This window comes from Micromonospora sp. NPDC003197 (assembly GCF_053590565.1).
The window spans coordinates 1-55,976 of the sequence record NZ_JBSFTE010000033.1 but is presented as its reverse complement, the minus strand read 5'-3'; the positions used below and the strand labels follow the sequence as shown (position 1 = coordinate 55,976).

Annotated in this window: 63 protein-coding genes, 1 pseudogene and 1 riboswitch (1 of these 65 running past the window's edge); of the genes and pseudogenes, 4 read left to right on the top strand and 60 right to left on the bottom strand. The window is 67.5% G+C overall.

Features of this window, described 5'->3' with window-relative positions; genetic code table 11:
- Positions 1–437: the 3' portion of a uroporphyrinogen-III synthase gene (locus ACWDV4_RS27070; RefSeq protein ID WP_449984221.1), read on the top strand. It extends 292 nt beyond the left edge of the window; only the last 437 of its 729 coding nucleotides appear in the window; its start codon lies beyond the left edge, outside the window; the stop codon is at positions 435–437.
- A gap of 66 nt (positions 438–503) precedes the next feature.
- Here the strand turns inward: ACWDV4_RS27070 and ACWDV4_RS27065 are convergent, their stop codons facing one another.
- The 4 genes from ACWDV4_RS27065 to ACWDV4_RS27050 all read right to left on the bottom strand — a co-directional run bounded on the left by ACWDV4_RS27065 (position 504) and on the right by ACWDV4_RS27050 (position 5,027).
- On the bottom strand, positions 504–1,127 hold the full coding sequence (locus ACWDV4_RS27065) for a GTP-binding protein (protein ID WP_449984219.1): 624 nt from the start codon (positions 1,125–1,127) through the stop codon (positions 504–506).
- The gene (locus ACWDV4_RS27060; protein WP_184534331.1) at positions 1,108–1,473 is read right to left on the bottom strand and encodes a DUF742 domain-containing protein; all 366 of its coding nucleotides are present in this window, start codon (positions 1,471–1,473) and stop codon (positions 1,108–1,110) included. Before ACWDV4_RS27060 ends, ACWDV4_RS27065 begins: the two co-directional genes overlap by 20 nt.
- 66 nt (positions 1,474–1,539) lie before the next feature.
- On the bottom strand, positions 1,540–1,947 hold the full coding sequence (locus ACWDV4_RS27055; protein ID WP_449984217.1) for a roadblock/LC7 domain-containing protein: 408 nt from the start codon (positions 1,945–1,947) through the stop codon (positions 1,540–1,542).
- Positions 1,944–5,027, bottom strand: coding sequence for a sensor histidine kinase (locus ACWDV4_RS27050; RefSeq protein ID WP_449984214.1), 3,084 nt, complete (start codon positions 5,025–5,027; stop codon positions 1,944–1,946). The genes ACWDV4_RS27055 and ACWDV4_RS27050 overlap by 4 nt, the downstream gene beginning before the upstream one ends.
- 457 nt (positions 5,028–5,484) lie before the next feature.
- Between ACWDV4_RS27050 and ACWDV4_RS27045 the strand changes: the two genes are divergently transcribed.
- Positions 5,485–6,672 carry an ABC transporter substrate-binding protein gene (locus ACWDV4_RS27045; protein ID WP_449984211.1) on the top strand — a complete coding sequence of 396 codons (1,188 nt, stop codon included), beginning with the start codon at positions 5,485–5,487 and terminating at the stop codon, positions 6,670–6,672.
- A gap of 171 nt (positions 6,673–6,843) precedes the next feature.
- Here the strand turns inward: ACWDV4_RS27045 and ACWDV4_RS27040 are convergent, their stop codons facing one another.
- A complete protein-coding gene (locus ACWDV4_RS27040; protein WP_449984209.1) occupies positions 6,844–7,683 on the bottom strand; it encodes an ABC transporter permease in 840 nt (279 codons plus the stop codon).
- A gap of 135 nt (positions 7,684–7,818) precedes the next feature.
- A complete protein-coding gene (locus tag ACWDV4_RS27035) occupies positions 7,819–8,838 on the bottom strand; it encodes an ABC transporter substrate-binding protein (RefSeq protein ID WP_449984206.1) in 1,020 nt (339 codons plus the stop codon).
- 274 nt (positions 8,839–9,112) lie between these two features.
- Between ACWDV4_RS27035 and ACWDV4_RS27030 the strand changes: the two genes are divergently transcribed.
- Positions 9,113–9,961, top strand: a complete 849-nt coding sequence (locus tag ACWDV4_RS27030; protein ID WP_449984203.1) for an ABC transporter ATP-binding protein — start codon at positions 9,113–9,115, stop codon at positions 9,959–9,961.
- Entirely contained in the window at positions 9,961–10,938 is a 978-nt protein-coding gene (locus ACWDV4_RS27025; RefSeq protein ID WP_449984200.1) for an LLM class F420-dependent oxidoreductase, read from the top strand. Before ACWDV4_RS27030 ends, ACWDV4_RS27025 begins: the two co-directional genes overlap by 1 nt.
- Before the next feature lie 230 nt (positions 10,939–11,168).
- Here the strand turns inward: ACWDV4_RS27025 and thiC are convergent, their stop codons facing one another.
- The 54 genes and pseudogenes from thiC to rplJ form a co-directional block, all read right to left on the bottom strand.
- Entirely contained in the window at positions 11,169–12,761 is a 1,593-nt protein-coding gene (gene thiC, locus ACWDV4_RS27020) for a phosphomethylpyrimidine synthase ThiC (protein ID WP_449984198.1), read from the bottom strand.
- Between the two features lie 32 nt (positions 12,762–12,793).
- A complete protein-coding gene (gene thiD, locus ACWDV4_RS27015) occupies positions 12,794–13,600 on the bottom strand; it encodes a bifunctional hydroxymethylpyrimidine kinase/phosphomethylpyrimidine kinase (RefSeq protein ID WP_449984195.1) in 807 nt (268 codons plus the stop codon).
- The gene (locus tag ACWDV4_RS27010) at positions 13,597–14,274 is read right to left on the bottom strand and encodes a thiamine phosphate synthase (RefSeq protein WP_449984192.1); all 678 of its coding nucleotides are present in this window, start codon (positions 14,272–14,274) and stop codon (positions 13,597–13,599) included. Before ACWDV4_RS27010 ends, thiD begins: the two co-directional genes overlap by 4 nt.
- Positions 14,271–15,053 (bottom strand): thiazole synthase, encoded by a 783-nt coding sequence (locus ACWDV4_RS27005; RefSeq protein WP_449984280.1) that lies wholly within the window; start codon positions 15,051–15,053, stop codon positions 14,271–14,273. Before ACWDV4_RS27005 ends, ACWDV4_RS27010 begins: the two co-directional genes overlap by 4 nt.
- Positions 15,054–15,139: 86 nt before the next feature.
- Positions 15,140–15,340, bottom strand: coding sequence for a sulfur carrier protein ThiS (gene thiS / locus ACWDV4_RS27000; protein WP_449984189.1), 201 nt, complete (start codon positions 15,338–15,340; stop codon positions 15,140–15,142).
- 34 nt (positions 15,341–15,374) lie between these two features.
- A complete protein-coding gene (gene thiO, locus ACWDV4_RS26995) occupies positions 15,375–16,496 on the bottom strand; it encodes a glycine oxidase ThiO (RefSeq protein ID WP_449984186.1) in 1,122 nt (373 codons plus the stop codon).
- Positions 16,490–17,116, bottom strand: a complete 627-nt coding sequence (gene thiE, locus ACWDV4_RS26990) for a thiamine phosphate synthase (protein ID WP_449984184.1) — start codon at positions 17,114–17,116, stop codon at positions 16,490–16,492. Before thiE ends, thiO begins: the two co-directional genes overlap by 7 nt.
- Positions 17,111–17,221, bottom strand: a riboswitch (TPP riboswitch). (Overlaps the previous gene by 6 nt.)
- Before the next feature lie 196 nt (positions 17,222–17,417).
- Positions 17,418–18,362, bottom strand: a complete 945-nt coding sequence (locus tag ACWDV4_RS26985; protein WP_449984279.1) for an aldo/keto reductase — start codon at positions 18,360–18,362, stop codon at positions 17,418–17,420.
- 176 nt (positions 18,363–18,538) lie between these two features.
- Positions 18,539–18,646: pseudogene (locus tag ACWDV4_RS26980) on the bottom strand (MerR family DNA-binding transcriptional regulator); the annotation flags it as partial.
- A 96-nt stretch (positions 18,647–18,742) separates the two neighbouring features.
- Positions 18,743–20,422: an ABC-F family ATP-binding cassette domain-containing protein gene (locus ACWDV4_RS26975; protein ID WP_449984181.1), complete on the bottom strand. Its 1,680-nt coding sequence runs from the start codon at positions 20,420–20,422 to the stop codon at positions 18,743–18,745.
- 68 nt (positions 20,423–20,490) lie between these two features.
- The gene (locus ACWDV4_RS26970) at positions 20,491–21,096 is read right to left on the bottom strand and encodes a class I SAM-dependent methyltransferase (RefSeq protein WP_449984178.1); all 606 of its coding nucleotides are present in this window, start codon (positions 21,094–21,096) and stop codon (positions 20,491–20,493) included.
- Between the two features lie 208 nt (positions 21,097–21,304).
- A complete protein-coding gene (gene truA, locus ACWDV4_RS26965; RefSeq protein WP_449984175.1) occupies positions 21,305–22,192 on the bottom strand; it encodes a tRNA pseudouridine(38-40) synthase TruA in 888 nt (295 codons plus the stop codon).
- Positions 22,193–22,264: 72 nt separating this feature from the next.
- Positions 22,265–22,828: a 50S ribosomal protein L17 gene (gene rplQ / locus ACWDV4_RS26960; RefSeq protein ID WP_449984172.1), complete on the bottom strand. Its 564-nt coding sequence runs from the start codon at positions 22,826–22,828 to the stop codon at positions 22,265–22,267.
- Positions 22,829–22,858: 30 nt separating this feature from the next.
- Positions 22,859–23,881: a DNA-directed RNA polymerase subunit alpha gene (locus ACWDV4_RS26955; protein ID WP_184534348.1), complete on the bottom strand. Its 1,023-nt coding sequence runs from the start codon at positions 23,879–23,881 to the stop codon at positions 22,859–22,861.
- Between the two features lie 119 nt (positions 23,882–24,000).
- The gene (gene rpsD / locus ACWDV4_RS26950) at positions 24,001–24,627 is read right to left on the bottom strand and encodes a 30S ribosomal protein S4 (protein WP_184534349.1); all 627 of its coding nucleotides are present in this window, start codon (positions 24,625–24,627) and stop codon (positions 24,001–24,003) included.
- A gap of 13 nt (positions 24,628–24,640) precedes the next feature.
- A complete protein-coding gene (gene rpsK, locus ACWDV4_RS26945) occupies positions 24,641–25,048 on the bottom strand; it encodes a 30S ribosomal protein S11 (protein ID WP_184534350.1) in 408 nt (135 codons plus the stop codon).
- Between the two features lie 87 nt (positions 25,049–25,135).
- Positions 25,136–25,516, bottom strand: coding sequence for a 30S ribosomal protein S13 (rpsM, locus tag ACWDV4_RS26940; protein WP_184534351.1), 381 nt, complete (start codon positions 25,514–25,516; stop codon positions 25,136–25,138).
- A 227-nt stretch (positions 25,517–25,743) separates the two neighbouring features.
- The gene (gene rpmJ / locus ACWDV4_RS26935; protein ID WP_184539455.1) at positions 25,744–25,857 is read right to left on the bottom strand and encodes a 50S ribosomal protein L36; all 114 of its coding nucleotides are present in this window, start codon (positions 25,855–25,857) and stop codon (positions 25,744–25,746) included.
- A 166-nt stretch (positions 25,858–26,023) separates the two neighbouring features.
- Positions 26,024–26,245, bottom strand: a complete 222-nt coding sequence (gene infA / locus ACWDV4_RS26930) for a translation initiation factor IF-1 (protein WP_007073013.1) — start codon at positions 26,243–26,245, stop codon at positions 26,024–26,026.
- Positions 26,246–26,496: 251 nt separating this feature from the next.
- Positions 26,497–27,048 (bottom strand): DUF1707 SHOCT-like domain-containing protein, encoded by a 552-nt coding sequence (locus ACWDV4_RS26925; RefSeq protein WP_449984167.1) that lies wholly within the window; start codon positions 27,046–27,048, stop codon positions 26,497–26,499.
- A 72-nt stretch (positions 27,049–27,120) separates the two neighbouring features.
- Entirely contained in the window at positions 27,121–27,963 is an 843-nt protein-coding gene (map, locus tag ACWDV4_RS26920) for a type I methionyl aminopeptidase (RefSeq protein ID WP_449984163.1), read from the bottom strand.
- Between the two features lie 103 nt (positions 27,964–28,066).
- The gene (locus ACWDV4_RS26915) at positions 28,067–28,720 is read right to left on the bottom strand and encodes an adenylate kinase (RefSeq protein WP_449984161.1); all 654 of its coding nucleotides are present in this window, start codon (positions 28,718–28,720) and stop codon (positions 28,067–28,069) included.
- Positions 28,721–30,052, bottom strand: a complete 1,332-nt coding sequence (gene secY / locus ACWDV4_RS26910) for a preprotein translocase subunit SecY (protein WP_449984276.1) — start codon at positions 30,050–30,052, stop codon at positions 28,721–28,723.
- A gap of 234 nt (positions 30,053–30,286) precedes the next feature.
- Entirely contained in the window at positions 30,287–30,730 is a 444-nt protein-coding gene (rplO, locus tag ACWDV4_RS26905) for a 50S ribosomal protein L15 (RefSeq protein WP_449984158.1), read from the bottom strand.
- On the bottom strand, positions 30,730–30,912 hold the full coding sequence (rpmD, locus tag ACWDV4_RS26900; protein WP_091555401.1) for a 50S ribosomal protein L30: 183 nt from the start codon (positions 30,910–30,912) through the stop codon (positions 30,730–30,732). Before rpmD ends, rplO begins: the two co-directional genes overlap by 1 nt.
- Positions 30,912–31,526 (bottom strand): 30S ribosomal protein S5, encoded by a 615-nt coding sequence (gene rpsE / locus ACWDV4_RS26895; RefSeq protein WP_184534356.1) that lies wholly within the window; start codon positions 31,524–31,526, stop codon positions 30,912–30,914. Before rpsE ends, rpmD begins: the two co-directional genes overlap by 1 nt.
- A gap of 71 nt (positions 31,527–31,597) precedes the next feature.
- Positions 31,598–31,987, bottom strand: coding sequence for a 50S ribosomal protein L18 (rplR, locus tag ACWDV4_RS26890; protein WP_449984154.1), 390 nt, complete (start codon positions 31,985–31,987; stop codon positions 31,598–31,600).
- Positions 31,984–32,526 (bottom strand): 50S ribosomal protein L6, encoded by a 543-nt coding sequence (gene rplF, locus ACWDV4_RS26885; RefSeq protein ID WP_449984151.1) that lies wholly within the window; start codon positions 32,524–32,526, stop codon positions 31,984–31,986. The genes rplR and rplF overlap by 4 nt, the downstream gene beginning before the upstream one ends.
- Positions 32,527–32,542: 16 nt before the next feature.
- Complete coding sequence (rpsH, locus tag ACWDV4_RS26880) at positions 32,543–32,950, bottom strand: 30S ribosomal protein S8 (RefSeq protein WP_013288624.1); 408 nt, start codon at positions 32,948–32,950, stop codon at positions 32,543–32,545.
- Between the two features lie 148 nt (positions 32,951–33,098).
- Positions 33,099–33,284 (bottom strand): type Z 30S ribosomal protein S14, encoded by a 186-nt coding sequence (locus tag ACWDV4_RS26875; RefSeq protein WP_184534359.1) that lies wholly within the window; start codon positions 33,282–33,284, stop codon positions 33,099–33,101.
- 7 nt (positions 33,285–33,291) lie between these two features.
- On the bottom strand, positions 33,292–33,861 hold the full coding sequence (rplE, locus tag ACWDV4_RS26870; protein WP_377573892.1) for a 50S ribosomal protein L5: 570 nt from the start codon (positions 33,859–33,861) through the stop codon (positions 33,292–33,294).
- Positions 33,861–34,181 carry a 50S ribosomal protein L24 gene (gene rplX / locus ACWDV4_RS26865; RefSeq protein WP_449984146.1) on the bottom strand — a complete coding sequence of 107 codons (321 nt, stop codon included), beginning with the start codon at positions 34,179–34,181 and terminating at the stop codon, positions 33,861–33,863. The genes rplE and rplX overlap by 1 nt, the downstream gene beginning before the upstream one ends.
- Complete coding sequence (gene rplN, locus ACWDV4_RS26860) at positions 34,178–34,546, bottom strand: 50S ribosomal protein L14 (RefSeq protein ID WP_007073026.1); 369 nt, start codon at positions 34,544–34,546, stop codon at positions 34,178–34,180. Before rplN ends, rplX begins: the two co-directional genes overlap by 4 nt.
- 101 nt (positions 34,547–34,647) lie before the next feature.
- On the bottom strand, positions 34,648–34,938 hold the full coding sequence (gene rpsQ / locus ACWDV4_RS26855) for a 30S ribosomal protein S17 (protein WP_449984144.1): 291 nt from the start codon (positions 34,936–34,938) through the stop codon (positions 34,648–34,650).
- The gene (rpmC, locus tag ACWDV4_RS26850; protein WP_184534363.1) at positions 34,935–35,168 is read right to left on the bottom strand and encodes a 50S ribosomal protein L29; all 234 of its coding nucleotides are present in this window, start codon (positions 35,166–35,168) and stop codon (positions 34,935–34,937) included. The genes rpsQ and rpmC overlap by 4 nt, the downstream gene beginning before the upstream one ends.
- Positions 35,168–35,593, bottom strand: coding sequence for a 50S ribosomal protein L16 (rplP, locus tag ACWDV4_RS26845; protein WP_088647000.1), 426 nt, complete (start codon positions 35,591–35,593; stop codon positions 35,168–35,170). Before rplP ends, rpmC begins: the two co-directional genes overlap by 1 nt.
- A gap of 3 nt (positions 35,594–35,596) precedes the next feature.
- Entirely contained in the window at positions 35,597–36,478 is an 882-nt protein-coding gene (gene rpsC, locus ACWDV4_RS26840) for a 30S ribosomal protein S3 (protein WP_449984141.1), read from the bottom strand.
- Positions 36,478–36,954, bottom strand: a complete 477-nt coding sequence (gene rplV, locus ACWDV4_RS26835) for a 50S ribosomal protein L22 (RefSeq protein WP_449984138.1) — start codon at positions 36,952–36,954, stop codon at positions 36,478–36,480. The genes rpsC and rplV overlap by 1 nt, the downstream gene beginning before the upstream one ends.
- Before the next feature lie 103 nt (positions 36,955–37,057).
- Positions 37,058–37,339 (bottom strand): 30S ribosomal protein S19, encoded by a 282-nt coding sequence (rpsS, locus tag ACWDV4_RS26830; RefSeq protein ID WP_013735950.1) that lies wholly within the window; start codon positions 37,337–37,339, stop codon positions 37,058–37,060.
- Between the two features lie 12 nt (positions 37,340–37,351).
- Positions 37,352–38,191: a 50S ribosomal protein L2 gene (rplB, locus tag ACWDV4_RS26825; RefSeq protein ID WP_449984136.1), complete on the bottom strand. Its 840-nt coding sequence runs from the start codon at positions 38,189–38,191 to the stop codon at positions 37,352–37,354.
- 12 nt (positions 38,192–38,203) lie between these two features.
- Positions 38,204–38,506, bottom strand: a complete 303-nt coding sequence (rplW, locus tag ACWDV4_RS26820; RefSeq protein WP_184534367.1) for a 50S ribosomal protein L23 — start codon at positions 38,504–38,506, stop codon at positions 38,204–38,206.
- Positions 38,503–39,153, bottom strand: coding sequence for a 50S ribosomal protein L4 (gene rplD / locus ACWDV4_RS26815; RefSeq protein WP_449984133.1), 651 nt, complete (start codon positions 39,151–39,153; stop codon positions 38,503–38,505). The genes rplW and rplD overlap by 4 nt, the downstream gene beginning before the upstream one ends.
- Complete coding sequence (gene rplC / locus ACWDV4_RS26810; protein WP_449984131.1) at positions 39,150–39,812, bottom strand: 50S ribosomal protein L3; 663 nt, start codon at positions 39,810–39,812, stop codon at positions 39,150–39,152. The genes rplD and rplC overlap by 4 nt, the downstream gene beginning before the upstream one ends.
- Positions 39,813–39,823: 11 nt before the next feature.
- Positions 39,824–40,132 carry a 30S ribosomal protein S10 gene (gene rpsJ, locus ACWDV4_RS26805; protein ID WP_007073037.1) on the bottom strand — a complete coding sequence of 103 codons (309 nt, stop codon included), beginning with the start codon at positions 40,130–40,132 and terminating at the stop codon, positions 39,824–39,826.
- A 327-nt stretch (positions 40,133–40,459) separates the two neighbouring features.
- Complete coding sequence (gene tuf, locus ACWDV4_RS26800) at positions 40,460–41,653, bottom strand: elongation factor Tu (protein WP_449984128.1); 1,194 nt, start codon at positions 41,651–41,653, stop codon at positions 40,460–40,462.
- A gap of 325 nt (positions 41,654–41,978) precedes the next feature.
- On the bottom strand, positions 41,979–44,075 hold the full coding sequence (fusA, locus tag ACWDV4_RS26795) for an elongation factor G (protein ID WP_449984125.1): 2,097 nt from the start codon (positions 44,073–44,075) through the stop codon (positions 41,979–41,981).
- A 93-nt stretch (positions 44,076–44,168) separates the two neighbouring features.
- Positions 44,169–44,639: a 30S ribosomal protein S7 gene (rpsG, locus tag ACWDV4_RS26790; protein WP_212823082.1), complete on the bottom strand. Its 471-nt coding sequence runs from the start codon at positions 44,637–44,639 to the stop codon at positions 44,169–44,171.
- A 1-nt stretch (position 44,640) separates the two neighbouring features.
- Positions 44,641–45,015 (bottom strand): 30S ribosomal protein S12, encoded by a 375-nt coding sequence (gene rpsL, locus ACWDV4_RS26785; RefSeq protein ID WP_111215584.1) that lies wholly within the window; start codon positions 45,013–45,015, stop codon positions 44,641–44,643.
- Positions 45,016–45,479: 464 nt separating this feature from the next.
- Entirely contained in the window at positions 45,480–45,854 is a 375-nt protein-coding gene (locus ACWDV4_RS26780; RefSeq protein WP_449984121.1) for a hypothetical protein, read from the bottom strand.
- Positions 45,855–46,164: 310 nt separating this feature from the next.
- Positions 46,165–46,521, bottom strand: a complete 357-nt coding sequence (locus tag ACWDV4_RS26775; RefSeq protein ID WP_449984273.1) for a hypothetical protein — start codon at positions 46,519–46,521, stop codon at positions 46,165–46,167.
- A 74-nt stretch (positions 46,522–46,595) separates the two neighbouring features.
- A complete protein-coding gene (locus tag ACWDV4_RS26770; RefSeq protein ID WP_449984118.1) occupies positions 46,596–50,483 on the bottom strand; it encodes a DNA-directed RNA polymerase subunit beta' in 3,888 nt (1,295 codons plus the stop codon).
- Between the two features lie 82 nt (positions 50,484–50,565).
- Complete coding sequence (gene rpoB / locus ACWDV4_RS26765; protein ID WP_449984115.1) at positions 50,566–54,006, bottom strand: DNA-directed RNA polymerase subunit beta; 3,441 nt, start codon at positions 54,004–54,006, stop codon at positions 50,566–50,568.
- A 539-nt stretch (positions 54,007–54,545) separates the two neighbouring features.
- Entirely contained in the window at positions 54,546–54,935 is a 390-nt protein-coding gene (gene rplL, locus ACWDV4_RS26760) for a 50S ribosomal protein L7/L12 (RefSeq protein WP_184534375.1), read from the bottom strand.
- Positions 54,936–54,995: 60 nt separating this feature from the next.
- A complete protein-coding gene (rplJ, locus tag ACWDV4_RS26755) occupies positions 54,996–55,541 on the bottom strand; it encodes a 50S ribosomal protein L10 (protein WP_184534376.1) in 546 nt (181 codons plus the stop codon).
- Positions 55,542–55,976: the final 435 nt, after the last annotated feature.

Sequence of the window (55,976 nt, the reverse complement as noted above, 5' to 3'; positions counted from 1 at the left end):
TACTGGCGGCCCTACGCACCGACGTACTGGCCGCCTGCGTCGGTCCGCTCGTCGCCGCGCCGCTGCATCGACACCGGGTACCGGTGCTGGTGCCCGGCCAGGCCCGACTTGGCGCCCTGGTCCGGGCCATCGCCGCGGAGCTGCCACGCCGCGTGATCGACCTCCAGGTCGCGGGTCACCGGCTGACCCTGCGCGGGCATGTCGCGGTCCTGGACGGAACCCCACATTCGCTGGCCCCCGCGCCGATGACGGTTCTGCGGGCCCTGGCCGGTACGCCCGGCCGGGTGCTGACCCGAGCCGCGCTGCTGCACAGTCTGCCGCGAGGATCAGACGGACACACGGTCGAGATGGCGGTAGCCCGGCTCCGGGCGACGCTCCGGGTGCCGGGCATGGTGCAGACGGTGCTCCGCCGCGGCTACCGACTCGCCATCGACTGAAGCACCGCGCCGGCCGGTCGACGACGAGGTCGACCGGCCGGCGCGGGCCGAACGGAGCGTGGCTGGTCAGCCAACCGGGGTCGGGAAGCCCCGGCCGTGCTGGGACTGCAACGTGGCCATCGCGTGCTGCACCACGTTCACCAGCACCTGCTTGACCGACTCCCGGTGTCGGGCGTCGGTCAGGACGAGCGGGACGTGTGGCGCGATGGCCAACGCCTCCCGTACCTCCTCCGGCTCGTACTGCGGCGCGCCGTCGAAACGGTTCAACGCCACCACGTACGGCAGTTGTCGGTTCTCGAAGTAGTCCAGCGGCGCGAAGGCGTCGGTGATCCGTCGGGTGTCGACCAGAACGGCGGCTCCCACCGCACCCCGGATGATCTCGTCCCACATGAACCAGAACCGGGTCTGACCGGGGGTACCGAACAGATAGAGGATCAGATCCTGGGCCATGGTGATCCGGCCGAAGTCCATCGCCACCGTGGTGGTCTGCTTCCCCGGCACCTTCGACGGATCGTCGATACCCACACCGGCGGCCGTCATGACCGCCTCGGTGGTCAGCGGAGTGATCTCCGAGACCGCACCGACCAGTGTTGTCTTGCCTACACCGAATCCACCCGCAACGACGATCTTCGCGGAGGTGATCCCTCCGCCGCGGCGCGACCCGGCTGGGTCATAGCCTGCGAAGTCCACTTAGCACCCTCTCAAGCAGTTCCATCCGCTCCTCGTACGCCTCAGCGGGAGCGGCACTGTGCAGCGTCAGCAGGCTGTCGGCCACCATGTCGGCGACCAGCACCCGGGCGACTCCCAGGGGGAGCCGGGTGTACGCGGCGATCTCCGCCAGTGACTGCGCCCGGCCCTCACAGACCGTGGCGATGCGATGCTTGTCGTGCCCGGCAAACCGGGACTCCATCACCGCTGCCGGACTCGCCGTCAGCACCGCCTCGATGGCGATGTCCTGGCGCGGTTCGGTACGGCCACGGGTGACCGCGTACGGTCGGACCAATGCACCCCGTGGATCCTCGCGGCGTCTGTCCATTTACGGGCCCCTCCTTCCGGTCGAGTCACGGCTTCACCAGCGTCAATCCCGGTCGCACAGGTACTACTACCGAACAACGGCGTCGCGGGGCAACGGTACGAGTGCCGCACCCACCCGCTCGACCAGCAACGCCATCTCGTAACCCACCTGACCGACATCGCAACTGCGCGCGGCCAGTACCGCCATGGAGGAACCGTCGCTGATGGACATCAGGAAGAGATAGCCACTGTCCATCTCGATGACGGTCTGCAGCACACCGCCGGCATTGAACATACGGGATGCGCCATCGGTCAGGCTCACCACGCCCGAGGTGATCGCCGCGAGTTGGTCGGCCCGGTCCCCCGGCAAGTCCCGCGAGGAGGCGAGGAGCAACCCATCAGCCGAGACCGCCACCACGTGGGCGATCCCCGCCACGCTGTCGGCGAAGTTGGTGAGCAGCCAACCCATGTCCTGCATCGCCGCTGGCCTGTTCATTCGCTCGTCTCCTTGGTTGAGGTGCCGTTCGGGTCCCCGGTGACCGACCGGCCGCGCTGGACGCCACGGTGGTAGGCCGACAAGAGACCGCGTACTTCATCCGGCGTCCGCCGGGCCCGCTCCCGGGGCTTCTCAGCGACTCCACCAGGCACCAGCTGCGCCTGGGGCACCCGCTTGGGCAGACCGGATCGGGTGGTGCCGGCGGCGGCCGGCTCGGCGGCCTGGGTGGCTCGGGCCCAACCCTCGTCCGCTGCCGTACGCCACGCGCTGTCGCCCCGGCCGGGCGGCGGCGCGGCCGGCGTGGCCGGGATCGTCCCGGTCGTCGTGTTCGCACCGGCCGAGGGGGCCGGAGCCGGGGTGGCCGGTGGCGTGTACGGGGGCGGCGCGCTCTCCCCCGGCGTCCGGGACGGCAGCGGACGCCGGGCCGGAGCCGGCGGCGCGGTCGTGGCCGTCGCTGGCGGGGGGCCGTCGTCGATCGGCGGCATCGTGAAGATCTGAGTCGCGTCCTGCCCGTGCGACCGGAACCAGGCCGTCTCCATCTCCCGGAAGATGGGCGAATCGCCGGACTCCTCCGGACGCGGAGTAGCACCACTGGCCGGTGGGGTCGGGACCGCCGGCGGAGCCGGGGCCACCGTTGCGGGCATCACCGGCGGGGTAGCGGTCATCCCCGCTACCGGCCCGGCCGAGGGTGCCGCAGACTGCATTGGCCGGTCGGTGCCGGCCCGTTGCGGCAGCGGCCGCAGAGTCGGGTACGCCATGGTCGGCGTACCGAAGCCGGAATCGGCCGACTGCGGCGGGGCGGCTGGCGGCGGGGTCTGTACGGCTGGGGGCGGCGTCTGCAACGAGCCCACGATGGGTTGGCTGTTGGTCTGCCCAGACGTGTTGACCTGGAACGCGGTGTTCCGCTGGTCACTCGTGGTCTGCCACTGCTGCGGCGACGAGTCCCGCCAGTTGTCCGACAGCGTCGCCGAAGCGGTACGCCCGCCCATAGGCGCGTCGGACCAGTTCGGCGCGGCCGGCGCCCCGGCACTCGGTGCTCCTGCGGCCGGCCCCGGCTCCACAGCCAGCGGCTGCCGAGGCCGGCTGATCAGTTCACGTCCCTGCGGCTTGGGCAGGACGACCGCGCCAGCGGGCAGGGTGACCTGGGCGACCGTACCGCCTTCGATGTTGCGGCGTAGCTCCACCCGGATGTTGTGCCGGGAGGCCAGCCGGCTGACCACGGCCAGACCCATGAGTCGGAAGGCAGCCACGTCGACGGTGGGCGGAGCAGCCAACCGCCGGTTGAGGGCCTCCAGTTGATCGTCCCGAAGTCCGAGTCCCCGGTCTTCGACCTGGATCAGCACGTAGTCCCGGATCCGCCGAGCATCGGCCACCACGGCCGTGTTCGGTGCCGAGAACCGGGTGGCGTTGTCGAGCAGTTCGGCGACCAGACGTACGACGTCGTTGACGGCGTGCGCGGCGACCGAGATGTCGGTGTCGACCGTGCCGAACTCGATCCGGTTGTAGAGCTCCACCTCGGACTGCGAGGCACGCAGTACGTCCACGAGGAGGGCGTCGTCGCGACGCGGCACCGTGGAGTCGGCGCCCGCCAGCACCAGCAGGTTCTCGTCGTTGCGGCGCATTCGGGTGGCGAGGTGGTCCAACTCGAAGAGCTGGGCGAGCCGCTTCGGGTCCTCCTCACCACGCTCGATCATGTCGAGCTCACCGATCATCCGGTCGACCAGCGCCTGGCTTCGGCGGGCCAGGTTGAGGAACATCGCCGAGACGCTGGTCCGCAGTGCGGCCTGCTCGGCCGCGACCCGGACAGCCTCCTTGTGTACGACGTTGAAGGCCGCCGCGACCTGGCCGATCTCGTCCTTGTTGGAGAGCCGGATCGGGTCCCGGACCTGGCGCACGATCTCCTCGACGCCGCCGTCGCCGACATTGCCGACGTCGCGCAGCCGGGCGACCGCCTCGGGCAGGTCGTGGTTGGCCACGGAGAGCGCACCCTCCCGCAGCCGACGCAGCGAGTCGTTGAGCGACCGGGCCAGGATCACGGCCAGCGCGATGGCGATGGCGAGAACGAGCAGTACCAGGAGACCCTCGGTGATCGCCTGCTGGATGACGGACGACCGGACCTCATCGGTCTGGGCGAACAGCTGCGCCTCCAGCTGGATCTCGGCCCAGCGCATCAGGTCGTTGACCGCGCCGATTGCGTTCGCCGCGTCGGTGGCGCTGACCTGGAGGGCCTGCCCGACGGACCGGGTCACGTTCGAGGACACCCGGTCGGCGAGCACGACGGCGTCACCGGTGACGGTGTTGTTCACCAGTGCCTGCTGCTGCGGGGACGCGGCGAGCGAGAAGGAGAGCAGCGCTTCCTGCTGGCTGGTCAGCGTCGCCACGAACGAGGAGAACTGCTCCTCGTCGAGCCTGCCGCTGGAGAGAGCGGCGAAGGTGACCGCCTGCTCCTCTGCGGTGGCCGACTTGGCGCGGGCGAAGGCGGCTACCGCCCGCCGGCTTTCGACGAGGGCGTCGGTGCCGGGCAGCTGGCTCAGCGACTCGCTGTACGCGACGAGGTCGGTCAGGATCACGCCGTAGCGCAGGACGACCTCGGCGACTGGCATCTGCTTGCGGTCCAGCACCTCCTGGCGGGCGCCGGTGAGGGCGGTCAGGTGCGCGTCGATGAGCTGCAGCTGTTCGTCGACCGCGCTGGGCAGGTCACCGATGCTGCGCCGCTTCGCGGTGTAGGCGCTGATCCGCTCGTCGGTGCTCCGGATCTGCAGGTTGTACGCGTCCGGCTTGCCGGACCTGGCAGCAAGGAAGCCGGCTGCGGCCATGCGTTCCTTGTGCACGTCGTGGGTCAACGCGGAGACGTCCGCGGAAAGTTCGGTCAACGCCCGGGCCTGGTTGGCGTCGAGCGCTCCCTGTCCCACATCAACCAGTCGGATCGCGGCGAGCGCGATGACTGTGGCGAGCGGCACAGTAAGGATCAACGCAAGTTTGGACCGAATCTTGGCATCGCGTAGCCGGGGAAACCAACGGCGACGAGCGCCGTGCTCCGGTGAAGCGTTCTCGGGCAGGGTCGTAGGTCCGGTGCTCACGACATCGCCTCCGTCGTCCTTTCCACGCATGACCTACCGACCGGTGCCTGGTGCAGCGGACAGGGCCGCACGCGGCACGGCCGCGATTTCACCAGAACGTGGCCGGTTTGGGAAGTCGCAGGAGACCTGAAAACGGTCACACGCCACGCAACCACTGTTCTACTCAACGAGTACCTTCATTCTCACAAGTCTCTGATCAGGCGGGATAGCCCAGAGTGGCGGTTTGCAGCTGGAAAGTTAAGATTTGCAAACATCTCGTCCTGCCAATATGTGGGAACTCCGTCCCGAACCGCGTGCGGGCCCCCGCTTGACCCGAGCGCCCGCCATTGGCAAGGTTTTGCAGGTTTGAAGGCTTCGCGCACACCGTACGGCACGTTACCCCCGTTCATCCAATGAGGACGGATCCGTCGGCGGTGACCGGGTAGATCAACCCGCGCCGCGCACATGGAGGACTGAGTTGAGGCCCATCCGCTCCGCGACACTCATGGTGTTCGCGTCAGCCCTATTGGCTACCACTATGACCGGCTGTTCGTTCAGCCGGGAGCAGCAGGACACCAGTGAGATCGTCATCGCAGCCGACCTGGAACTATCTGGTGCCTCGGCACCGGCTGGCAAGGCCTACCAGCGGGCACTGGATCTCAAGGTCGAGCAGCTCAATGATTCCGGCGCGCTCGGCGCCCGGAAAATTCGACTGATCGTCAAGGACAATCGATCCGATCCGGCGGAGTCTCTGCGCAACATCGGTGACTTCACCAATGACTCGACGGTGAGCGCCATCGTCATGGGCGGTTGCAACGAATGCGCCGTCGGCGCGGCCGGCACCGTCAACGACAAGAAGGTCCCAACGATCGCGCTTGCTCCGGCGAGCAAGATCAGCAGTCCGGTGGCCGAGCGCCGATACATGTTCAAACTCGCGCCAAACGCCATCGACACCGCTACCGCGTTAGCCACCGAACTCAAGCGCAAGAACGTCAAGCGGGTCTCGCTACTGCACACCGACGACGACTACGGAAAAGAGGGTGCCACGCTCCTGAAGAGCGAGTTGGAGAAGGTGGACATCTCGCTGCGCCGGTCCCAGGAAATCAAGCCCGCCGACACCGAACTCAAGCAGGCTGTCAGCAGCCTGACCGGCTCCAACATCGACGCGATGGTCCTCTGGACCCCCGCTGAGCAGGCCCTACTCGCTGCCGAAGCGGTCGCGGCCACCTCGTTCGACGGGCAGCTCTACTTCGATGCGTCGGCTGCGGGCGACCTGTTCCTCGGCGGCGGCACCGCGGCGACTGCGGCCAAAGATGCCACGCTGGTCTTTACCCAGACCATGGTCATCGACGACGTGATCGCGACGACGCCGGCCACGGCTGCCCGCAAGCAGTGGTTCCGGTCCTACACCGCCCGGTTCGGCAGCTACTACGGGGCCTCCTCGTTTGCCGCCGACGCCGTACAGCTCCTCGCGGACGCGGTGCTGAAGGCCAAGGGTACGGACGGTGCTCTCAACCGGGACGCGATCCGTGACGTCCTGGAGACCTCCCAGTTGGAAGGGCTGTCCGGGCCGATTCGGATGACCCCGGACAACCACTCCGGGCTTATGCCCCAGGCGCTGACCACGCTGGTAGCGCGGGGTGGCCGGTGGCGGTTGGCCGGTTGATCCGGCTCGACACGACGGCTACGAGTCGGCCCACCCGGGCCGGCTCGTAGCCGTTTCTCGCCGTAGCCGTTTCGCACCGTAGCCGTTTCTCGCCGTGACCGGCTGCGCGCTGTGGCCGGCTGCGACACTGTGGCCGGCCTCTCGCTGCAGCCGCTCGATGACGTTCCTCGGTCAGCGAGCAGAGGTGGTCGCCCGTACCCAGGGCAGCGCGAGCCGCTCGACGACCGTCAGTACGGCGAAGAGCAGGATGCTGAAAAGCGCGATCAGCAAAATGGCTGCCCAGGCGGTCGCGCTGTCTCCGACGCCGAGGGACTGGACGATCTCGTAGCCCAGGCCCCCCTCACCCGCCTGGAATTCACCCATCACCGCGCCGATGGCCGCCAGTGGCATGGCCACCTTCAGCCCGACGAAGATCTGCGGAAGGGCGGCCGGCAACCGTATTTTGCGGAACGCCTGCCACCAGGAGGCGTCCAACGACCGTGCCAGTTCGGCCAACTCCGCCGGGGTCGTGGTCAGCCCGGTGGAGGTGGCCAGGACGATCGGAAAGAAGCAAAGCAGGAAGACCATGGTCAGGATGGACGGCTGCCCCCACCCGAGGGTGACCACCAGCAGAGGCGCAAGGGCGATCTTCGGTACCGAGTTGACCGCCACCAGCAGCGGCGAGAACATTCGGGACGCGAACTGGGAGCCGGCCAGCAACAGCCCGATCAGCACTCCGGCCACGGTGGAAAGGCCGAAGCCGATCAGCGTCTCCATGGCGGTCAGGCTGGTCTGCTCGATCAGGCGGTCAGCGGACGTGGTGAAGGCGGACAGGACATCCTGGGGTGGCGGCAGCGCCATCGGGTGGACGAGTTCGACCTCGGTGATCAGCCACCAGACCCCGATGGTTACCACCAGTCCGAGCAGGGGCGGCACCACCGTGCGTACGACACCTGTGGCCCGGGCCGGACGGATGCCCCGCAAGATCGACGCGTCCCGTTTCGGCTGCGGCGCTGACCGGATCTCGGTCATGTGTTCCTCCTCGTTCGACCCAACAGGTTCGAATCAGGCGGCCCGGAAGGTCCAGGCCGGGACAGCGCGGGGGGTGCGTCCGTCGGATCCGTCCGACGGGCACACCCCCGACTGCGACTAAAAGCGCGCGGGTGCTCAGCCCTTCGGCGTCACGTTGAAGTCGACGATCTGCTCTGGGGTGAGCCCGCCCGGGATCGAGCCGGCACCCTGCAGCAGCGCGATGCACCGCGCGACCCGCTGGCTGTCCAGCGTGCCGACCTTGGCCCCCGAACCGGCCGACCGAACGAACGCCTCCATCAGCTGCAACTCGGCGGCGGCGGACTGCGGATTGGCGGTGGGCTCGTTCTTCTTGAGGATCTCGCCCGCCTCGGCCGAGTTGGCGAGGCTGTATTCGAGCCCCTTGAGCAGCGCCTCGGTGAAGCGCTTGACCATGTCGGGCTTCTCCTTGGCAATCTTGCTCGACGTGATCAGCACGTTGCCGTAGAGGTCGGTCATCACGTCGCTGTACGGCAACATGACGGCCTTCTTCTTGGTGACCGCCTCGACGGTGGGCTTACCCACGACGAACTGCCCGATGCCGTTGACGGCCCCCGAGCCGAGCATGCCCATGAGCGCCGACGCCTCGCCGTTGGGCCACTGGACCTTGCTGGCGTCCACCCCGGCCAGCCGGGCGTACGTCGGGAAGAGCAGCCGGACGACGGACCCGGCGGTGTCGGCGATCTTCTTGCCTTCGAGGTCCTTCGGGGTGGTGATGCCCTGACCTTCGGTCGAGAAGATCGCCGCCATGGTGCGCTGCTGGATGGCTGCCACCGCGACGAAGTCCTTGGCCTCACCCTTGCCGACCTGCAACAACGCACCGGTCAGGTCGACCGGGGTGAAGTCGGCCTTGCCGCTGACCACGAGCCCGATGTTGCCGCCGGTGCCCTGGCCGGACTTGATGTCGACATCGAAGCCAGCCTCTTTGAAGAATCCCTTCTCCTTGGCGACCCATGCATAGGCGTCACGCCCGAAGTTACCAAAAGAAGTGAGATACGTCACTTTTTCGAGTTTGCCATCGCCTTTGGAGTCCTCGGACTTGTCCGAGCTGCAACCACCCACAAGCGCCAGTGCCGTGGCGAGCGCCACTGTTGTGACCGTCCGGGTGAGCCTTTTCATGAAAACCGTTTCCTTTCCGACCGGAGGCGCGAGCCTTCCGGAGGGGTTCAGCTAGCGGTACGGCATCGAGCCAAGGGGTTTGTACGCGCTGCCGTGTCGGGTGAAGATTCTTCGCCGGACAGCGTACGAGAATCACACCTTTGTGGCGCCAGAGTCATCAGGTTGCGGAACGGAAACAAAACATCGCACCGACCCCGGGGGCTGCTTTGCGGAGCCAATGCGGTTAGCCTTGCCCAGCCTGATGATCCGTCGTCACTGGACTGGAGCCTGCCGGATGATCCGACTTTCGGGAGTTTCCCGCACCTTTTCTGGCCGCGGCGGCAAGGTGGAGGCGCTGCACGGCATCGACCTGAACGTGGCCGACGGTGAGTTCGTGGCGATACTCGGCCGATCCGGCTGCGGCAAGTCCACTTTGCTCCGCATCATCGCCGGCCTCCTGCCCGCGACCGACGGGCTGGTCTCCGTCGCCGACGAACCCGTGACCAGGCCACGGCAGGACATCGCGATGCTGTTCCAGCGGCCTGCGCTGCTGCCCTGGCGGTCGGTGCTCGACAACGTGCTGCTTCCGGTGGAGGTCTTCGGCTGGCGCCGGGCCAAGCATCGAACCCGCGCGCAGGAGCTGCTGGAGATGGCCGGCCTCGGCGGCTTCGAGAAACGCCTGCCCCACGAGCTCTCCGGTGGCATGCAGCAGCGGGTTTCCCTGTGCCGGTCGCTGATCAGCAACCCTCGGGTGTTGCTGATGGACGAGCCGTTCTCCGCCCTGGACACCCTGACCCGGCAGGAGTTGTCGGTCGAGTTGCAGCGCGTCCACATGGAGAACCGCTCCACCGTCGTCTTCGTCACCCACTCCATCGACGAGGCGGTGCTGCTCGCCGACCGGGTGGTCGTCCTCAGCCCCCGGCCCGGACGGATCCGAAAGGTGGTCGACATCGACATCCCTCGACCACGCACCCTGGGCCGTAACGACCACCTCGAAGAGGTCGCCCGATGCAGCGCTGACCTGCACGAACTACTGATGGAACAAGATGGACCCGACACCGCGCCCGACGGCGGTCCAGCCGACCGGGTCGAGCCGTCAGCTGCCTCGGCCGCAGACCTGGCATCAGCGGGCAAGGGGAAATAATGATCACACGGGTGTGCGTCTTCACCGAACCTCATCGGGGTGCGACCTACGACGACCAGCTCCGGTTCGCCCGACTGGCCGAGGACAGTGGGTTCGAGGGCTTCTTCCGCGCCGACCACTACCAGGCGATGGCCGACGACCACGGGGCCCCTGGGCCGACTGACGCCTGGCTTACCCTGGCCGGGCTGGCCCGGGAGACCCACCGGCTCCGGCTCGGGACGCTGGTCACCTCGGCAACCTTCCGGCTGCCCGGCCCGTTGGCGGTGATGGTCGCCCAGGTCGACCAGATGAGCGGCGGCCGGGTCGAACTGGGCATCGGATCCGGCTGGTACGAGCGCGAGCATCATTCGTACGGCATTCCGTACCCCACCGTCGGGCAGCGCTTCGACCGACTGCAAGAGCAGCTCGAGGTCATCACCGGACTGTGGTCCACTCCCGCCGGTGAGCGGTACAACCACCATGGTGACCATTACCGGCTGGTCGACTCCCCTGCGCTGCCCAAACCAGTGCAGGTGCCGGGCCCGCCCGTCATCATCGGTGGCAGCGGCGCGAAGCGCACCCCGGAACTGGCCGCCCGCTTCGCTGACGAGTTCAACGCGCCGTTCAAGACCGTGGCAGCGACCGCCGAGATGTACGAACGGGTCACCGAGGCCTGCGACCGGTTCGGACGAACCGACAGCGGCCGGGCACCCCTGGTCTTCTCGGCTGGCATCGTCGTGGCGATCGGCCGTACCGATGCGGAGGCCCGACGGCGGGCTGCTCCGCTGCACGTGCCCAGCGCACTGCCGCCGGAGGACCCGGTGGTCGGCTCACCTGACCAGCTCGTCGACCGCCTCGGCGAGTTCGCCGCGATCGGTACCAGCCGAGTCCATCTACGTCTGATCGACATGGCCGATCTGGACCACCTGGAACTCATCGCCAGTGAGGTACTACCACAATTGGGGGCGGTACCACCGCCGGCGCGGACAGGCGACTGACGAACGCTCAGACAGCTTCCAATCTCCCTCCACCAATCTGACTCTCCGCTACTTCGACCACAGACTATTGATTGGCCGCATCCATCCCTTGCCTTGCTTCCCCAACAGAAACACTTCCGCTCCGACCAGCCTTCTTTCTCCGGACAGCTGAGATGCCGAAATAGGTTGGCCGATATGGCATGCGATAAGAACCGGCGAGAAGTTTCCCATGGGGAAGCAAAGCAAAGGGCTCAGGCTAACGGTAGGTAAACGTTGCCGCCGGCGGCCACGAACTCCGCCGACTTGGTCTGCATACCGCGATCGGCGTACTCCTTGAGATCCTGGCTGATCCGCATCGAACAGAACTTTGGCCCGCACATCGAACAGAAGTGGGCTGCCTTCGCCGGAGCCGCCGGCAGCGTCGCATCGTGGTACGACCGGGCGGTCTCCGGATCGAGCGAGAGGTTGAACTGGTCCTCCCACCGGAACTCGAACCTCGCCCGGCTCAACGCGTCATCCCAGACCTGAGCACCCGGGTGCCCTTTGGCGAGGTCGGCGGCATGGGCTGCGATCTTGTACGCGATCACCCCTGCCTTCACATCGTCCCGGTCCGGCAGCCCGAGATGCTCCTTCGGGGTTACGTAGCAGAGCATCGCCGTACCGAACATACCGATCATCGCCGCGCCGATCGCCGAGGTGATGTGGTCGTACGCCGGGGCGATGTCCGTGGTCAGTGGACCGAGCGTGTAGAACGGCGCCTGGTGGCACAACTCCTGCTGCAGGTCGACGTTTTCTTTGATCTTGTGCATCGGCACATGGCCGGGCCCCTCGATCATCACCTGCACGTCGTGCTCCCAGGCCACCCGGGTCAATTCGCCCAACGTGCGCAACTCGGCGAACTGCGCCGCGTCGTTGGCGTCGGCAATGGAGCCTGGACGCAGCCCGTCACCCAGGGAGATCGTCACGTCGTACCGGGCAAGGATCTCGCACAACTCGGCAAAGTGGGTGTAGAGGAAGTTCTCCTCATGATGGGCCAGGCACCAGGCAGCCATGATCGAGCCGCCCCGGGAGACGATACCGGTGACCCGGTCCACCGCCAACGGCACATACGGCAGCAGCACCCCGGCATGCACCGTCATGTAGTCCACGCCCTGCTCGGCCTGCTCGACAACGGTGTCCCGGAACACCTCCCAGGAGAGCCGCACCGGATCCCCGTCGACCTTCTCCAGCGCCTGGTAGATCGGCACCGTCCCGATCGGCACCGGCGAGTTGCGGACGATCGCCTCCCGGGTCTGGTGGATCCACCGGCCCGTGGACAGGTCCATCACGGTGTCGGCACCCCACCGGGTCGCCCAGGTCAGCTTCTCCACCTCCTCGGCCACCGAGGAGGTCACCAACGAGGTGCCAATGTTGGCGTTGACCTTCACCAGGAACCGGTTGCCGATGACCATCGGCTCGGACTCGGGATGGTTCACGTTCACCGGCAGCACCGCCCGACCGGCGGCAATCTCCGCCCGTACCAACTCGACCGGCAGGTTCTCCCGCAGCGCGACGAACTCCATCTCCGACGTGACCAGACCAGCTCGGGCATAGGCGAGTTGAGTGGGCCGACGGCCGTCGACCCCGGCCAGGGGGGTACCACCTCCTCGTACCGGTGCGATGTCGGCCCGCTCCACGATCCACTGCGCGCGCATCGGTGGCAGACCGACCTCCGGGTCTGCCCCCGGCCCGGAGGTGTCGTAGAGCCGCACCGGCGGCTCGTCCCCGGCGAGCATCACCTCGGTGAACGGCACCCGGATATCCGGCCGCGGCCCCTGGACGTACACCTTGCGACGAGCTTCCACGAGCTACCTCCTGCTGCTGTTCGGCATCGACGTCAGCCATCGCCGACCATTGGTCGGTTCCATCCGAAGTGGTCCAGTGGGCCCCGGCCCCCGCCCAGACGCCAGTCCCGGGCACCGGCGAGTGCCGCAGCAACGTAGGACTTGGCGAAGCGCACCGCCTCGGGAACCGGGTCACCCAAGGCGAGCCGTACGGTGAGTGCGGCCGAGAACGAGCAACCGGTGCCATGGGTGTGTACGGTGTCGACCCGGGGCCCGGCCAGCACCTGGATCTCCGCCCCGGTCCACAACACGTCGACCGCCTCCGACCCGGCAGACCGGTCGCCGCCGGTCACCACCACGTACCGGGGGCCACCAGCGGCAATCTGCCGCGCCGCAGCCGCCATCTCGGTCGGGGTCGTCACCGGTCGCCCCACGATCGCGGCGGCCTCCGCGCAGTTGGGCGTGGCCACCAGCGCGTACGGCAGCAACGGCTCCACCGCGCCGACCACACCGAGCCGGTGCCCGCTGGTCGAGACCAGCACCGGATCGACCACCAGATTGGGCAGCAGACCGGCCCGGGCCCGGGCCGCCACCACGGACGCGATCTCCGCGGTATCGAGCATGCCAGTCTTGACCGCCCGCACCGAGAAGTCCGCCAGCACCGCATCGAGCTGTGCGGTCACCACGTCGGGCCGGACCGGATGGGCCCCGAAGACCCCGAGGGTGTTCTGTGCGGTGGTGGCGGTAACCACCGACGTGCCGTACACCCCGAGCGCGGCACAGACCTTCAGGTCGGCCTGGATCCCGGCACCCGCCCCGGGATCCGATCCCGCGATGGTGAGCACCACCGGGGGCGTCATCGACCCACCCCCACCCGGACCGCATCGACCATCGGCGCCGCGACCGCGTCGACCAGGGCTCGAACCACGCCGGTCGGATCGTCGGCCCGCATCACCGCGCCCATCACCGCCACCCCGGCCGCACCCGCTGCCCGACACGCCACGACCTGGTCCGGCGAGGTCACCCCACCGAGCGCGAAGACCGGCACCCGGGTACGCCGAGCCAGCCGGGCCAAGCCGGCCGGCAGCAGGGGTGGGCCGTACCCGGGCTTGGATCGGCTCGGAAAGACCGGTGACAGTGTCACGTAGTCCTCAGTGGTGAGCCGATCCAGTTCGGTCGAGTCATGGCAGGACCGGCCGACCAGCCGGGACGCCGTACCGGCCCCCGGCCCCACTACGGGCAGACCTACTGCCGGCGGATCCACCCACCCGGTGGCCGACAGATGCACGGCGGCCCCGCCGAGCGGATCCGGACCGGCGACGATCAACTCGCCGGCCACGCCGTCGAGGATCGTCCGCAGTTGGTCAGCGAGTCGGGCCCGTTCGACGGGTGACAGGTCCCGCTCCCGCAGCACCACCCACCGGACACCACCCGCCACCGCCGCACGGACCACCTCCGTCAGCGGCTGGCTGGCTTGCCCGCGGTCGGTGAAGAGCAGTACACCCGTCGGTACGCCGGAATCGCGCCGGTTCACAGCTCCGGCCGCCCCTCGTCCGGGGTGGAGGCCAACGCGTGGAATCGGCGGGGAATCCGGCCCGCCCCGGCCGCCAACCGGCCCGCCTCGACCGCAAGCCGCATCGCCGTCGCCATCTGGGCCGGGTCGGCGGCCCGGGTGACCGCACTGGCCAGCAGCACCGCGTCACAACCCAGTTCCATCGCCAACGCGGCGTCGGACGCGGTCCCAATCCCCGCGTCGAGAATCACCGGCACGTCGACGCTCTGCCGGATCAGCCGGATGTGGTGCGGGTTGGTGATGCCCAACCCCGAACCGATCGGAGCCCCAGCCGGCATGACGGCAGCGCAGCCCAGGTCCGCCAGCCGGCGGGCCAGCACCGGATCGTCCGAGGTGTACGGCAACACGGTGAAACCGTCATCCACCAGCTGCTCGGCCGCTCGCAGCAACTCCACCCCGTCGGGCAGCAGCGTGCGCTCGTCGCCGATCACCTCCAGCTTCACCCACGAGGTACCGAACGCCTCGCGGGCCAGGTGGGCCGTCTTGACCGCCTCGGTCGCGGTGTAACAGCCAGCCGTGTTCGGCAGTACCCGCACCCCACACCGGTCCAGCAACTCCAGCAGGCCACCGCGCATCGTGGCAGCGGTGTCGACCCGACGCAACGCCACGGTCACCAGTTCGGTACCGGCGGCGTGGATTGCCGCCGCCAGCGCGGACAGACTGGATGTCCCGCCGGTGCCAAGGATCAGCCTGGAGCCGAAGGTCTCCCCGCCGAGTCGAAACCGGTCGCCCCCGGTCACCGCAGCCTTCGTCGCAGTCACTCCGACCGCCGTCGTCTCCGTCGCGCTCACCCCGACCGCCACCGTCTCCGTCGCGCCCACTCCGGTCACCCGCCCTGGGCCGCAGTCAGCACCTCGACCCGGTCACCGGCGCACAGCACCGTGACCGGCCATCCCGCCCGAGGCACCACCTCGCCGTTGACCGCGACCGCCACCCCGCGGGGCGGCGCCGTCAACTCCGCCACCAACTCGGCCACGGTCGCGTCGGCGGAAACCGTCCGCCCCTCGCCGTTCACGATCAGCTCCATCACGTACCCCACTCCCGATCAGCCCGCCACCTACTCAGGCAGCGGCTACGAAACGGCCCGGCAGGAACGGCCCCAGCACCCGGGCCGGTACGCCGGTCATCAGCAGCTCGGCGATCAGTTCGGCGGTCATCGGGGTGAGCAGGATGCCGTGCCGGTAGTGCCCGGTCGCCACCACCACCGCCGGCCGGTCCGGCAGCGGCCCGAGAATCGGGGCGTTGTCCGGCGTACCGGGCCGCCACCCGACCCGTGCCTCCACCAGCTCGTACTCGGCGATCCCCGGCACCAGGTCGGTCGCCGCCCGGAGCAGGTCCAGCACTGCTCCGGCCGTGACCGTCGCATCGGTTCGTTCCTCGACCGTCGCACCGACCACCACCTCGCCGTCGGCACGCGGTACGAGATAGACCGACCGACTGTGGGCGTACCCCCGGATCACATGCCGGATGCCCGGCGCGCCGCCACCGGGTGCGCGCAGTCGGAGAATCTGCCCCTTCACCGGCCGAACCGGCAGCCCGGTCAGCGCCGCCGTACCGCAGCCGGCCGCCACCACCACGACCGATGCGGAAACAGTGGACAGATCGGTAACAGTGGTCGGAACGAACGACACCCCGGCCTTACCCGCGACGATCCGAAGTGCGGCGACCAGGCGCCGGGGATCGACCTGGTGGTCGTCGGGTGCGTGCGCCCCACCGCGTACGACGGGGGTGAGCAGCGGCTCGCGGTCGCGCAACTGCGCCGGGCGCAGCGGCGTGATCGGCAGCCCGAGGCCATGCTGGTACGACCAGAGCCGCTGTGCCTCGGCCAGGTCGTCCGGGGAAAGCCCGACGACCAGGGTGCCCTCCGTGCGATAGCCGACGTCCAACCCGGACAGTTCGGCGAGTTCGGCGGCAAATCCGGGCCACCGGGCGGCTGACTCGGTCATCAGCCGAGTCGACTCCCTCTCACCAAAGTACGCCTCGGTGACTGGGGCGAGCATGCCGGCGGCCACCCCCGACGCACCTGACCCGGACTCCGGATCGTAGACCGTCACCCGCATCCCGCGCATGGCACACCGCCACGCGATGGCCAGCCCAATCGGCCCGCCCCCCACCACCGCCACATCTGAAAGGAAGGGCCCCTTGTTATCGGTTTCTGGTGTAAAAGGGGCCCTTCCTAACATGCGAGTGCCCCGAGCAGCGTGGCGACGACACGTGCCGGATCAGCCGCGGAAGAGACTGCCCCGACCACCGCGACCCCGTACGCGCCAGCGGCCAGCAATTCGGGTACCCGTTCGACGGTGACGCCCCCGATCGCGACAACCGGGACGTCCACCGCCGCCGCCACCGTCCGTACGCCGGCCGGGCCGATCGGCGGTGGTAGACCATCCTTCGTCGTGGTGGCGTGGCACGGACCGACGCCGAGATAGCTGGCCCCGGCCACCACCGCCCGGAGAGCCGCATCCGGGTCCCGGGCGGTGGCACCGAGCACGGCGGCTGGTCCGAGCACCCGCCGGGCGGCGGCCACTGGCAGGTCCTCGGCCCCGACGTGTCCACCTGCCGCCCCCACCGCCAGCGCGACATGCAACCGGTCGTTGACCAGGCAAAGCGCCCCCGCCTCGGCGCACATTTCGATGACTCGGACCGTCAGCTCGTACGCTTCCCGGTCGCTGGCGGTGTCCTCGACCCGGACCTGCACCACGAGATCCGGACCGGCCGCCGAAAGTGCAGCCCGGACGACGGTAAGCGGATCACGCCCGGGCCGGGTGTCGGTGACAAGATGCAGTCGTCCCAAGGACAACACGGCAACACTCCTCCCTGCGCCGGCATTACCCGGATCAGGTTCGACGGTCGGGGGCTCGCCAGCCCCCCTCTCAGCCCGGTCCACCGGGCTCCCGTGGGTTACTTCCTTGCCGAGGCTACGACGTTGGCGACCTCAAGTAAAGAGAGGTGACCGGGCATACCTGCACCGAAAGACAACCAGGCACGTCGATTGACAACGACGCGACGTGCCTGGTTGTCCAGCTATCACCCAGCTGATCGTGCGATATGGAAACGGCCCAGAAGAGAACGACCAAACGGCCCAGAAGAGAGCGTCAGTCGACTCAGAAGAGAGCGTTCAGGTCGGCCAGATCCTCGGTGGACGGCTGCCAGGACCCGGCGGCGGCGTTGGCCCGCACCTGATCGGGCGTGGTGGCTCCGGCGATCACCGAGGTGACCGCCGGCTGGGCGGCCAGGCCGCCGATCGCCACCTGGAGCATGGTGAGCCCACGCTCGGCGGCGTACTTCTCGATCGCCTCGATGGTGTCCCACGGCGCTGCGGCCAGACGCTCGGCGTACCGTCCGCCCCCGGCCAACCGGCTGCCCGCCGGCGGCTGTTCGTTGCGCTTGTACTTGCCGGTGAGCAGCCCGTTGGCCAGCGGGAAGAACGGCAGCAGACCCAGGCCGAAGCGCTCGCAGGCCGGTACGACCTCCTGCTCCACCTCCCGCTGGAGCAGGCTGTACAGGTTCTGCGCGCTGACGAACGGGGTCAGGCCCTTGGTCCGAGCGACCCAGGCCGCGTCCGCGATCTGCCAACCGGCGAAGTTGGAGTTACCGAGGTAGCGCACCTTGCCGGCCCGGACGAGATCGTCCAGCGCGGACAGGGTCTCCTCGATCGGGGTGCCCGGGTCCGGCTCATGCATCTGATAGAGGTCGATGTAGTCGGTGCCCAGCCGGCGCAGTGACGCCTCCACCGCCCGCGCGATGTAGCGCCGGGCCCCCCGGGCCCCATGGTCCGGCCCGTTCATCCCGGACATGTCCATGCCGAACTTGGTCGCCACCACCACGTCGTCGCGGCGGCCCCGCAGGGCTGCACCGAGCTGCTCCTCCGAGCCGCCCTGCGGTTCACCGTAGATGTCGGCGGTGTCGAAGAAGTTGATCCCCGCGTCCAGCGCGGCGTCAACGACGGCCCGGGTGCCGTCGAGGTCCAGCTTGCGGCCAAAGTTGTTGCAGCCGACGCCCACCACGGACACCACGAGTCCGGAGTTGCCGAGCCGGCGATAGGTCATCTCAGTCACGTGATCAACCCTATGCCGCCTCGCCGCACCGCCGCCGGGCCTCTGCCGCAGCCGACCGTGTCGCGCCGAAGCTCATCACCTCATCGCGACGGAACAAACCCCGGTCGACCACGCTCGTTCGCGCTCGCCCCCGGGGTTGGTAACGGCGGCTCGACGGGGTACCGGGCGTTCACCGCAGCTGGCCGCAGCAACCCGAGTTCGTCGTATAGCCGCAACGCCTTCGGCGACAGTCGCGCGGACCGGGCGAACGCCCCGATCGTCAGCAGTTGCGGCATCTCCGCTCCTCCTCGCCCCGGTCACCTGGGCCGGTGCTGACGATGCTGTGGCTTCCCCCGAGGGGAAGGTCAAGGACGCCGGCCGCAGAGGCCCGCTCAGCCAACGTCCCAGACCGGCTCGGGGGTCTCCACCACCTCGCCATCGCCCTGGAAGAGCACGAACCGGTCGAACGAGCGGGTGAACCACCGGTCGTGGGTAACCGCGATCACGGTCCCCTCGAACATCCGCAGCCCCTCCTCAAGGGCTTCTGCCGACGCCAGGTCCAGGTTGTCGGTGGGCTCGTCGAGTAACAGCAGGGTCGCCCCGGAAAGTTCCAACAGCAGCACGAGGAAGCGTGCCTGCTGCCCACCGGAGAGGGACCCGAACCGCTGGTCCCCCTGGCCGGCCAGCTCGTACCGGCTCAGCGCGGCCATGGCGGCATGCCGATCCATTCCGGCTCGATGATCGTCCCCGCGCCAGAGCACCTCCACCAGCGTCTTGTCCATCAACTCCGGCCGGTCGTGGGTCTGCGAGAAGTGCCCGGGGCGGACCCGGGCCCCCAGCCGGGCCACACCGTCGTGCCGAACCGGGGTCAGGTCCAACCCACCGGCGAGCAACACATTGGCCGGGTCCGGATCGGTGCCACCCCGGGCCAGCAGCCGCAGGAAGTGCGACTTGCCCGTTCCGTTCGCCCCGAGCACCGCCACCCGGTCGCCGTACCAGAGTTCCAGGTCGAACGGGTAGGTCAGGCCGTCCAGTTCCAACTGCTCGCACATCACCGCGCGCTTGCCGGTACGGCCACCGCTCAGCCGCATCCGGATGGCTTGGTCCTTCGGCGGCAGTGGTGGCGGCCCCGCCTCCTCGAACTTGCGCAGCCGGGTCTGCGCCGACTGGTATCGCGAGGCCATGTCAGAGTTGTAGGCAGCCTTCTGCTTGTACATCAGCATCAGTTCACGCAGCTTCTGATGCTCCTCGTCCCACCGTTTGCGCTGTTCTTCGAGGCGGCCGTGTCGGGCCACCCGCGCTTCGTACCAGGTGGCGAAACTGCCCGGATGCACCCAGGCGCTACCGCCCTCCACCGCCACCACCCGGTCGGAGGTCTGGGCCAACAGTTCCCGATCGTGCGAGACGTAGAGCACCGACTTCGACGACTCGCGCAGCCGGCCCTCCAGCCACCGCTTACCGGGTACGTCGAGGAAGTTGTCCGGCTCGTCGAGGAGCAGCACCTCGTCCGCACCGCGTAGCAGCAACTCCAGTGCGAACCGCTTCTGCTGCCCCCCGGAGAGGGTGCGTACCGGACGGTGCCGGGTCTGTTCCCACGGCAGGCCGAGCACGATCGTCGACACCGTGTCGAAGAGCACCTCGGCGTCGTACCCGCCGGCCTCGCCCCAGGCGGCCAGCGCGTCCGCGTACGCCATCTGCGCCTTGCCGGCGGCGGTGCTGTACTTGCCGCGCACCTCGGTGGCGTGCAGTGCCGCCTCGGCGGCGGCCAGCCGCTTCCCGGCGGCCTGTAGCGCTGGGGCGGCGAGTGAGAGTGCCAGCTCCGCCAGTTCGGTCTCGTCGCCGATCATGCCGATGAACTGCCGCATCACGCCCAGCCCGCCGCTACGGGCGATGGCACCGATCTTGGTGGGCAGGTCACCGGCGACCATCCGCAGCAGGGTGGTCTTACCGGCACCGTTCGGCCCGACCAGGGCGACCTTGGCTCCTTCGCCCACCCGGAACGACACGTCGGCGAAGAGTTCCCGGCCGTCCGGCAGCGTGTACCCGAGACCGGCGACGTCTATGTACCCCACGTCGGCATCCTGCCCGACTACGACGGGCTGCGGCATCCGAGTTTCCCGGCCCGCTGCCGTAGCAGCGCTCAGTGGGTGACCCGGAACACCCGGTAGCCCTTCTGGCTGGCGTGCCGCTGGACCGTCCACCCCTGTTCGATCAGCCACTGCTGGAGCGAGTCACCGCCGAGGTGCCGGGCCACCACCAGCCAGGCGACCCCGTCCGGGGCGAGCCTCGGCAGCCAGCGCAGCAGCATCGTGTGCAACTCCGCCTTGCCGATCCGGATCGGCGGGTTGGACCAGAGCTGCGCGAACGTGAGGTCGGCTGGAACGTCGTCCGGCGCGGACACCCGCACCCGGTCGGCCGCGCCGACCCGGGTCGCGTTCTCGACAGCGAGTTCCCGGGCCCGTTCGTTGACGTCGACCGCCCAGACGGTCGCCGCCGGCGCCGAGGTCGCGAGCACGCAGGTGATCGGCCCGTAGCCGCAGCCCAGGTCGAGAATCGGCCCCGCCGCATCCGGTCCGGGCAGGTCGGCCTTGCGCAGCAGTACGGCGGTGCCGGGGTCGAGCCGATCGGCGGAGAAGACCCCGCCTGCGGTGGTCAGCTGGTAGTCCCGACCGGCGACGGAGAACTCGATGTCGCGGCGGTGCGGGGCGGTACCAGGCTGGACGCTGAAGTAGTGTTCGCCGCTCACGTCAGGCATTGTCGCCTACCGGCGTGGTGGCCCCGAGCCGACGGTCGGTGCGCGGGCCGGGCCACAGGTTGGGTCAGCGGTCGGTGCGCGAGTCGGGCCGTCGGTTGGGTCAGCGTTCGGTGCGCCGGCCAAGCCGGCAACGGGCCGCTCACTGTCGGGCCGCTCACTGTCGGGCGGCTCACTGTCGGGCGGCTCACTGTCGGGCGGCTCACTGTCGGGCCCCTCCTACCCGCAACCGGCGGGTCTTCTCCGCCCGGCGGGCGTACTCGGCCGGATCGTCGGGGTAGCCGACCGCCACCAGGGTCAGCCCGTGCGCCGGGGCCACGGTCACCTCACTGGACCGGTCCCGCCGGCTGAGCAGGCTCGCCGGCCACTGCACCGCTCGGCGTCCGTCGCCGGCCACCAGCATGGCGCCGACCAGACTGCGCACCATCGACTGGCAGAACGCGTCGGCCTGTACCGTGGCCACCAGAATCCCGTCCGGGTCGCGTCGCCAGTCCAGGCGGGTGATCTCCCGCAGGGTGGTGGCGTGCTCCTTGCGTCGGCAGTACGCGGCGAAGTCGTGCTCGCCGACCAGGCCGGCGGCGGCTTCGTTCAGTGCCGCCAGCTCCAGCGGCCGAGGCCAGGCCAGGATCTCGTGTCGACGTAACGGCTCCGCCCCGTGCGGGGCATCGGTGACCCGGTACTCGTAGCGCCGGAAGGTGGCGGAGAAGCGCGCGTCGAAGTCGGCTGGCACCTCAGTCACGGCCCGTACCCGTACGTCCCCGGGAAGCAGGCCGGCAAGTCGACGCAGCAGGGTCCCCTGTAGTGCCTGCCAGGCGGTGGTGAGCAGGTCCACATGGCAGACCTGGCCGGTGGCATGCACCCCGGCATCGGTACGACCAGCCACCGTCAGTCCGGTGACCGCCGGCCGAGTCGTCCGACTGCTGTCTCCACCGTAAATGGGCGCACTGCCGGTAGTCGCACTGCCGAAGACCCGGTCCAGCGCCTCGGTCAGCACGCCGGCGACGGTACGCCGACCCGGCTGGGCCGCCCATCCGGAGAAGGCGGTGCCGTCGTAGGCGACGTCCAGCCGTACCCGGGTGTGTGTCTCCACTCAATCCCCCCAGATAGCGTCCGGGCCTGACACCCCGGGAAGGGTGTCAGGCCCGGATCTGCCCGTTGTCGCTCAGGACTTGGTCTCGCCTGCCTCGTCGCTGTCCTCGCGGGCAGCCGCAGTGTCACCCGACACCGACTCCGGTGCGTCGGCGTCCTGGTCAGCGTCGGCCGACCGAGCCGCGGGGGCCTCGTCGGACGGGGCGAGTGCCTCGACCTTGTCCTGCTGCGCCGTCTTGCGACCGGCGGTCTTCTTGTTGGCGGTCGGAGCCGCGACGACCAGCTCCTCGACCAGCTCGATGATCGCCATCGGGGCGGCGTCGCCCTTGCGCGGACCGATCTTCACGATCCGGGTGTAGCCACCCGGACGGTTGGCGTACCGGGGTGCGATCTGGTCGAACAGGGCGAAGACCACGTCCTTGTCCCGTACGACGGACAGCACCCGGCGCCGAGCGGCAAGGTCACCGCGCTTGGCCTTGGTGATGAGCTGCTCCGCGAGGGGCCGCAGCCGCTTGGCCTTGGTCTCGGTGGTCCGGATCTTGCCGTGCTGGAACAGCGAGGTGGCCAGGTTGGCCAGCATCAGCCGCTCGTGCGCGGGGCTGCCGCCGAGGCGGGGGCCCTTGGTGGGCGTGGGCATGCTTGGTGCTCCTCAGTAATGGCAGCGGATCTAGAGCTGCTCGGTCTCGCGGTAGTCGTCGGTGTCGTAGTCAGCCTCGCCGAAGGCGTCCACGACCTGTGCCGGGTCGAAGTTCGGAGCCGAGTCCTTCAGCCCCAGACCCATCCCGGCCAGCTTCATCTTGACCTCGTCGATCGACTTCTGACCGAAATTCCGGATGTCGAGGAGGTCGGCCTCGGTACGCCCGATGAGCTCACCAACGGTGTTGATGCCCTCGCGCTTGAGGCAGTTGTAGGAGCGGACGGTGAGGTCCAGCTCCTCGATCGGCAGGGCCAGATCGGCAGCCAGCTGGGCGTCCTGCGGGGACGGGCCGATGTCGATGCCCTCCGCGGTCTCGTCCAGTTCCCGGGCCAGGCCGAAGAGCTCGACGAGGGTGGAGCCGGCCGAGGCCAGCGCGGTACGCGGACCGATCGACGGCTTGGTCTCGACGTCGATGATCAGCCGGTCGAAGTCGGTACGCTGCTCGACTCGGGTCGCCTCGACGCGGTAGGTCACCTTCAGCACCGGCGAGTAGATCGAGTCGATCGGAATCCGGCCGATCTCGGCACCGGCCTGCTTGTTCTGCGCGGCGGTGACGTAGCCACGACCCCGCTCGACGGTCAGCTCCATGTCGAGCCGGCCCTTGCCGTTGAGCGTGGCGAGCTTCAGGTCGGGGTTGTGCACCGAGACACCGGCCGGCGGCTGGATGTCACCGGCGGTCACGTCGCCGGGCCCCTGCTTGCGCAGGTACATGCTGACCGGCTCGTCGTGGTCGGAGCTGACGCACAGCTCCTTGACGTTCATGACGAGCTCGACCACGTCTTCCTTGACACCAGGAATGGTGGTGAACTCGTGCAGGACACCGTCGATCTTGATCGACGTCACCGCCGCGCCCGGGATGGACGACAGCAGGGTACGCCGCAGCGAGTTGCCCAGGGTGTAGCCGAAGCCCGGCTCGAGTGGCTCGATGGTGAACCGGGAACGGGTCTCGCTGATCGACTCCTCGGAGAGGGTCGGCCGCTGGGTGATGAGCATTTCTTCTCTTCTCTTCCGGGGACGCCCGCTATATGACGCCCGCCTGATGTGGTGCTGGGCTGGTCAGCCCATCGGGGCCTCGCCCGGGGTCGCCGGCAGCGACCCCGGGCGAGATCCGATCACTTCGAGTAGAGCTCGACGATCAGCTGCTCCTGGACCTGCGTGTCGATGACCTGCCGGGCCGGGAGCGAGTGCACCAGGATCTTCATCTGGCTGGGGATCGCCTCCAGCCAGGCCGGCACCGTCTTCGAACCGGCCTCGGCCTGCGCCACGATGAACGGCGTCAGCTCCTTGGACTTGGCCCGGACCTCGACGATGTCGTGCTCCTTGACCCGGTACGACGGAATGTCGACCTTCTTGCCATTGACCATGAAGTGGCCGTGCTTGACAACCTGGCGGGCCATGTCCCGGGACTTGGCGTAGCCAGCCCGGTAGACCACGTTGTCCAGCCGCGATTCGAGGATCTGCAGGAGGGCCTCACCGGTCTTACCCGGCTTGGCCACGGCCTCCTCGTAGTAACCGCGGAACTGCTTCTCCAGCACGCCGTAGACGCGGCGGGCCTTCTGCTTCTCACGAAGCTGGAGCAGGTACTCGGTCTCCTTGGTGCGACCCCGGCCGTGCTGTCCGGGCGGGAACGGCCGGGACTCGAACGGGCACTTCGGGCCATCGCACTTGCTGCCCTTGAGGAACAGCTTCATCTTCTCCCGCCGGCAACGGCGGCAGTCAGCACCGGTGTAACGAGCCATCTCTCTCTACCTCTCAGACCCGGCGACGCTTCGGCGGACGGCACCCGTTGTGCGGCTGCGGGGTGACGTCGGCGATCTGACCGACCTCAAGCCCAGCGGCCTGCAGCGAACGGATGGCGGTCTCCCGGCCGGAGCCGGGGCCCTTGACGAACACGTCTACCTTGCGCATGCCGTGATCCATCGCCCGACGCGCGGCGGCCTCGGCGGCCATCTGCGCAGCGAACGGGGTCGACTTGCGGGAGCCCTTGAACCCCACCTGACCAGCGGAGGCCCAGGAGATGACGGCACCGGTCGGGTCCGTGATGGACACGATGGTGTTGTTGAAGGTGCTCTTGATATGCGCCTGCCCGTGGGCGACGTTCTTGCGTTCCTTGCGCCGGACCTTCTTTACGGCGGCCCCGGCACGAGCCTTCGGTGGCATAAGTCTGTGCGCTCCTAATTGACTTCCCGGTACCGGTTGCGGCCCGGCCGAGCTCGGCGGGCCTGGACCGGTGTTCCGGTCTACGTCTTACTTCTTGCCGGGCTTCTTCTTGCCGGCGACGGTCCGCTTCGGGCCCTTGCGGGTCCGGGCGTTGGTCCGGGTCCGCTGGCCACGCACAGGCAGACCCCGGCGGTGCCGGATGCCCTCGTAGCAGCCGATCTCGACCTTGCGGCGGATGTCAGCGGCGACCTCGCGGCGCAGGTCGCCTTCTACCTTGTAGTTCGCCTCGATGTGATCGCGGAGCTGGACGAGCTCCTCGTCAGTGAGGTCCTTGGCGCGCTTGTCCGGGGAGATGCCGGTCGCGGCGAGCGTTTCGACCGCCCGGGTCCGACCGACCCCGAAGATGTAGGTGAGCGCGATCTCCATCCGCTTGTCGCGGGGGAGGTCGACGCCAGCTAGACGTGCCATGTGCGGGCGTACTCCTCATGGTGTGTCGCGGAGGTCTGTACCCGACCCACCCCGATCCGACTGTCCTGGCTCGGCGTCAGTGCCGCCGGAACCGGTGCAGTCGTTGCCCGATCGGGCCCCGGCCTCCGACCGGGGGTCAGCCACGAGTTACGCGTACGCAGTGCGCTTCGCTGCTCGTGGCTGGGACGAGCTTGTGTTGTTGTACGGATCTGCGCGACCGGGGCCAATCAGCCCTGGCGCTGCTTGTGGCGCGGATCGGTGCAGATCACCATGATCCGGCCGTGCCGGCGAATCACCCGGCACTTGTTGCAGATCCTCTTGACGCTCGGCTTGACCTTCACGGTTGCCTTACTTCCCATCTACGCCCGGCAGCGTCATCGGACGCGGCATCGGACCTCGAAGGCGGACACGGGACGTCCCGGCCGCTGTCAGTGACCAATGAACGTTTGTCTGGACGTAACACCGCTTCACGGGTTGCGACCCGGAAGGGTGTTCGTCCAGGCAGGTTCACTTGTAGCGGTAGACGATGCGCCCTCGGGTCAGGTCGTACGGCGAGAGTTCGACGACAACCCGGTCCTCGGGCAGGATGCGGATGTAGTGCTGCCGCATCTTGCCGCTGATGTGAGCCAGCACCTTGTGGCCGTTGGCGAGCTCAACCCGGAACATGGCGTTCGGGAGTGGCTCGATTACCCGGCCTTCGATCTCAATGGCTCCGTCTTTTTTCGGCATGTCCTCCGCTGTCCTGACGTCGGTTTATCCGGACGGCTCACAACGTCTTACTGGGTGGTTTCAACCCGCCCCAGGAGTCAACCTGGAGCAAGATCACTCACCCGAGCCAGCCGCGGCTCCGGCACCCGCCGAAGCGCGGGCGGGCATGCCAGAGTGGACGCTGTGCGCCGATCAGCCAGTGTACGCGCGGACACGCATCGACGCCAAACCGAGGTGGGTCCTGGCGAGCCGATCGGACGAACGGGACTATATCAATCGTCCTGACGACCGGCCGCCCGGTCAGAATCGCCCGCCGCCCGCTTGTCGATCTTTTCCTGCGCCCGGCCGGCCCGTTTCGCCGCCCACCGCTGTGGCGCACCGTTGATCAAGCCCCCCACCGTCGAAATCACCAGCACCGCACCCCACGGTCCAGCCACCCAGACCGGCCAGTAGTAGAGCACCTCCCCAGCACTCAGGCTGCTGGTTCCCCAGACAGCGGTGGTGATGGTCATCGCGCCGAAGTAGGTGCCCCAGGTCTCGACCAGCCAGCGCCGCGTGGCCCCCGGGTAGCGCACCTGCTCCTCGGGCACCACCACCGACCGATCGGCGGCGGGCAGCAGCTGCGACCGCTGGGTGGGGATGGTGGCCGGAAGATCGACCAGCAGAGCGTCAAGCTCCGCGTACGTCTTCGCGGCGTAGGTTCGCTGGAGGCGCTCGTCGTACTCGTGTAGCTCCAGCCGACCCTCGTTCAGCGCGATGCGCAGCTGCTCTGCCACTGCCGTCCGGTCGGAGTCCGCCGCCCGCATCTCGTCCCGCCGGTCCATGGCTAGAAGCATGCCATTACGCAAGTACGAGCGACCATCCCGGTTCGGGGCGCCACCGGGCCGTCAGGCGGGTCAGGGCTCGGTCGACTGCCGGGCGGTCACCAGGTCGCCGAGGCGAGCCCGGCCACCGTCCGGCGCGGTCAGCACCCACACGCCGTCGTCGAGCAGGGCCATCGAGTGCTCCACGTGCACCGCCATCGAGCCATCCCGGGTGACGACCGTCCAGCCGTCGGCCAACTCGGCCGTCCGGGGCGAGCCCATGGTGATCATCGGCTCGATCGCCAGCGCCATGCCGGAAACCAAGCGCGGCCCACGTCCCGGCCGACCGTGGTTGAGCACGTGCGGGTCCTGGTGCATCTCGGTGCCGATGCCATGCCCGCCGTATCCGTCGACGATCCCGTACCGGCCGCCCTTACGGACCGCGCACTCGACCGCGTACGAGATGTCGGTCAGCCGGCCCTTCCCGCTGGCCGCCCCCCGCGCCGCGGCGGCGATCCCGGCCCACATCGCGTCCTCGGCCACCTCGGCCATCCGGAGCAACTCCGGCCGCACCTCGCCGACCCCGACCGTGATCGCCGCGTCGCCGTGCCAGCCGTCCAGCACCGCGCCGCAGTCGATGGAGATCAGGTCCCCGGAGCGCAGCACCTGCTTCGGGGACGGGATGGCGTGCACCACCTGCTCATTGACCGACGAACAGATGGACGCGGGGAAACCGTGGTAGCCCTTGAAGGAGGGAACGGCACCGGCCTCACGGATCACCGACTCGGCGATCTCGTCCAGATCGGCGGTGGTGACCCCGGGCGCGACCGCCGCGCGCATCCGGCTCAACGCGGCAGCGACCACCAGCCCGGCGGCCCGCATCTTCTCGATCTGCTCCGGAGTCTTCAGTTGGATGTCCAACTGGTGACGGCGCATGCCGTTTCTACCTTTCGCTGACAAGTACGGGGCTCACTGCTCCCGCCCCGACGCTCCCGGGACCGACCCACTGGGAAGATCCCTGGGGCCGATCCCGGCGCGCCTATCCGCCGTACGAACGCAGAGCGTCGATGGCCCGGACGGTGACGTCCTCCACCGGACCGGTGGCGTCGATCCCGACCAACTTGCCCTGCGCGCCGTAGAAGTCGATCAGCGGAGCCGTCTTGTCCGCGTACTCCCGCAACCGCTCCGCGATCGTCTCGGCCTTGTCGTCGTCACGCTGGAACAGCTCGGATCCGCACCGGTCGCAGATGCCTTCCCGCGTTGGTGCGTCGAACTCGACGTGCCAGATCTTCCCGCAGCCCCGGCAGGTACGCCGTCCGGAGAGCCGCCGAATCACCTCGTCGTCGTCCACGACCAGTTCGAGCACCAGGTCGAGGGCGGTCCCGAGGTCAGCCAACAGCTTGTCGAGAGCAGCCGCCTGCGGCGTGGTACGCGGGAACCCGTCGAGCAGGAACCCAGCGCTGGCGTCCGGCTCGGCGAGGCGGCCGCGCACCATGTTGATGGTCACCTCGTCGGGCACCAGCTTGCCGGCGTCCATGTAGCGCTTGGCCTCGACACCGAGGGGCGTGCCCTGGGACACGTTGGCCCGGAAGATGTCGCCGGTGGAGATCTTGGGTACAGCCAGGTGCGCGGCGATGAACTCGGCCTGAGTACCCTTTCCGGCCCCCGGAGGGCCCACCAGAACGAGTCGCATCTACCGAAGGAACCCTTCGTAGTTCCGCTGCATGAGTTGGCTCTCGATCTGCTTCACGGTCTCCAGCCCCACACCGACCATGATCAGCACCGCAGTACCACCGAACGGGAAGTTGACGTACTGCTCGCTGTTGAGCCAGATGAAGAAGAAGTTCGGCAGGATCGAGATGAGACCCAGGTAGAGGGCGCCAGGCAGCGTGATCCGGCTGAGGATGAAGTCGAGGTACTCGGCGGTCGGCTTGCCAGGCCGGATGCCGGGGACGAACCCGCCGTACTTCTTCATGTTGTCCGCGACCTCGGTCGGGTTGAACGTGATCGAGACGTAGAAGTACGTGAAGAAGATGATCAGCAGGAAGTAGACGCTGATGTAGATCGGGCTGCGTGGGTTGGCCAGGTTGTTCTGGATCCACATCTGCCAGTCGTTCAGGTTGTTCGGGTCGAAGAACTGCAACCCGAGCTGCGGCAGGTAGAGCAGCGAGGAGGCGAAGATGACGGGGATGACACCGGCCTGGTTGACCTTGAGCGGGATGTAGGTGGACGTCCCACCGTACGACCGCCGGCCGATCATCCGCTTCGCGTACTGCACCGGGATCCGGCGCTGCGCCTGCTCGATGAAGACGACCGCAGTGATGATCACCAGCACCAGGACGATCACGAGGGCGAACATGTCCCAGCCGTTGGTCTTGCGGATCGTCCAGCCTTCGCTGGGGAGCCGGGCCGCGATCGAGGTGAAGATCAGGACCGACATGCCGTTGCCGACGCCCCGGTCGGTGATCAGCTCACCCAGCCACATCACCATGCCGGTGCCGGCGGTCATCGTGATGACCAGGGTGACCAGCGTGATCCAGAGCGGCAGCCCGGTGTTGTCGGGAACGATCGGGTACTGGTCGCACATGCCGTTGAAGAGCTGCCCGGAGCGGGCCAGTGCGACGAATGCCGAGGCCTGCAGCACGCCCAGCCCGAGTGTCAGGTACCGGGTGTACTGCGTGATCTTCGCCTGACCGGCCTGGCCCTCCTTGCGGAGCTGCTCCAGGCGTGGGATGACCACGGTGAGCAGCTGCAGGATGATCGAGGCGGTGATGTAGGGCATGATGCCCAGCGCGAAGACCGACAGCTGGAGCAACGCACCACCGGAGAAGAGGTTCAGCAGCGTGAAGACGCCGTTACCCTCCCCTGTCTCCATCGTCTTGATGCAACTCTGCACGTTGCTGTAGGAGACACCTGGGCTCGGCAGCGTCGCGCCGAGGCGGTAGATCGCGACGATGGCTACTGTAAACAGCAGCTTCTTGCGCAGGTCAGGCGTACGAAACGCACTGAGAAAGGCGGAGAGCAACTTCATCCTCCTGCGCGAGGCGGCCGCCAGTAGTTGTGGCGGGACGTGGTGGTTGCCGGGCGAGCGCCCGATATCCATAGCTGGGATCGGACTCTAACAGCCAAGAGCGTATTCGGGCAGGTGCGCCCGGGAACATTTACCGGATCCGATGCTGCCGGGGTAATACGGGACCAGCAGACCGTGGCGCCCGCCAGTTGCGGGCAACTGGGCGAGCGCCACGGTCGACGTACGTGCCTACAGCTCGGTGACCGAGCCACCGGCGGCAGTGATCTTCTCCTTGGCCGTGGCGCTGAACGCGTGCGCCGAAACCTGGAGCGTCACTCCACCGAGGTCGCCGGTACCGAGGATCTTGACCGGCTGCCCCTTACGGACCGCGCCAGCCTCAACCAGCTCCAGCGGACCGACCTGGCCGCCGTTGGGGAACAGCTCAGCGAGCCGGTCCAGGTTGACGACCTGGAAGACGACCTTGAACTTGTTCTTGAAGCCCTTGAGCTTCGGCAGCCGCATGTGGATGGGCATCTGCCCACCCTCGAACGCCGCCGAGATGTTCTTCCGGGCCTTGGAACCCTTCGTACCGCGACCGGCGGTCTTACCCTTCGAGCCCTCACCGCGACCCACGCGGGTCTTCGCGGTCTTGGCTCCAGGAGCGGGACGCAGGTGGTGGACCTTGATCGTCATTACTCGACCTCCTCGACCTTCACGAGGTGGTTCACGGCGAAGATCATGCCCCGAATCTCGGGACGGTCCTCCTTGACCACCACGTCATTGATCCGCTTGAGGCCGAGCGACCGCAGGGACTCCCGCTGGTTGTGCTTGGCCCCGATCTCGGACCGGACCTGGGTGACCTTGAGACGTGCCATCAGGACGCCACCCCCGCCCGGGCCGCGAGCATGGCGGCCGGTGCGACATCCTCGACCGGCAGGCCACGACGGGCGGCGACCGCCTCCGGTGATTCGAGGCTCTTCAGGGCCGCGACGGTGGCGTGCACGATGTTGATCGGGTTCGACGAACCGAGGCTCTTGGAGAGCACGTCGTGGATACCCGCACACTCCAGCACGGCACGCACCGGACCACCGGCGATGACACCGGTACCGGCGCTGGCCGGCTTGAGCAGGACGACGCCAGCGGCGTCCTCACCCTGCACCGGGTGCGGGATCGACGAGGCGATCCGAGGCACCTTGAAGAAGTGCTTCTTGGCCTCCTCGACACCCTTGGCGATCGCCGCGGGCACCTCCTTGGCCTTCCCGTAGCCCACGCCGACGGTGCCGTCGCCGTCCCCCACGATCACGAGGGCGGTGAAGCTGAAGCGACGACCACCCTTCACGACCTTGGCGACACGGTTGATCGCGACGACCCGCTCGAGGTGCGGGGTCTTCTCGACGGGCGCGTTTCCGCGGCCGCCCTCACGGCGGTTGTCGCGGCGACCACCCTCGTTGCCACCGGACCCGCCGCCACGGCGCTGTTGACCTGGCATCAGCAGCCTTCCTTTTCTCTCGTGACGGGGTTAGCTAGTTGAGATCCTCGTATGACGCGCATCAGATGCCGTCAGAACTCGAGTCCGGCTTCGCGGGCAGCGTCGGCCAGCGCGGCGAGCCGCCCACCGTACCGGTTACCACCACGGTCGAAGACGACCTTGGAAATCCCCGCAGCCTTGGCCCGCTCCGCGACGAGTGCGCCGACCTTGCCAGCCAGGGCGCTCTTGTCGCCCTCGACGCCCCGGATGGACGCGTCCAGGCTCGATGCCGACACCAGGGTACGACCCTGGGTGTCGTCCACCACCTGGGCGGTGATGTGCCGCAGCGAACGGGTGACGACCAGACGAGGCCGCTCGGCCGTACCGCTGATGCTCCGGCGGACGCGGAAGTGCCGACGCGCACGCCCGACGGCGCGCTTGGCGGCGACGCCGCGGCGGCGCTTGAGCAGCGTGGCGCTCACTTCTTACCTGCCTTTCCAGCCTTGCGGCGGATGACCTCGCCCTGGTACTTGATGCCCTTGCCCTTGTAGGGCTCCGGCGGACGGATCTTCCGGATGTTGGCGGCGATCTCACCGACCTGCTGCTTGTCGATGCCGGCCACGTGGAACAGCGTCGGCTTCTCCACCGTGAAGGTGATGCCGTCCGGCGCCGCGACCAGCACCGGGTGCGAGAACCCGAGCGCGAACTCCAGGTCCTTGCCCTTGGCGGTGACGCGGTAACCGGTACCGGCGATCTCCAGGGACTTCTTGTAGCCCTCGGTCACGCCGACGATCATGTTGGCGACCAGGGTACGGCTCAGGCCGTGCAGTTCCTTGGCCTTGCGCTCGTCGTTCGGCCGGTTGACGTGCAGCTGGCCGTCCTCGCCCCGCTCTGCGGTGATCGGCTCGGCCAGGGTGACGGCGAGCTCGCCCTTCGGGCCCTTGACCTTGACGGTCCGGCCGTCGATCGTGACGTCGACGCCGGCCGGTACCGGGATCGACTTACGTCCAATACGCGACATTTCTACCTGTCTCCCGTTACCAGACGAAGGCGAGGACTTCCCCGCCAACGCTCCGCTTGCGGGCCTGCCGGTCGGTGAGCAGTCCCTGGGACGTCGAAATGATCGCCACACCCAGCCCACCGAGCACCCGCGGGAGCCCGTCCGACTTGGCGTACACCCGCAGACCGGGCTTGGACACCCGCTTGATGCCCGCCAGGCTCCGCTCACGGTTCTGGCCGTACTTCAGCTCGACCACCAGGCGCTTGCCGACAGCGCCCTCCTCGGGCTCCTCGACCGACCAGGTGGCGATGTAACCCTCAGCCTTGAGGACCTCGGCGATGTTCGCCTTGATCTTCGAGTAGGGCATCGTCACCCGGTCGTGATACGCCTGGTTGGCGTTCCGCAGACGCGTCAGCATGTCTGCGATCGGGTCGGTCATAGTCATTGGTTCTCGTCAGCCTTTCTCACCGGGGTTCCCTGGGCGGTCAGGCCCGGGCCTACGGCGTTGCGATCCTCGCCCAAGCCGTCGGCCTGGACGCAGCTGGGCTCTACCGGGTTGCATTGCACGCCTCGCCCATAACCAGGGCGCAGCGTCACCAGGAAGCCTTGGACACGCCGGGCAGCTCACCGCGGTGGGCCATCTCCCGGAGGCACACCCGGCAGAGACCGAACTTGCGGTAGACCGCCTTCGGACGTCCGCACCGCTGGCAGCGGGTGTACGCCTGGACCGAGAACTTCGGCTTCTTGGCGGCCTTGAGAATCAGCGCCTTCTTCGCCATCTCGTACTCACTGCTCCTTGAACGGGAAGCCCAGGAGCTTGAGCAGCGCCCGGCCCTCGTCATCGGTCGTCGCGGTGGTAACCACCGTGATGTCCATGCCCCGCTGCCGATCGATCCTGTCCTGATCGATCTCGTGGAACACCGACTGCTCGGTCAGACCGAACGTGTAGTTACCGTGCCCGTCGAGCTTGCGCCCGTCCAGGCCGCGGAAGTCGCGGATACGCGGCAGCGCGATGGAGAGCAGCCGGTCCAGGAACTCCCACATCCGGTCGCCGCGGAGGGTCACCTTCGCGCCGATCGGCATGCCCTCACGCAGCTTGAACTGCGCGATGGACTTGGTCGCCCGCCGCACCTGCGGCTTCTGGCCCGTGATCGTGGCGAGGTCACGGACCGCACCGTCGATCAGCTTCGCATCCCGAGCCGCCTCGCCGACACCCATGTTGACGACGATCTTGACCAGGCCCGGCACCTGCATGGGGTTGCCGTACTGGAACTGCTCACGCAGCTTGGCCACGATCTCGTTGCGGTACCGCTCCTTGAGGCGCGGCATGGTCTTGGTTTCGGTAGCCGTGGTCATCAGAGGTCCTTACCGGTGCTACGCGCGATGCGGACCTTCTGGCCACTCTCGTCGATGCGGTACCCGACCCGGGTCGGGTTACCGTCGGAGTCCAGGACCTGCACGTTCGAGACGTGGATCGGGGCCTCCTGGGTGACGATGCCACCGGTCTTGGCGCCACGCTGGGTGGTACTGATGCGGGTGTGCTTCTTGACCCGGTTCACGCCCTCGACCAGGATCTTGTCCTGCCGCGGGTAGGCCGCGATGACCTTGCCCTTGGCACCCTTGTCCTTGCCGGCGATGACGACGACCGTGTCGCCCTTCTTGACCTTCACGGTCACAACACCTCCGGCGCGAGCGAGATAATCTTCATGAACCGCTTGTCCCGCAGCTCCCGACCCACCGGGCCGAAGATGCGGGTACCACGCGGGTCTCCACCGTCCTTGATGATGACGGCGGCGTTCTCGTCGAAGCGGATGTACGAGCCGTCCGGCCGCCGCTTCTCCTTGGCGGTGCGGACGACGACCGCCTTGACGACGTCACCCTTCTTGACACCGGCGCCCGGGATCGCGTCCTTGACGGTGGCCACGATGACGTCGCCGATACTCGCGTAGCGCCGACCGGAGCCGCCGAGAACCCGGATGCACAGGATCTCCCGGGCACCCGTGTTGTCGGCGACGCGCAGTCGCGACTCCTGCTGAATCACGTCTATCTCCTATGTCTGCCAGTTCTCAGTCGGCCCGGCCGACCGAGCTTGGCGGAACCCTGAGCCTGCTGGATCGGTCTGCTACGCAGCCCGTACGGCTCTTACTTGGCCTTCTCGAGGATTTCCACGACCCGCCACCGCTTGGTGGCGGAGAGCGGACGGGTTTCCATGAGCAGCACCCGGTCGCCGATGCCACACGCGTTCTGCTCGTCGTGCGCCTTCAGCTTGCTGGTACGCCGCATGACCTTGCCGTACAGCGGGTGCTTGACCCGGTCCTCGACCTCGACAACGACGGTCTTCTCCATCTTGTCGCTGACCACGAGGCCCTCACGCACCTTGCGCTGGGCCCGCTGAGCCGCGCTGGTCCCCTCCGGGGCGGTCTTCTCACTCATGCCTTCACCTCAGTTGGCGCGGCCGAGAGTCCGAGCTCGCGCTCACGCATGATCGTGTAGATCCGGGCGATCTCCCGACGGATGACCTGGAGCCGACGGTTGTTGTCGAGCTGGCCGGTCGCGGCCTGCACGCGGAGGTTGAACAGCTCCGCCTTGGCCTCCCGTAGCTTCGTGACCAGCTCCTCCTCGGAGAGTTCACGCAGCTCGGCGGCCTTAACGCCCGCTGCCATCAGGATTCACCCACTTCGCGCGTCACAATGCGGCACTTCATCGGGAGCTTGTGGATCGCGCGACGCATCGCCTCTCGCGCAATCTGCTCGTTGGGGAAGGACATCTCGAAGAGCACCCGCCCCGGCTTCACGTTGGCGACCCACCATTCCGGCGAGCCCTTACCGGAACCCATCCGGGTTTCCGCCGGCTTCTTGGTCAGGGCCTGGTCCGGGAAGACCGTGATCCAGACCTTGCCGCCACGCTTGATGTGGCGGGTCATCGCGATACGGGCCGACTCGATCTGCCGGTTCGTCACGTAGGCCGGCTCGAGCGCTTGGATTCCGAACTCGCCGAAAACCACCCGGTTGCCGCCCTTCGACGCGCCATGGCGGTCGGGGTGGTGCGGCTTGCGGAAGCCCTTCGGGGGCTTGCGCGGCATCAGCATCTGTCAGCCCTCCTGCGCTGAGCTGTCCGATCCGGCCGAAGCGGCCGGAGTGGCCGGCGCGGCGGTGGCCGGCGCGGCACTTTCGTTCGTGGCCTCCGCGGCACCGGCGGAGGCCTCAGCCGCCGCAGCCCGCCCGGCGTCCGTACCACCTGCAGTGGTGCCGGACGAGCCAGACCGACCGCGACGCGGCCGCTCCGGGCGGTCACCGCGGTCGCGGCGCGGACGCGCCGGACCCGCCTCGGCCGGGGTCTCCCGACCGGGTACGGCGTCGCCCTTGTAGATCCAGACCTTCACGCCGATGCGGCCGAAGGTGGTCCGTGCCTCGAAGAAGCCGTATTCGATGTTGGCCCGCAGCGTGTGCAGCGGCACCCGACCCTCACGGTAGAACTCGGTACGGCTCATTTCCGCACCACCGAGACGGCCGGAGACCTGAACCCGAATGCCCTTGACGATCGGGTTCTTCATCGCCGACTGCATGGCCTTGCGCATCGCCCGCCGGAAGCTGACCCGGCTGGAGAGCTGCTCGGCCACACCCTGGGCAACCAGCTGCGCGTCCGACTCCGGGCTCTTCACCTCGAGGATGTTGAGCTGCACCTGCTTGCCGGTCAACTTCTCCAGCTCGCCGCGGATCCGGTCGGCCTCCGCACCCTTACGGCCGATGACGATGCCCGGCCGGGCGGTGTGGATGTCGACGCGGACCCGGTCCCGGGTGCGCTCGATGTCGACCTTGGAAATGCCGGCACGCTCCAGGCCCTTGGACATCATCCGCCGGATCTTCACGTCCTCGGCGATGTAGTCCTTGTAGAGCTTGTCCGCGTACCAGCGGGACTTCCAGTCGGTCGAGATGCCGAGCCGGAACCCGTGCGGGTGAACCTTCTGCCCCATTACTCGGCACCCTCCGTCTTGCTCTGCGTGTCGGCGGCCGTGGTCTCCGGCGCGGCCTGCTTGGCCGGAGCCGACTTCTTGGCCGGCGCGCCCTTCTTCACCGACGCGGCAGGCGATACCGCCTCGACCACGATCGTGATGTGACAGGTGCGCTTGCGGATCCGGTACGCCCGGCCCTGTGCCCGAGGCTGGAACCGCTTCATTGTCGGGCCCTCGTCGACGAACGCCTCGCTGACGAGCAGCGCGTCAGGGTCCAACCGCTCGTTGTTCTCCGCGTTGGCGATCGCGCTCGCGAGGACCTTGTAGACCTGCTCGCTCGCAGCCTGCGGCGCGAACTGCAGCACCGTGAGCGCCTCCTTCGCGGGCAGACCGCGGACGAGGTTGACCACCCGGCGCGCCTTCGTCGGCGAAATGCGCACGTGCCGCGCAACCGCCCGCGCGCCCGGAAGCACCGGAGCGTCGCCCCTAACTGGCATCGCTGTAACCCCTTGATCCTTAATCCGTGGCTTTACGACCATTGTTCGGCCAGGTCCGTCTGACGTACGGTCCGCCGGATGGTGGACCGAACAAGAGTCGGCGTCAGCGCCGGCGGCTCTTCCGGTCGTCCTTCTCGTGACCCTTGAACGTGCGGGTCAACGCAAACTCGCCGAGCTTGTGCCCGACCATCGCCTCGGTGACGAACACCGGAACGTGCTTGCGTCCGTCATGCACGGCAATCGTGTGACCGAGCATCTCGGGGATGATCGTCGAGCGCCGCGACCAGGTCTTGATGACGTTCTTCGAGCCCTTTTCGTTCTGCGTCTCCACCTTCTTGAGCAGGTGGTCGTCGATGAACGGGCCCTTCTTCAGGCTGCGAGGCATGTCCTAATCTCCTTAGCCGCGCTTACGAGTGGCGTAGCGGCGGCGGACGATCATCCGGTCGCTCGGCTGGCCCTTACGACGGGTGCGACCCTCCGGCTTACCCTGCGGGTTGACCGGGTGGCGACCACCGGAGGTCTTACCCTCACCACCACCGTGCGGGTGGTCGACCGGGTTCATGGCAACACCACGAACGGTCGGGCGCTTGCCCTTCCAGCGCATCCGGCCGGCCTTGCCCCAGTTGATGTTCGACTGGTCGGCGTTGCCGATCTCACCGATGGTCGCGCGGCACCGCACGTCGACCCGCCGGATCTCACCCGAGGGCATCCGGAGGGTGGCGTATGCGCCCTCCCGGCCCAGCAGCTGGATACCGACACCGGCGGAACGAGCCAGCTTGGCACCGCCACCCGGCCGCAGTTCAACGGCGTGGATGGTGCTACCCACCGGAATGTTACGCAGCGGCAGGTTGTTGCCCGGCTTGATGTCCGCGCCCGGCCCCGACTCGACGCGGTCGCCCTGCTTCAGGTCCTTCGGCGCGATGATGTAACGCTTCTCGCCGTCGGCGTAGTGCAGCAGCGCGATTCGCGCGGTGCGGTTCGGGTCGTACTCGATGTGGGCGACCTTCGCCGGCACGCCGTCCTTGTCGACCCGCTTGAAGTCGATGAGACGGTACTGCCGCTTGTGCCCGCCGCCGTGGTGCCGCGTGGTGATCCGGCCGTGGGCGTTACGCCCGCCCTTCTTCGGCAACGGAGCCAGCAGCGACTTCTCGGGAGTCGACCGGGTGATCTCGGCGAAGTCGGCGACGCTGGAGCCACGCCGGCCCGGCGTCGTCGGCTTGTACTTACGGATAGCCATTGTCTATACCCCTCAGCTGACCGGGCCGCCGAAGGCCTCGATACGGTCACCGTCAGCCAGCTTCACCATCGCCCGCTTGGTGGCCTTGCGCTGGCCGTACCCGGTGCGGGTGCGCTTGCGCTTGCCCTCGCGGTTGAGGGTGTTCACCGTCAGGACGCGGACGTCGAAGATCTGCTGGATAGCGATCTTGATCTCGGTCTTGTTCGCGTCCGGGTGCACCAGGAAGGTGTACCAGTTGCGGTTCAGCTCGCTGTAGCTCTTCTCCGAGACGACCGGCGCCACGATAATGTCGCGCGGGTCGGCAATCGTCGTCACTTGCCACCCTCCTCAGTGGTCTCGGCCGGCACACCCAGGAACTCGTCCAGCGCGTCCTTGGTGAAGACCACGTCATCCGCCACCAGCACGTCGTACGTGTTGAGCTGGCCGGCTTCGATCAGGTGCACCTTCGCCTCGTTCCGCAGCGACAGCCAGTTCAGCTCGTCGGTGCTGCTCAGCACGACCAGGACCCGCTTGGCCTCGGTCACCTTGCCGAGCGTGGCCAGGGCCGCCTTGGTGGACGGCTTGTCGCCACCGACGAAGGACTCGACCACGTGGACCTGGCCCGCACGGGCCCGGTCCGAAAGGGCACCGCGCAGCGCGGCGGCCTTCATCTTCTTCGGGGTCCGCTGGCTGTAGTCACGCGGCACCGGGCCGTGGACGACGCCACCACCGGCGAACTGCGGGGCGCGGATCGAACCCTGTCGGGCCCGGCCGGTGCCCTTCTGCTTGTACGGCTTCTTGCCGCCACCGGCGACCTCACCGCGGGTCTTGGCCTTGTGCGTGCCCTGGCGCGCGGCAGCAAGCTGGGCCACCACGACCTGGTGCATCAGCGCGACGTTGGCCTGCACGTCGAAGATGTCGTCCGGCAGCTCGACCGAGCCACTCTTGGCACCCTCGAGGTTGCGCACGTCAACCGTGCTCACTTCGCCGCCCCCTTCTTCACCTGGGTCTTCGCCGCAGTGCGGACCAGGACCAGCGCGCCCTTGGGGCCGGGGATGGCACCCCGGACGAGCAGCAGGTTGTTCTCAGTGTCGATCGCCTGGATCTTCAGGTTCTGCACGGTGAAGCGCACGCCACCCATGCGACCCGCCATCCGAACGCCCTTGAAGACGCGACCCGGGGTCGCGCAGGCGCCGATCGAGCCGGGCGAGCGGTGCTTGCGCTCGACACCGTGGCTGGCGCGCAGGCCGTGGAAGCCGTGCCGCTTCATCACACCGGCGTAGCCCTTGCCCTTGGTCTTACCGGTCACGTCGATCGAGACGCCCTCGGCGAACGCGTCGACGGTGACCTCCTGACCGAGCTCGTACTCGCTCGCGTCCATGGTGCGCAGCTCGACCAGGTGCCGCCGGGGAGCCGCTCCGGACTTCGCGAAGTGGCCGGATTCCGGCTTGTTGACCTTCCGCGGGTCGATCGCACCGTACGCCAGCTGGACCGCGGCGTAACCGTCCTTGTCGGCGGTACGAACCTGGGTCACGACGCACGGGCCGGCCTGCACCACGGTCACCGGAACAACGCGGTTGTTGTCCCAGACCTGGGTCATGCCGAGCTTGGCGCCCAGGATGCCCTTAACTTGCCTGTCCATTAGTCCGGTCCCTACAGCTTGATCTCGATGTCGACGCCAGCCGGAAGGTCGAGGCGCATGAGCGAGTCGACCGTCTTGGGGGTCGGGTCGATGATGTCGATCAGACGCTTGTGCGTGCGCATCTCGAAGTGCTCGCGCGAGTCCTTGTACTTGTGCGGCGAACGGATCACGCAGAAACGGTTGATCTCCGTGGGCAGCGGTACGGGGCCCGCGACCTGTGCCCCAGTGCGCGTCACCGTCTCGACGATCTTCCGCGCCGAGGAATCGACGACCTCGTGGTCATAGGCCTTGAGCCGGATGCGGATCTTCTGTCCCGCCATGATGGCTTCTGTTCCTTCTCTCTCCGCCCCGCCCGCAATGGAGCCCACTCAAACGAGCGGGATACTGCCAGACCGGGCCCGGCGCTGCCGATTCGTGTTGTGTCCGACCCCCGCGGTCGGGCGTGTCGCGCCCTTGGGTCAAACTCCGCCACCGGAAATCCAGGGCGGTCCGACCTCGCGGTTGGATCGGGGCACCAGGTCGTGTCTCCACCACCTGACGCGCCCCGCAAGGGTGGCTGACTGCTGGGCAGTCAGCCACCCTGCTGGTACGCAACCTGACCAGTATGCCGTACTACCATACGGCAGCGCTAATCGGGGTTACCTTAGTCACTTAATGATCTTGGTGACGCGACCCGCGCCGACCGTACGACCACCCTCACGGATCGCGAAGCGGAGGTTGTCCTCCATCGCGATCGGCTGGATGAGCTTCACGGTCATCGAGGTGTTGTCGCCCGGCATGACCATCTCGGTGCCCTCAGGCAGCGTGACGACACCGGTAACGTCCGTGGTCCGGAAGTAGAACTGCGGACGGTAGTTCTGGAAGAACGGCGTGTGCCGGCCACCCTCCTCCTTGGAGAGGATGTAGACGGTCGCCTCGAACTCGGTGTGCGGGGTGGTCGTACCCGGCTTGATGACGACCATGCCGCGCTCGACCTCTTCGCGCTTGGTACCACGCAGCAGAAGGCCGACGTTCTCGCCTGCGCGGGCGTCGTCCAGGGTCTTCCGGAACATCTCGATCGCGGTGACCTTGGTCTTGAAGCCCTTCTCCTTGATGCCGACGATCTCAACATCCTCGTTCGGCAGGAGAACGCCCCGCTCCACACGACCGGTGACGACCGTACCACGACCAGTGATCGTGAAGACGTCCTCAACCGGCATCAGGAACGGCTTGTCAACCTCGCGCTCCGGCTGCGGGATCGCGGTGTCAACAGCGGTCATCAGCTCCATGAGCCGCTCGGTCCACTCCGGGTCGCCCTCGAGCGCCTTCAGCGCCGAGACCCGCACGACCGGCAGGTCGTCACCCGGGAACTCCTGCGAGGAGAGCAGCTCACGGACCTCAAGCTCGACCAGCTCGAGCAGTTCCTCGTCATCGACCATGTCGCTCTTGTTGAGCGCCACGACGATGTAGGGAACGCCAACCTGACGGGCCAGCAGCACGTGCTCGCGGGTCTGCGGCATCGGACCGTCGGTCGCCGCCACCACCAGGATCGCGCCGTCCATCTGCGCAGCACCGGTGATCATGTTCTTGATGTAGTCAGCGTGACCCGGGCAGTCGACGTGCGCGTAGTGACGCGAGTCGGTCTGGTACTCGACGTGTGCGATCGAGATCGTGATGCCGCGGGCCTTCTCCTCCGGCGCCTTGTCGATCTCGTCGAACGGCGTGTACGGGTTCAGGTCCGGGTACTTGTCATGCAGGACCTTGGTGATGGCCGCCGTCAGCGTCGTCTTACCGTGGTCGATGTGACCAATGGTGCCGATGTTGACGTGCGGCTTAGTCCGCTCGAACTTCGCCTTCGCCACTGGTGTCCTCCTGTGGACTTCTTGGTTCGTACGCCCGGCACGCCGTTCGGCGTTTGGGACTCTGTCGACAGCCTTACCGGCCTAAGTTACAGACCGGAAAGTTCTCTGGGTCTTGCGGTGGTGAAACCTTCAGGCCCGGTCTCTCGTGCAGCCCGGCCCCCGAAAGGCACCGGCCGATGCTACTCGCCCGTCGCCTTCGCGGATTGATCGGCTCGACTCCGGGGTCGCTCCGCTCCTCGCTTCGCTCGATGCTCACTCACCCGTCGCCTTCACCAATCGCTCGGCTCGACTCCGGATTCGCTCCGCTCCTCGCTTCGCTCGATGCTCACTCACCCGTCGCCTTCGCGATGATCTCCTTCGCCACGTTCTGCGGTACCTCGGCGTAGGAGTCGAACTGCATGCTGTAGCTAGCCCGGCCCTGGGTCTTGGACCGCAGGTCCCCGACGTAGCCGAACATCTCCGACAGCGGCACCAGAGCACGGACGATGCGCGCACCGTGGCGCTCCTCCATGGCCTGGATGATGCCGCGGCGGGAGTTCAGGTCGCCGATCACGTCACCCATGTTCTCTTCGGGCGTCGTGACCTCGACCGACATCATCGGTTCGAGCAGCGCCGGGTCGGCCTTGCGAGCCGCCTCCTTCAGCACCATCGAACCAGCAATCTTGAACGCCATTTCCGACGAGTCGACCTCGTGGTACTGACCGTCCAGCAGCGTCAGCTTCACACCAACCAGCGGGAAGCCCGCCATGATGCCGTACTGCATCGCATCCTGGGCGCCGGCGTCCACCGAGGGAATGAACTCCTTCGGGATACGACCACCGGTGACGGCGTTGGCGAACTCGTAGGTCGCCGCCTCGTTGTCCAGCGGCAACGGCTCAAGGCTGACGATGACCCGGGCGTACTGGCCCGAACCACCGGTCTGCTTCTTGTGGGTGTACTCGACCTTCTCCACCTTGCGGCGGATGGTCTCGCGGTACGCCACCTGCGGCTTACCGATGTTGGCCTCGACGTTGAACTCGCGCCGCATCCGGTCGACGAGGATGTCCAGGTGCAACTCACCCATGCCGGAGATGACGGTCTGCCCGGTCTCCTCGTCGTTCTTGACGCGGAAGGTCGGGTCCTCCTCCGCCAGGCGCTGGATGGCGGTGCCCAGCTTCTCCTGGTCAGCCTTGGTCTTCGGCTCGATGGCGACCTCGATGACCGGCTCCGGGAAGGTCATCGACTCCAGGATGACCGGGTTCGCCGGGTCGCAGAGGGTGTCACCGGTGGTGGTCTGCTTGAGACCCTGCACGGCGATGATGTCACCCGCCTGGGCACTGGCGCGCTCTTCACGCTTGTTGGCGTGCATCTGGTAGATCTTGCCGATGCGCTCCTTGCGGTCCTTGGTGGAGTTGATCACCTGGGAACCGGACTCGAGCTTGCCGGAGTAGACCCGCACGTAGGTCAGCTTGCCGAGGTGCTTGTCCGTCTGGATCTTGAAGGCCAGGCCGGAGAACGGCTCGGTGACCGACGGCTTCCGCTGCATCGGGGTCTCACCGTCGGTGGCGGTGCCCTCGATGGCCGGAATGTCCAGCGGCGACGGCAGGAAGGCGACAACCGCGTCGAGCATGGGCTGGATGCCCTTGTTCTTGAACGCGGTACCGGTGAGGACCGGGTTTGCCTTGCCGGCGATCGTCGCCCGCCGGATGGCGGTCTTGATCTCCTCGACGGTGAGCGACTCGCCCTCGAGGTACTTCTCCATGATCGCGTCGTCGACGTCGGCCAGGGTCTCGAGCAGCTTCTCCCGCCACTCAGCGGCAAGGTCCGTCAACTCGGCCGGGATCTCCTCGACCGCGTAGTCCTCGCCCTTCTGGGTCTCGCCGCGCCAGGTCAGCGCCCGCATCTCGATCAGGTCGACGACGCCGATGAAGTCGGACTCGGCCCCGATCGGGACCTGCAGGACGAGCGGCGTGGCGTTCAGCCGGTCGATCATCATCTGGACGCAGCGGAAGAAGTCCGCGCCGGTCCGGTCAAGCTTGTTGACGAAGCACATCCGCGGGACGTTGTACTTGTCAGCCTGCCGCCAGACGTTCTCCGTCTGCGGCTCCACGCCAGCAACGCCGTCGTACACCGCGACCGCGCCGTCGAGCACGCGCAGCGACCGCTCGACCTCGACCGTGAAGTCGACGTGGCCGGGCGTGTCGATGATCTGAATCGTGTGGCCCTTCCACTCGCACTTGGTGGCGGCGGAGGTGATGGTGATACCGCGTTCCTGCTCCTGCTCCATCCAGTCCATGACGGCACCGCCCTCGTGGACCTCACCGATCTTGTACGTGATGCCGGTGTAGAACAGGATCCGCTCGGTAGTGGTGGTCTTGCCGGCATCGATGTGCGCCATGATGCCGATATTGCGTACCTTGGCGAGCGCGTCTGCGGCGGCCACTTCAATCCCTCTTCATCGTCGTCTCGAGCCTGCGGTCTTCCTTCTCCGCCCCGCCGCCCGGTCTCCCAGGCGGCGGGTCGAGAAGTAGCCGGTTTACCAGCGGTAGTGCGCGAAGGCCTTGTTGGACTCGGCCATCTTGTGAGTGTCCTCGCGCCGCTTCACGGCGGCACCGAGACCGTTGCTCGCGTCGAGCAGCTCGTTCATCAGGCGCTCGACCATGGTCTTCTCGCGACGGGCCTTCGAGTAGGTGACCAGCCAGCGCAGTCCGAGGGTGGTCGCCCGGGCCGGGCGCACCTCGACCGGCACCTGGTAGGTCGCGCCACCGACGCGACGGCTACGCACCTCGAGGGTCGGCTTCACGTTGTCCATCGCCCGCTTGAGGGTGACGACGGGGTCGGTGCCCGACTTCTCGCGGCAGCCCTCAAGGGCGCCGTAGACGATGCGCTCGGCGAGCTGACGCTTACCGCGGAGCAGGATCTTGTTCACCAGCTGGGTGACCAGCGGCGAGTTGTATACCGGGTCAGCGACCAGCGGCCGACGCGGAGCAGGGCCCTTACGCGGCATGTCAGCTCTTCTCCTTCTTCGCGCCGTAGCGGCTACGCGCCTGCTTACGGTTACGAACGCCCTGGGTGTCCAGCGAGCCGCGCACGATCTTGTAGCGCACACCCGGGAGGTCCTTCACCCGGCCACCGCGAACCAGCACGATCGAGTGCTCCTGCAGGTTGTGACCGACGCCCGGAATGTAGGCGGTCACCTCGACCTGGCTGCTGAGCTTGACACGGGCGACCTTGCGCAGCGCCGAGTTCGGCTTCTTGGGGGTGGTGGTGTAGACACGCGTGCACACGCCCCGCCGCTGCGGGCTGCCCTTCAGGGCTGGTGTCTTCGTCTTGCTCGTCTTGGCCTGGCGGCCCTTGCGAACGAGCTGCTGAATGGTGGGCACCGGGTTTCTCCGCTCCCTTCGGCCGCTCCTCAGCGGCCGCGCCGTGTCGTCATAGCCGCCCGGCTGGACGGCTCTCCTACATTCCGGCCAGGTGTCCCTTGCGGGTTCCCGGCACCCGCGGTCGGGCGTGTCGCCCCTCCGCGTGCCGGTGCGACGCTCGCGCGCGCGTACCGGACTTTTCCGGCTCCTCGGTTGTTATCGCGACCGAAAGCCTGGTTATGACTTTGTGTGGTACTGCTCCGTGGCCAAATCCCCGGCCCGAGCGCACGCACGAGCTGCCCAGGCAGGCCCGGGCGCAAGGGAAAAGAGTACCCACCATGGGCGCACAGGTCAAAACGGGGGTCCTGGTGACCGCCTAGCCACCCTTCGGCCCGCCCGCGCTGCCGTCCTACCCGCAGTGAGCGACTCCGGTTGGCCAGTCTACCGGGCCTCCCCTAGCACCGACTCAGCGCCCCTGGCGACACTCAGCCCACCTGAAGAAGCAGTGCGACCAGGAACGCAAGCACTGTGATGCCAAGGCCCGTACCGCCGCAACTCAGGCCGGCGACCGCCAGTCCTCGGCCACGGAACCGGATCGCCGGCGGCGGTGCCACACGCCGGATCTGTCGCAGGCCGAGTAGACCAAGCACGATCGCCGCGCCCCCGGAGAGCACACCGAGCAGTGCGAAGGCACCAGCCGCCCAGGCACCCCAGCCCTCCGACGCCCCGGCCAGACCGAAGCACGCCACCAGAAACGAGACGAGTACGGAGGCGACCCCGGCCACCAACGCACCGATCGCCAGCCCGGAGGTCATCGGCGGCACGTCGAGATGCACCATGCCGAATGGTGTGCCCGGCACCGTCTCCACCCGGCGCGGAGCATGCCACGCTTCACGTGGTGGCGGCGGCACCCAGCCACGCCCAGGGTGACCGGCCTGTGCTGGTCCCGAACCGGGAGCCGGCGGCCCCCCAACCGGCGGCCCCCCAACCGGGGGAACCCCAACCGGCGGCCCGTACGTCGGCACATGCTGATGAGGCCGACGCTCCTCCGATGCCTCCGGCGGCCGGCGGTCCGGTTCGTCCGCTGACGATGGCTGTGCCTCTTCCGTCACGAACGTCTCCCTCTGACCACCGCTGCGATGAGTACCCGAGTCAGGCTACCGCCGCCGACTAGTCGACGGATGGCGCGAAGTCCTGCCCGCCGGGGTTTTCCGCCAGGTTCACCACGCCCATGACTGCCGCGATCACCACTGTTGTGGCGGCCAACGCGACAGCGGCCCAGGCCAGCCGCTCACCTCGGCGAATCCAGACGGCACCGGTGAGGTAACCACCCGAGGCGTATGCATCTCGCCGGGCCTGGCGGGCGAGCAGTAGGGCGAGGGTCGCCGGCACGATCCCACCCACCAGCAACCCGGTCAGGACGGCCACCAACCCCAGGGCGAACACCGTACGGGACTTGCTCGACCGGACCGGGTCCGGGTCGAGCGGATGACGTAAGGGCTGGCCGGGAACGGTCACCGGCATCATCTCCACCCGATCAGCCTACAAAGACGCCAGGCGCCCCACACATCGTCGGTGTGGGGCGCCTGGCGCGGTTTTGCCTAGCGGTACGACCCGAAGTCGAAGTCGTCCAGCGGCACTGCCTGGCCGCTGGCCGGCCCGAACCCGTAGTCGGTCTCCGGGTATCCGGTCATCGAGTAGACCTTGGCCTTCGCCTCCTCGGTCGGCTCCACCCGGACGTTGCGGTACTTGCTGATGCCCGTACCGGCCGGGATGAGCTTACCGATGATGACGTTCTCCTTCAGGCCGATCAGCGAGTCGCTGCGGGCGTGGATCGCCGCGTCCGTCAGCACCCTCGTGGTCTCCTGGAAGGAGGCCGCCGACAGCCACGAGTCGGTGGCCAGCGACGCCTTGGTGATACCCATCAACTGCGGACGACCGGCGGCGGGCTCGCCGCCCTCGGAGACGAGTCGACGGTTCTCCGACTCGAACAGCGCCCGGTCGACCAGCACACCCGGCAGGAACTCCGTCGAGCCGGAATCGATCACCGTGACCCGCTTGAGCATCTGGCGGATGATGATCTCGATGTGCTTGTCGTGGATGAGCACACCCTGCGACCGGTAGACCTCCTGGACCTCCTGGGTCAGGTGGACCTGGACCGCCCGGGGGCCGAGGATCCGCAGCAGCTCGTGCGGGTCGATGGTGCCCTCGGTGAGCTTCTCGCCAACCTCGACGTGATCGCCGTCGTGGGCACGCAGCCGTACCCGCTTGGAGATCTTGTCGTAGACGATCTCGTCGCTGCCGTCGTCCGGCACCACGATGATCTTCCGCGACCGCTCGCCGTCCTCGATCCGGACGCGCCCCGGGGTGTCGGCGATCGGCGCCTTGCCCTTGGGTACCCGGGCCTCGAAGATTTCCGTGACACGCGGCAGACCCTGCGTGATGTCCTCACCGGCGACACCACCGGTGTGGAACGTACGCATCGTCAGCTGAGTACCGGGCTCACCGATCGACTGGGCGGCGATGATGCCGACCGCCTCGCCGACGTCCACGGTCTTGCCGGTCGGCAGCGAACGGCCGTAGCAGGCCGCGCAGACGCCCAGCTTCGACTCGCAGGTGAGCACGCTCCGGACCCGGACCGTCTCGACCCCGGCCGCGACGAGCTTGTCGACCAGTACGGAGTTGAGGTCCGAGCCCCGCTCGACCACCAGGTTGCCGTCGGCACCCTTGATGTCGTCGGCCAGGGTACGGGCGTGCACCCCGGTCTCGGCGTGCTCGTGCACCACCAGCTTGCCGTCGATGTACTCGCCGACCTGCATCGGGATGGCACGGTCGGTGCCGCAGTCCTCTTCCCGGATGATCACGTCCTGCGAGACGTCGACCAGACGACGGGTCAGGTAACCCGAGTCGGCGGTACGCAGCGCGGTGTCGGCCAGACCCTTACGGGCACCGTGCGTGGAGATGAAGTACTCCAGTACGGACAGACCCTCCCGGTAGCTGGCCTTGATCGGCCGCGGGATGATCTCACCCTTGGGGTTGGCCACCAGACCACGGATCGCCGCGATCTGCCGGAGCTGGAGCAGGTTACCTCGGGCACCCGAGTTAATCATCTTCCACAGTGGGTTCTCCTGCGGAAGCGCGGTCTCCATCTCCTTGGCGATCTCGTTGGTCGCCTTGGTCCAGATCTCGATGAGCTCGCCGCGACGCTCCTCAGCGGTCATCAGACCCCGCTGGTACTGCTTGTCGATCCGGTCGGCTTCCTTCTCGTACCGGTCCAGGATCTCCGGCTTACGCGGAGGCGCGATGACGTCCTCCATGCCGATCGTCACGCCGGACCAGGTGGCCCAGTGGAAACCGGCCTCCTTGAGCCCGTCGAGGGTAGCGGCCAGCGCCACCTTCGGGAAGCGCTCGGCGAGGTCGTTGACGATCGCCGAGAGCTGACCCTTACGGATCTCGTAGTTCACGAACCGGTAGCCGTCCGGCAGGGTCTCGTTGAACAACACGCGACCCAGCGTGGTCTCCACGATCAGCGGCTCACCCGGGTTCCACTCCTCCGGAGCGGTCCACGGCTGGGCACCGGCACCGTTGTCCACGCCGATGACGTTGCGGAGCCGGATCTTCACCGGCGTCTGCAGGTGCAGCTCGCCGTTGTCGAAGGCCATCCGCGCCTCGGCGTCCGAGCTGAACGTCCGGCCTTCGCCGATGCCGCCCGGGGTGAGGTGGGTCAGGTGGTAGAGACCGATGACCATGTCCTGGGTGGGCATGGTGACCGGCTTGCCGTCGGCCGGCTTCAGGATGTTGTTCGACGACAGCATCAGGATCCGCGCCTCGGCCTGGGCCTCGGCGGAGAGCGGTACGTGCACCGCCATCTGGTCACCGTCGAAGTCGGCGTTGAACGCGGTGCAGACCAGCGGGTGGATCTGGATCGCCTTGCCCTCGACCAGCTGCGGCTCGAAGGCCTGGATGCCCAGTCGGTGCAGGGTCGGTGCCCGGTTGAGCAGCACCGGGTGCTCCCCGATGACCTCTTCCAGCACATCCCACACGACCGGCCGCTGCCGCTCGACCATCCGCTTGGCGGACTTGATGTTCTGCGCGTGGTTGAGGTCGACCAGTCGCTTCATCACGAACGGCTTGAACAGCTCCAGCGCCATCTGTTTGGGCAGACCGCACTGGTGCAGCTTCAGCTTCGGGCCGACCACGATGACCGAACGGCCGGAGTAGTCGACGCGCTTACCGAGCAGGTTCTGCCGGAATCGGCCCTGCTTGCCCTTGAGCATGTCGGAGAGCGACTTCAGCGGCCGGTTACCGGGACCGGTGACCGGACGGCCACGGCGGCCATTGTCGAACAGCGCGTCGACGGCCTCCTGCAGCATCCGCTTCTCGTTGTTGACGATGATTTCCGGGGCACCCAGGTCGATCAGGCGCTTGAGCCGGTTGTTGCGGTTGATGACCCGGCGGTAGAGGTCGTTCAGGTCCGAGGTCGCGAAGCGGCCACCGTCGAGCTGCACCATCGGGCGCAGGTCCGGCGGGATGACCGGTACGCAGTCCAGCACCATGCCGAGCGGCGAGTTGCGGGTGTTCAGGAACGCCGCCACGACCTTCAGCCGCTTGAGCGCCCGGATCTTCCGCTGTCCCTTACCGCTACGGATGGTCTCGCGCAGGTGCTCGGCCTCGGCATCCAGGTCCATGTTCTGGACCAGCGCCTTGATCGCCTCGGCACCCATCCCGCCGGTGAAGTACTCACCGAACCGGTCGCGCAGCTCGCGGTAGAGCAGCTCGTCGGTGACCAGCTGCTTCGGCTCCAGCTTGCGGAAGGTGTCGAGTACCTCGTCCAGCCGGTCGATCTCGCGCTGCGCCCGGTCGCGGATCTGGCGCATCTCGCGCTCGCCGCCCTCTTTGACCTTGCGCCGCACATCGGCCTTGGCACCCTCGGCCTCCAGCTCGGCCAGGTCGGCTTCGAGCTTGGCGGCCCGCTTCTCGATCTCGGAGTCGCGGCTGTTCTCGGCCTGGCGCTTCTCGGCCAGGATCTCGTTCTCCAACGTCGACAGGTCGCGGTGACGCGCCTCGGCGTCCACGCTGGTGACCACGTACGACGCGAAGTAGATGATCTTTTCGAGATCCTTCGGTGCCAGGTCGAGCAGGTAGCCCAGCCGGCTCGGCACGCCCTTGAAGTACCAGATGTGCGTGACCGACGCGGCCAGCTCGATGTGGCCCATCCGCTCACGACGCACCTTGGAACGAGTCACCTCGACACCGCAGCGCTCACAGATGATGCCCTTGAAGCGGACCCGCTTGTACTTACCGCAGTAGCACTCCCAGTCCCGCTGCGGACCGAAGATCTTCTCGCAGAAGAGCCCGTCCTTTTCCGGCTTCAGGGTGCGGTAGTTGATCGTCTCGGGCTTCTTGACCTCACCGTGCGACCACTGCCGAATATCGTCCGCGGTGGCCAGCCCGATGCGGAGCTCGTCGAAAAAATTGACGTCGAGCACTTGGTCCTATCCCTCTTCGTTGCTCGGTTGGGTTCTAGGTCCGACGGGTGTCCGGGGTGGTGACCCACCCCGGACACGCCCGCTAAATTTCGTCGACGCTGCTCACGCCTTCGTTCGGGCGCCGGGACAGGTCGATGCCGAGTTCCTCCGCGGCCCGGAAAACCTCGTCGTCGGTCTCGCGCATCTCCAGGGCCACGCCGTCGCTGGAGAGCACCTCGACGTTGAGGCACAGCGACTGCAGCTCCTTGAGCAGCACCTTGAACGACTCCGGGATGCCCGGTTCGGGAATGTTCTCGCCCTTGACGATCGCCTCGTAGACCTTGACTCGGCCCAGGACGTCGTCGGACTTGATCGTCAGCAGCTCCTGCAGGGCGTACGCGGCGCCGTACGCCTGCATCGCCCAGCACTCCATCTCGCCGAACCGCTGGCCACCGAACTGCGCCTTACCACCCAGCGGCTGCTGCGTGATCATCGAGTACGGGCCAGTCGACCGCGCGTGGATCTTGTCGTCGACCAGGTGGTTCAGCTTGAGGATGTAGATGTAGCCGACCGCGATCGGGTCGGGCAGCGGCTCGCCGGAACGTCCGTCGAAGAGCTGCGCCTTGCCGCTCGCGCCGATCAGCTGCTTGCCGTCCCGGTTGGGCAGGGTCGACGAGAGCAGCCCGGAGATCTCTGCCTCCTTGGCACCGTCGAAGACCGGCGTCGCCACGTTGGTGTCCGGCACCGACTCGTCGGCGTCGATCGCGCGCAGGGCCCGCTTCCACTCGGCGTCGTCGCCCTCGACCTTCCAACCGGTCTTGGCCACCCAGCCGAGGTGGGTCTCCAGCACCTGACCGATGTTCATCCGGCTCGGCACACCGAGCGGGTTGAGCACGATGTCGACCGGCGTGCCGTCCTCCAGGAACGGCATGTCCTCGACCGGAAGGATCTTGGAGATGACACCCTTGTTGCCGTGCCGGCCGGCGAGCTTGTCACCGTCCTGGATCTTCCGCTTCTGCGCGACGTAGACCCGGACCAGCTCGTTGACGCCCGGCGGCAGCTCGTCGCCGTCCTCCCGGGAGAACGTCCGGACCCCGATGACCGTGCCACTCTCACCGTGCGGCACCTTCAGCGAGGTGTCCCGCACCTCACGCGCCTTCTCACCGAAGATCGCGCGGAGCAGCCGCTCCTCCGGGGTCAGCTCGGTCTCCCCCTTGGGCGTGACCTTGCCGACCAGGATGTCGCCGGGTACGACCTCGGCACCGATCCGGATGATCCCCCGCTCGTCGAGGTCAGCCAGCATCTCCTCGCTGACGTTCGGGATGTCGCGGGTGATCTCTTCCGGACCCAGCTTGGTGTCGCGGGCGTCGACCTCGTGCTCCTCGATGTGGATCGAGGTGAGGGCGTCCTGCTGCACGAGGCGCTGCGACAGGATGATCGCGTCCTCGTAGTTGTGGCCCTCCCAGGTCATGAACGCCACGAGCAGGTTACGCCCGAGCGCCATCTCGCCCTCGTCGGTGCACGGCCCGTCGGCGATGACCTGACCGGCCTCGACGCGGTCCCCCTCGAAGACGACTGGCTTCTGGTTGACGCAGGAGCCGGCGTTGGAGCGGCGGAACTTGTGCAACAGGTAGGTACGGCGGTGTCCGTCGTCCTGGTGCACCGTCACGTAGTCGGCGCACAGGTCCTCGACCACACCACCGACCTCGGCCACGACCACGTCGCCGGCGTCGACGGCGGCCCGGTATTCCATACCGGTACCGACCAGCGGCGCCTCCGCCTTGACCAGCGGCACCGCCTGGCGCTGCATGTTCGCGCCCATCAGTGCCCGGTTGGCGTCGTCGTGCTCGAGGAACGGGATCATGGCGGTCGCGACCGACACCATCTGGCGCGGCGAGACGTCCATGTAGTCGACCGCAGTCGGGGCGACGAAGTCGACCTCACCGCCCTTCCGACGAACCAGGACCCGGTCCTCGGCGAACTGCCCGTCGCTCTTCAGCGGAGCGTTGGCCTGCGCCTTGACGAACCGGTCTTCCTCGTCTGCGGTCAGGTAGTCGATCTGGTCGGTGACCCGGCCCTCGACGACCTTGCGGTACGGCGTCTCGATGAAGCCGAACGGGTTCACCCGTCCGAAGGTGGAGAGCGCGCCGATCAGACCGATGTTCGGGCCTTCCGGCGTCTCGATCGGGCACATCCGGCCGTAGTGGGACGGGTGCACGTCACGGACCTCGAAGCCGGCCCGTTCCCGGGACAGACCGCCGGGGCCGAGCGCGCTCAGCCGGCGCCGGTGGGTCAGACCCGCCAACGGGTTGGTCTGGTCCATGAACTGGGACAGCTGCGACGTGCCGAAGAACTCCTTGATCGCCGCCACCACCGGACGGATGTTGATCAGGGTCTGCGGCGTGATCGCCTCGACGTCCTGGGTGGTCATCCGCTCGCGGACGACCCGCTCCATCCGGGACAGGCCGACCCGAACCTGGTTCTGGATCAGCTCGCCCACGGTACGCAGCCGCCGGTTGCCGAAGTGGTCGATGTCGTCCGCCTCGTAGCCCTCCTCGCCGGCGTGCAGCCGGCAGAGGTATTCCACGGTGGCGACGATGTCGTCCTCGGTCAGCGTGCCGGTGGTGATCGGAACGTCGACTTCGAGCTTCTTGTTGAACTTGTAACGACCGACCTTGGCGACGTCGTACCGCTTCGGGTTGAAGAAGAGGTTGTCGAGCAGGGTCTGGGCGTTTTCCCGCGTCGGCGGCTCACCCGGCCGCAGCTTGCGGTAGATGTCGAGCAGCGCCTCGTCCACCCCGGCGATGTGGTCCTTCTCCAGGGTGGTCATCATCAGCTCGGACCAGCCGAACCGCTCACGGATCTGCTCGGCGGTCCAACCGATGGCCTTGAGCAGCACGGTGACTGCCTGGCGGCGCTTACGGTCGATGCGGACACCGACGGTGTCGCGCTTGTCAATGTCGAACTCCAGCCAGGCACCCCGGCTCGGGATCACCTTGACGCTGGAGAGGTCGCGGTCGGAGGTCTTGTCCGGCTGCTTGTCGAAGTAGACGCCCGGAGACCGGACGAGCTGGCTGACCACCACGCGCTCGGTGCCGTTGATGATGAAGGTGCCCTTGGGCGTCATCATCGGGAAGTCCCCCATGAACACCGTCTGGCTCTTGATCTCACCAGTGGTGTTGTTGGTGAACTCCGCCGTCACGAACAGCGGGGCGCAGTAGGTCAGGTCCTTCTCCTTGCACTCCTCGATCGAGGCCTTGACCTCGTCGAAGCGTGGCGCGGAGAAGGACAGGGACATAGTGCCGGAGAAGTCCTCAATGGGACTGATCTCGTCGAGGATCTCCGCGAGACCCGAGCGAGCGTGCGGGTCGTCAGCCGACCGGCCCTGCCAAGCCTCGTTGCCGACCAGCCAGTCAAATGACTCGTTCTGGATGGCCAAGAGGTTGGGGACCTCGAGGTGTTCGGTGATCCTGCCGAACGAGATTCGGCGGGGAGCGAAAGCGCTCGACGTACGACTGGTCTTCGCAGGGCGGGAAGCTGCCAAGATGCGTCCTTCCGAGGACCGGTGCTGCAAAACGGCTGTTACGCGTGCACTCCAATGGCCCCACTCCAAATGCCAAGAAACGGACATTCCGAGCAGGGGCAAGTCGGAAGGCAGCGCAAACTAGCAGTGTAGCCGAGTGGCTAACCGCTGTCCAGCCCACCCCCGCAGGACGTCGCGGAACGTGCCTCCGGACACCCGTAAGGGTGCTCCCGGGGCCGCTCAGAACGCGGCGTTTCCCGCTGGGCCGCCTTGGCTGCGGCGGCGATGTAGCTGCCGCTGTGCATACCCAGACGTTGGCCGTTGCAAGCGCGGAAGGTCTTGCTGGTCCCAGCGTGCCTGTCGGTGAGGGCTCACGTCAAGGGCTGGTATTCGGGTGAAGACGTTGCTCCGTCTACGGTTTCGCCGCCAACGACTCACCGCAGAACGGTGACAAAGTACCAACGCCCTGATCATCAAAGGTGCCCGGGATGCTCCACACAGCAACGCGGGCGGGGATCCGGCGCCGGATCCCCGCCCGCGTCGACGCGGTGTGCGTCAGGTCACTTGAGGGTGACCTTGGCGCCCTCGGCCTCGAGCTTGGCCTTGGCCTTGTCGGCGGTCTCCTTGTTGACCTTCTCCAGGACGGCCTTCGGCGCGCCCTCGACAACGTCCTTGGCCTCCTTCAGGCCCAGGCCGGTCAGCTCACGCACGACCTTGATGACCTGGATCTTCTTGCCACCGTCGGCCTCGAGGACGACGTCGAACTCGTCCTTCTCCGGCTCGGCCTCGGCAGCAGCGCCACCGCCACCCGGAGCGGCCATCATCATCGCGGCCGGGGCGGCAGCGGTGACCTCGAAGGTCGTCTCGAACTGCTTCACGAACTCCGACAGCTCGATCAGCGTCATCTCCTTGAACGCGTCGAGCAGCTCGTCGGTGCTGAGCTTCGCCATGTCTGGCGTCCTTTCCTGAATCTTCTGAAAAAGAATGATCCGGTGGTGCTGAGCCGGCCGTCAGGCCTGCTCAGCACCCTCCTTCTCGCGCTTGTCCTGCAGGGCAGCCGCCAGGCGGGCGGTCTTGGACAGCGGCGCCTGGAACAGGGCCGCAGCCTTGCCCAGGTTGGCCTTCATCGCGCCAGCCAGCTTGGCCAGCAGCACCTCACGGGACTCGAGGTCGGCAAGCTTGGTGACCTCTGCCGCGGTGATGGCCTTGCCCTCGAAGACGCCACCCTTGATGACGAGCTTCGGGTTGGCCTTCGCAAACTCGCGCAGGCCCTTCGCCGCCTCGACGACATCGCCGGAGACGAAGGTCAGCGCGGTAGGACCGGTGAACAGCTCATCGAGGCCGTCGATACCAGCGTCCGCCGCAGCGCGCTTGGCCAGCGTGTTCTTGGTGACCGCGTAGGTCGTCTCCCGACCTAGCGAACGCCGTAGCTGGGTGAGCTGAGCGACCGTCAGGCCGCGGTACTCGGTCAGCACGGTGGCTTCCGAGCTACGGAATTGCTCGGTCAGCTCAGCGACGGCAGTGGCCTTGTCGGCCCGAACCGGCTTGTCCGCCATGTCCCTCCTCTCTCAATACTCCGGGCTGGTTACCGTCGGAGTCGGTAGTGAAGGAACCGGCACAACGAGAAACGCCCCGGCGCAGGGCGCACGGGGCGACATGATCAAATAAAAATGATCGAGTACGCTAACCGCTCCCCCTGCGCGGGCCGCCCGTCGAAACGGGACCTTCGACCGTGCCGAAGCACGGTGACCAGCGGTCTTTGGTGGTTACGATGCTCGCCCAGCCAAAATAGGCCGGACGCGAAGTAGAGATTACGCGACGTCGGGTGCAACTACCAAATCGCTGACGATCAGCCTCGTCGCCTCGCCGATGCGCCCACCCCACCTCAGTCGCATGACTAAGGCGTGTTTCAGAAGTGGTGGGTTTGATCAAGGTCACGGCGTGGCGGTGATCGACAACTGAAGAGGTCTCCGGTATCTGGTTCTGCGACC

Excerpts from the sequence above, each read along its gene's own strand:
- rpsD (WP_184534349.1), bottom strand. The coding sequence starts at position 24,627 with ATGGCTCGTTACACCGGTGCTGACTGCCGCCGTTGCCGGCGGGAGAAG.
- map (WP_449984163.1), bottom strand. The coding sequence starts at position 27,963 with ATGCGCCGTCACCAGTTGGACATCCAACTGAAGACTCCGGAGCAGATC.
- rplC (WP_449984131.1), bottom strand. The coding sequence starts at position 39,812 with ATGGACAGGCAAGTTAAGGGCATCCTGGGCGCCAAGCTCGGCATGACC.
- rpmD (WP_091555401.1), bottom strand. The coding sequence starts at position 30,912 with ATGGCACGTCTCAAGGTCACCCAGGTCCGGTCCGAGATCGGGGCCAAG.
- ACWDV4_RS26775 (WP_449984273.1), bottom strand. The coding sequence starts at position 46,521 with ATGATGCCGGTGACCGTTCCCGGCCAGCCCTTACGTCATCCGCTCGAC.
- rplO (WP_449984158.1), bottom strand. The coding sequence starts at position 30,730 with ATGACGATCAAGGTCCACCACCTGCGTCCCGCTCCTGGAGCCAAGACC.
- thiO (WP_449984186.1), bottom strand. The coding sequence starts at position 16,496 with ATGTTAGGAAGGGCCCCTTTTACACCAGAAACCGATAACAAGGGGCCC.
- ACWDV4_RS26875 (WP_184534359.1), bottom strand. The coding sequence starts at position 33,284 with ATGGCGAAGAAGGCGCTGATTCTCAAGGCCGCCAAGAAGCCGAAGTTC.
- rpsJ (WP_007073037.1), bottom strand. The coding sequence starts at position 40,132 with ATGGCGGGACAGAAGATCCGCATCCGGCTCAAGGCCTATGACCACGAG.
- ACWDV4_RS27030 (WP_449984203.1), top strand. The coding sequence starts at position 9,113 with ATGATCCGACTTTCGGGAGTTTCCCGCACCTTTTCTGGCCGCGGCGGC.
- ACWDV4_RS27040 (WP_449984209.1), bottom strand. The coding sequence starts at position 7,683 with ATGACCGAGATCCGGTCAGCGCCGCAGCCGAAACGGGACGCGTCGATC.
- rpsG (WP_212823082.1), bottom strand. The coding sequence starts at position 44,639 with ATGCCGCGTAAGGGCCCTGCTCCGCGTCGGCCGCTGGTCGCTGACCCG.
- rpsQ (WP_449984144.1), bottom strand. The coding sequence starts at position 34,938 with ATGAGTGAGAAGACCGCCCCGGAGGGGACCAGCGCGGCTCAGCGGGCC.
- rplE (WP_377573892.1), bottom strand. The coding sequence starts at position 33,861 with ATGACCACGGCTACCGAAACCAAGACCATGCCGCGCCTCAAGGAGCGG.
- rpsH (WP_013288624.1), bottom strand. The coding sequence starts at position 32,950 with ATGACTATGACCGACCCGATCGCAGACATGCTGACGCGTCTGCGGAAC.
- ACWDV4_RS27055 (WP_449984217.1), bottom strand. The coding sequence starts at position 1,947 with ATGAACAGGCCAGCGGCGATGCAGGACATGGGTTGGCTGCTCACCAAC.
- rplJ (WP_184534376.1), bottom strand. The coding sequence starts at position 55,541 with ATGGCGGACAAGCCGGTTCGGGCCGACAAGGCCACTGCCGTCGCTGAG.
- ACWDV4_RS26955 (WP_184534348.1), bottom strand. The coding sequence starts at position 23,881 with ATGCTCATCACCCAGCGGCCGACCCTCTCCGAGGAGTCGATCAGCGAG.
- thiS (WP_449984189.1), bottom strand. The coding sequence starts at position 15,340 with ATGGAGCTGATCGTGAACGGCGAGGGGCGGACGGTTTCCGCCGACGCG.
- rpsC (WP_449984141.1), bottom strand. The coding sequence starts at position 36,478 with ATGGGGCAGAAGGTTCACCCGCACGGGTTCCGGCTCGGCATCTCGACC.
- infA (WP_007073013.1), bottom strand. The coding sequence starts at position 26,245 with ATGCCGAAAAAAGACGGAGCCATTGAGATCGAAGGCCGGGTAATCGAG.
- rpsK (WP_184534350.1), bottom strand. The coding sequence starts at position 25,048 with ATGCCACCGAAGGCTCGTGCCGGGGCCGCCGTAAAGAAGGTCCGGCGC.
- rplV (WP_449984138.1), bottom strand. The coding sequence starts at position 36,954 with ATGCCAGTTAGGGGCGACGCTCCGGTGCTTCCGGGCGCGCGGGCGGTT.
- ACWDV4_RS26925 (WP_449984167.1), bottom strand. The coding sequence starts at position 27,048 with ATGGACCGGCGGGACGAGATGCGGGCGGCGGACTCCGACCGGACGGCA.
- rpsE (WP_184534356.1), bottom strand. The coding sequence starts at position 31,526 with ATGCCAGGTCAACAGCGCCGTGGCGGCGGGTCCGGTGGCAACGAGGGT.
- rpsM (WP_184534351.1), bottom strand. The coding sequence starts at position 25,516 with ATGGCACGTCTAGCTGGCGTCGACCTCCCCCGCGACAAGCGGATGGAG.
- ACWDV4_RS26985 (WP_449984279.1), bottom strand. The coding sequence starts at position 18,362 with ATGACCTATCGCCGGCTCGGCAACTCCGGACTCGTGGTGTCCGTGGTG.
- ACWDV4_RS27035 (WP_449984206.1), bottom strand. The coding sequence starts at position 8,838 with ATGAAAAGGCTCACCCGGACGGTCACAACAGTGGCGCTCGCCACGGCA.
- rpmC (WP_184534363.1), bottom strand. The coding sequence starts at position 35,168 with ATGGCAGCGGGCGTTAAGGCCGCCGAGCTGCGTGAACTCTCCGAGGAG.
- rpsS (WP_013735950.1), bottom strand. The coding sequence starts at position 37,339 with ATGCCTCGCAGCCTGAAGAAGGGCCCGTTCATCGACGACCACCTGCTC.
- ACWDV4_RS27060 (WP_184534331.1), bottom strand. The coding sequence starts at position 1,473 with ATGGACAGACGCCGCGAGGATCCACGGGGTGCATTGGTCCGACCGTAC.
- rplB (WP_449984136.1), bottom strand. The coding sequence starts at position 38,191 with ATGGCTATCCGTAAGTACAAGCCGACGACGCCGGGCCGGCGTGGCTCC.
- thiD (WP_449984195.1), bottom strand. The coding sequence starts at position 13,600 with ATGACGCCCCCGGTGGTGCTCACCATCGCGGGATCGGATCCCGGGGCG.
- rplP (WP_088647000.1), bottom strand. The coding sequence starts at position 35,593 with ATGCTGATGCCGCGCAAGCCCCCGAAGGGCTTCCGCAAGCCGCACCAC.
- ACWDV4_RS27025 (WP_449984200.1), top strand. The coding sequence starts at position 9,961 with ATGATCACACGGGTGTGCGTCTTCACCGAACCTCATCGGGGTGCGACC.
- ACWDV4_RS26915 (WP_449984161.1), bottom strand. The coding sequence starts at position 28,720 with ATGCGACTCGTTCTGGTGGGCCCTCCGGGGGCCGGAAAGGGTACTCAG.
- rplL (WP_184534375.1), bottom strand. The coding sequence starts at position 54,935 with ATGGCGAAGCTCAGCACCGACGAGCTGCTCGACGCGTTCAAGGAGATG.
- rplF (WP_449984151.1), bottom strand. The coding sequence starts at position 32,526 with ATGTCGCGTATTGGACGTAAGTCGATCCCGGTACCGGCCGGCGTCGAC.
- rplQ (WP_449984172.1), bottom strand. The coding sequence starts at position 22,828 with ATGCCCACGCCCACCAAGGGCCCCCGCCTCGGCGGCAGCCCCGCGCAC.